Annotated in this window: 49 protein-coding genes and 2 tRNA genes (2 of these 51 cut by a window edge); 26 read left to right on the forward strand and 25 right to left on the reverse strand. The window is 65.5% G+C overall.

Going from position 1 to position 57,671, the window contains the following annotated elements; all coding sequences use genetic code 11:
- Positions 1-47, forward strand: the end of a protein-coding gene (locus ABZS43_RS17275) for an NUDIX domain-containing protein (protein WP_355036878.1). 433 nt of this gene lie to the left of the window's left edge; 47 of the gene's 480 nt are visible here — the last part of the coding sequence; its start codon lies beyond the left edge, outside the window; the stop codon is at positions 45-47.
- A 113-nt stretch (positions 48-160) separates the two neighbouring features.
- Positions 161-1,471: an MFS transporter gene (locus ABZS43_RS17280; RefSeq protein ID WP_355036944.1), complete on the forward strand. Its 1,311-nt coding sequence runs from the start codon at positions 161-163 to the stop codon at positions 1,469-1,471.
- Here the strand turns inward: ABZS43_RS17280 and ABZS43_RS17285 are convergent.
- The gene (locus ABZS43_RS17285) at positions 1,468-2,022 is read right to left on the reverse strand and encodes a hypothetical protein (protein ID WP_355036879.1); all 555 of its coding nucleotides are present in this window, start codon (positions 2,020-2,022) and stop codon (positions 1,468-1,470) included. The genes ABZS43_RS17280 and ABZS43_RS17285 overlap by 4 nt on opposite strands.
- Before the next feature lie 137 nt (positions 2,023-2,159).
- On the opposite strand from ABZS43_RS17285, the gene ABZS43_RS17290 reads away from it, so the two are divergent.
- Positions 2,160-3,821, forward strand: coding sequence for a DUF4185 domain-containing protein (locus ABZS43_RS17290; RefSeq protein WP_355036880.1), 1,662 nt, complete (start codon positions 2,160-2,162; stop codon positions 3,819-3,821).
- Positions 3,822-3,842: 21 nt separating this feature from the next.
- Here the strand turns inward: ABZS43_RS17290 and ABZS43_RS17295 are convergent, their stop codons facing one another.
- Genes ABZS43_RS17295 through ABZS43_RS17305 form a run of 3 tightly spaced genes read right to left on the reverse strand, consistent with a single transcriptional unit; the run spans position 3,843 to position 6,209 of the window.
- A complete protein-coding gene (locus ABZS43_RS17295) occupies positions 3,843-4,703 on the reverse strand; it encodes a biotin-dependent carboxyltransferase family protein (protein WP_355036881.1) in 861 nt (286 codons plus the stop codon).
- Positions 4,700-5,431, reverse strand: coding sequence for an allophanate hydrolase subunit 1 (locus ABZS43_RS17300; protein ID WP_355036882.1), 732 nt, complete (start codon positions 5,429-5,431; stop codon positions 4,700-4,702). The genes ABZS43_RS17295 and ABZS43_RS17300 overlap by 4 nt, the downstream gene beginning before the upstream one ends.
- Before the next feature lie 25 nt (positions 5,432-5,456).
- Complete coding sequence (locus ABZS43_RS17305) at positions 5,457-6,209, reverse strand: 5-oxoprolinase subunit PxpA (RefSeq protein WP_355036883.1); 753 nt, start codon at positions 6,207-6,209, stop codon at positions 5,457-5,459.
- 108 nt (positions 6,210-6,317) lie between these two features.
- Between ABZS43_RS17305 and ABZS43_RS17310 the strand changes: the two genes are divergently transcribed.
- Complete coding sequence (locus ABZS43_RS17310; protein WP_355036884.1) at positions 6,318-7,133, forward strand: hypothetical protein; 816 nt, start codon at positions 6,318-6,320, stop codon at positions 7,131-7,133.
- Here ABZS43_RS17310 and ABZS43_RS17315 read toward each other — a convergent pair whose 3' ends face one another.
- The gene (locus ABZS43_RS17315) at positions 7,134-8,597 is read right to left on the reverse strand and encodes a CCA tRNA nucleotidyltransferase (RefSeq protein ID WP_355036885.1); all 1,464 of its coding nucleotides are present in this window, start codon (positions 8,595-8,597) and stop codon (positions 7,134-7,136) included.
- 147 nt (positions 8,598-8,744) lie between these two features.
- Here ABZS43_RS17315 and ABZS43_RS17320 point away from each other — a divergent pair, with 147 nt between their 5' ends.
- From ABZS43_RS17320 to ABZS43_RS17355, 8 genes are all read left to right on the forward strand, one after another.
- Complete coding sequence (locus ABZS43_RS17320; RefSeq protein ID WP_355036886.1) at positions 8,745-9,281, forward strand: NUDIX hydrolase; 537 nt, start codon at positions 8,745-8,747, stop codon at positions 9,279-9,281.
- Positions 9,278-11,827 carry a DUF6049 family protein gene (locus tag ABZS43_RS17325; RefSeq protein WP_355036887.1) on the forward strand — a complete coding sequence of 850 codons (2,550 nt, stop codon included), beginning with the start codon at positions 9,278-9,280 and terminating at the stop codon, positions 11,825-11,827. The genes ABZS43_RS17320 and ABZS43_RS17325 overlap by 4 nt, the downstream gene beginning before the upstream one ends.
- Positions 11,828-12,134: 307 nt before the next feature.
- Positions 12,135-16,337, forward strand: coding sequence for a lipid II flippase MurJ (locus ABZS43_RS17330; protein WP_355036888.1), 4,203 nt, complete (start codon positions 12,135-12,137; stop codon positions 16,335-16,337).
- A 323-nt stretch (positions 16,338-16,660) separates the two neighbouring features.
- On the forward strand, positions 16,661-17,209 hold the full coding sequence (gene sigM, locus ABZS43_RS17335) for an RNA polymerase sigma factor SigM (RefSeq protein ID WP_355036945.1): 549 nt from the start codon (positions 16,661-16,663) through the stop codon (positions 17,207-17,209).
- A gap of 141 nt (positions 17,210-17,350) precedes the next feature.
- Positions 17,351-18,145, forward strand: a complete 795-nt coding sequence (locus ABZS43_RS17340; protein ID WP_355036889.1) for a hypothetical protein — start codon at positions 17,351-17,353, stop codon at positions 18,143-18,145.
- Between the two features lie 139 nt (positions 18,146-18,284).
- Positions 18,285-19,265: a thioredoxin-disulfide reductase gene (trxB, locus tag ABZS43_RS17345; RefSeq protein ID WP_355036890.1), complete on the forward strand. Its 981-nt coding sequence runs from the start codon at positions 18,285-18,287 to the stop codon at positions 19,263-19,265.
- 73 nt (positions 19,266-19,338) lie between these two features.
- The gene (gene trxA / locus ABZS43_RS17350; protein WP_355036891.1) at positions 19,339-19,671 is read left to right on the forward strand and encodes a thioredoxin; all 333 of its coding nucleotides are present in this window, start codon (positions 19,339-19,341) and stop codon (positions 19,669-19,671) included.
- A 272-nt stretch (positions 19,672-19,943) separates the two neighbouring features.
- A complete protein-coding gene (locus ABZS43_RS17355) occupies positions 19,944-21,140 on the forward strand; it encodes an N-acetylmuramoyl-L-alanine amidase (protein ID WP_355036892.1) in 1,197 nt (398 codons plus the stop codon).
- A gap of 73 nt (positions 21,141-21,213) precedes the next feature.
- Here the strand turns inward: ABZS43_RS17355 and ABZS43_RS17360 are convergent, their stop codons facing one another.
- The 3 genes from ABZS43_RS17360 to ABZS43_RS17370 all read right to left on the reverse strand — a co-directional run bounded on the left by ABZS43_RS17360 (position 21,214) and on the right by ABZS43_RS17370 (position 24,266).
- Positions 21,214-21,933: a GNAT family N-acetyltransferase gene (locus ABZS43_RS17360; protein WP_355036893.1), complete on the reverse strand. Its 720-nt coding sequence runs from the start codon at positions 21,931-21,933 to the stop codon at positions 21,214-21,216.
- Positions 21,934-22,161: 228 nt separating this feature from the next.
- The gene (locus ABZS43_RS17365; RefSeq protein WP_355036894.1) at positions 22,162-23,205 is read right to left on the reverse strand and encodes a ParB/RepB/Spo0J family partition protein; all 1,044 of its coding nucleotides are present in this window, start codon (positions 23,203-23,205) and stop codon (positions 22,162-22,164) included.
- Positions 23,206-23,258: 53 nt separating this feature from the next.
- Positions 23,259-24,266: a ParA family protein gene (locus tag ABZS43_RS17370; protein ID WP_355036895.1), complete on the reverse strand. Its 1,008-nt coding sequence runs from the start codon at positions 24,264-24,266 to the stop codon at positions 23,259-23,261.
- 601 nt (positions 24,267-24,867) lie between these two features.
- Between ABZS43_RS17370 and ABZS43_RS17375 the strand changes: the two genes are divergently transcribed.
- On the forward strand, positions 24,868-25,062 hold the full coding sequence (locus ABZS43_RS17375) for a hypothetical protein (protein ID WP_355036896.1): 195 nt from the start codon (positions 24,868-24,870) through the stop codon (positions 25,060-25,062).
- Positions 25,063-26,848: 1,786 nt separating this feature from the next.
- On the opposite strand, the gene rsmG is transcribed toward ABZS43_RS17375, so the two are convergent.
- From rsmG to rpmH, 6 genes are all read right to left on the reverse strand, one after another.
- On the reverse strand, positions 26,849-27,628 hold the full coding sequence (gene rsmG / locus ABZS43_RS17380; protein ID WP_355036897.1) for a 16S rRNA (guanine(527)-N(7))-methyltransferase RsmG: 780 nt from the start codon (positions 27,626-27,628) through the stop codon (positions 26,849-26,851).
- Between the two features lie 174 nt (positions 27,629-27,802).
- On the reverse strand, positions 27,803-28,309 hold the full coding sequence (locus tag ABZS43_RS17385; RefSeq protein WP_355036946.1) for a protein jag: 507 nt from the start codon (positions 28,307-28,309) through the stop codon (positions 27,803-27,805).
- A gap of 157 nt (positions 28,310-28,466) precedes the next feature.
- Positions 28,467-29,570, reverse strand: a complete 1,104-nt coding sequence (gene yidC, locus ABZS43_RS17390) for a membrane protein insertase YidC (protein WP_355036898.1) — start codon at positions 29,568-29,570, stop codon at positions 28,467-28,469.
- 4 nt (positions 29,571-29,574) lie between these two features.
- Positions 29,575-29,928: a membrane protein insertion efficiency factor YidD gene (yidD, locus tag ABZS43_RS17395; RefSeq protein WP_355036899.1), complete on the reverse strand. Its 354-nt coding sequence runs from the start codon at positions 29,926-29,928 to the stop codon at positions 29,575-29,577.
- Complete coding sequence (gene rnpA, locus ABZS43_RS17400; protein WP_355036900.1) at positions 29,925-30,389, reverse strand: ribonuclease P protein component; 465 nt, start codon at positions 30,387-30,389, stop codon at positions 29,925-29,927. Before rnpA ends, yidD begins: the two co-directional genes overlap by 4 nt.
- Positions 30,390-30,410: 21 nt before the next feature.
- Positions 30,411-30,554, reverse strand: a complete 144-nt coding sequence (gene rpmH, locus ABZS43_RS17405; protein ID WP_071932098.1) for a 50S ribosomal protein L34 — start codon at positions 30,552-30,554, stop codon at positions 30,411-30,413.
- Positions 30,555-31,219: 665 nt separating this feature from the next.
- Between rpmH and dnaA the strand changes: the two genes are divergently transcribed.
- From dnaA to ABZS43_RS17440, 7 genes are all read left to right on the forward strand, one after another.
- Complete coding sequence (gene dnaA / locus ABZS43_RS17410) at positions 31,220-33,130, forward strand: chromosomal replication initiator protein DnaA (RefSeq protein ID WP_355036901.1); 1,911 nt, start codon at positions 31,220-31,222, stop codon at positions 33,128-33,130.
- Positions 33,131-33,980: 850 nt separating this feature from the next.
- A complete protein-coding gene (dnaN, locus tag ABZS43_RS17415; protein WP_355036902.1) occupies positions 33,981-35,162 on the forward strand; it encodes a DNA polymerase III subunit beta in 1,182 nt (393 codons plus the stop codon).
- A gap of 69 nt (positions 35,163-35,231) precedes the next feature.
- Positions 35,232-36,548: a DNA replication/repair protein RecF gene (gene recF / locus ABZS43_RS17420; protein WP_355036903.1), complete on the forward strand. Its 1,317-nt coding sequence runs from the start codon at positions 35,232-35,234 to the stop codon at positions 36,546-36,548.
- A 490-nt stretch (positions 36,549-37,038) separates the two neighbouring features.
- Positions 37,039-37,605: a DUF721 family protein gene (locus tag ABZS43_RS17425; RefSeq protein WP_355036904.1), complete on the forward strand. Its 567-nt coding sequence runs from the start codon at positions 37,039-37,041 to the stop codon at positions 37,603-37,605.
- Between the two features lie 529 nt (positions 37,606-38,134).
- On the forward strand, positions 38,135-40,174 hold the full coding sequence (gene gyrB / locus ABZS43_RS17430; protein WP_355036905.1) for a DNA topoisomerase (ATP-hydrolyzing) subunit B: 2,040 nt from the start codon (positions 38,135-38,137) through the stop codon (positions 40,172-40,174).
- A 57-nt stretch (positions 40,175-40,231) separates the two neighbouring features.
- A complete protein-coding gene (gyrA, locus tag ABZS43_RS17435) occupies positions 40,232-42,742 on the forward strand; it encodes a DNA gyrase subunit A (RefSeq protein ID WP_355036906.1) in 2,511 nt (836 codons plus the stop codon).
- Between the two features lie 39 nt (positions 42,743-42,781).
- Complete coding sequence (locus ABZS43_RS17440; RefSeq protein ID WP_355036907.1) at positions 42,782-43,930, forward strand: DUF3566 domain-containing protein; 1,149 nt, start codon at positions 42,782-42,784, stop codon at positions 43,928-43,930.
- Positions 43,931-44,021: 91 nt separating this feature from the next.
- Here the strand turns inward: ABZS43_RS17440 and ABZS43_RS17445 are convergent, their stop codons facing one another.
- Complete coding sequence (locus ABZS43_RS17445; protein WP_355036908.1) at positions 44,022-44,384, reverse strand: GntR family transcriptional regulator; 363 nt, start codon at positions 44,382-44,384, stop codon at positions 44,022-44,024.
- Between the two features lie 224 nt (positions 44,385-44,608).
- Here ABZS43_RS17445 and ABZS43_RS17450 point away from each other — a divergent pair.
- From ABZS43_RS17450 to ABZS43_RS17465, 4 genes are all read left to right on the forward strand, one after another.
- Positions 44,609-44,682: transfer RNA gene (locus ABZS43_RS17450), tRNA-Ile, on the forward strand.
- 157 nt (positions 44,683-44,839) lie between these two features.
- Positions 44,840-44,912: transfer RNA gene (locus ABZS43_RS17455), tRNA-Ala, on the forward strand.
- Between the two features lie 114 nt (positions 44,913-45,026).
- Positions 45,027-46,274 (forward strand): tyrosine-type recombinase/integrase, encoded by a 1,248-nt coding sequence (locus ABZS43_RS17460; RefSeq protein WP_355036909.1) that lies wholly within the window; start codon positions 45,027-45,029, stop codon positions 46,272-46,274.
- Positions 46,275-46,359: 85 nt separating this feature from the next.
- Positions 46,360-47,343, forward strand: coding sequence for a hypothetical protein (locus ABZS43_RS17465; RefSeq protein ID WP_355036910.1), 984 nt, complete (start codon positions 46,360-46,362; stop codon positions 47,341-47,343).
- A gap of 114 nt (positions 47,344-47,457) precedes the next feature.
- On the opposite strand, the gene ABZS43_RS17470 is transcribed toward ABZS43_RS17465, so the two are convergent.
- The 9 genes from ABZS43_RS17470 to ABZS43_RS17510 form a co-directional block, all read right to left on the reverse strand.
- Positions 47,458-48,726 carry a helix-turn-helix domain-containing protein gene (locus ABZS43_RS17470; RefSeq protein WP_355036911.1) on the reverse strand — a complete coding sequence of 423 codons (1,269 nt, stop codon included), beginning with the start codon at positions 48,724-48,726 and terminating at the stop codon, positions 47,458-47,460.
- A gap of 755 nt (positions 48,727-49,481) precedes the next feature.
- Positions 49,482-49,847, reverse strand: coding sequence for a hypothetical protein (locus ABZS43_RS17475; RefSeq protein ID WP_355036912.1), 366 nt, complete (start codon positions 49,845-49,847; stop codon positions 49,482-49,484).
- A gap of 170 nt (positions 49,848-50,017) precedes the next feature.
- A complete protein-coding gene (locus tag ABZS43_RS17480; protein ID WP_355036913.1) occupies positions 50,018-50,182 on the reverse strand; it encodes a hypothetical protein in 165 nt (54 codons plus the stop codon).
- Positions 50,183-50,207: 25 nt separating this feature from the next.
- Positions 50,208-50,582 (reverse strand): hypothetical protein, encoded by a 375-nt coding sequence (locus tag ABZS43_RS17485; RefSeq protein ID WP_355036914.1) that lies wholly within the window; start codon positions 50,580-50,582, stop codon positions 50,208-50,210.
- 50 nt (positions 50,583-50,632) lie between these two features.
- Positions 50,633-51,400 carry a class IV adenylate cyclase gene (locus tag ABZS43_RS17490; RefSeq protein WP_355036915.1) on the reverse strand — a complete coding sequence of 256 codons (768 nt, stop codon included), beginning with the start codon at positions 51,398-51,400 and terminating at the stop codon, positions 50,633-50,635.
- Positions 51,328-52,347: a UDP-glucose 4-epimerase GalE gene (galE, locus tag ABZS43_RS17495; RefSeq protein ID WP_355036916.1), complete on the reverse strand. Its 1,020-nt coding sequence runs from the start codon at positions 52,345-52,347 to the stop codon at positions 51,328-51,330. The genes ABZS43_RS17490 and galE overlap by 73 nt, the downstream gene beginning before the upstream one ends.
- On the reverse strand, positions 52,344-53,375 hold the full coding sequence (locus ABZS43_RS17500; RefSeq protein WP_355036917.1) for a hypothetical protein: 1,032 nt from the start codon (positions 53,373-53,375) through the stop codon (positions 52,344-52,346). Before ABZS43_RS17500 ends, galE begins: the two co-directional genes overlap by 4 nt.
- 1 nt (position 53,376) lies before the next feature.
- Positions 53,377-54,732, reverse strand: coding sequence for a phosphomethylpyrimidine synthase ThiC (locus ABZS43_RS17505; RefSeq protein ID WP_355036918.1), 1,356 nt, complete (start codon positions 54,730-54,732; stop codon positions 53,377-53,379).
- Positions 54,733-54,935: 203 nt separating this feature from the next.
- A complete protein-coding gene (locus ABZS43_RS17510; protein ID WP_355036919.1) occupies positions 54,936-55,520 on the reverse strand; it encodes a hypothetical protein in 585 nt (194 codons plus the stop codon).
- Positions 55,521-55,700: 180 nt separating this feature from the next.
- Between ABZS43_RS17510 and ABZS43_RS17515 the strand changes: the two genes are divergently transcribed.
- A complete protein-coding gene (locus ABZS43_RS17515) occupies positions 55,701-56,957 on the forward strand; it encodes a hypothetical protein (RefSeq protein ID WP_355036920.1) in 1,257 nt (418 codons plus the stop codon).
- Here ABZS43_RS17515 and ABZS43_RS17520 read toward each other — a convergent pair.
- The gene (locus ABZS43_RS17520) at positions 56,954-57,661 is read right to left on the reverse strand and encodes a 2'-5' RNA ligase family protein (RefSeq protein ID WP_355036921.1); all 708 of its coding nucleotides are present in this window, start codon (positions 57,659-57,661) and stop codon (positions 56,954-56,956) included. The genes ABZS43_RS17515 and ABZS43_RS17520 overlap by 4 nt on opposite strands.
- Here ABZS43_RS17520 and ABZS43_RS17525 point away from each other — a divergent pair.
- Positions 57,601-57,671 carry the 5' end (the start) of a DUF6879 family protein gene (locus ABZS43_RS17525; protein WP_355036922.1) on the forward strand. 199 nt of this gene lie beyond the right edge of the window, so 71 of the gene's 270 nt are visible here — the first part of the coding sequence; its start codon is at positions 57,601-57,603; its stop codon lies off the right edge, out of view. The genes ABZS43_RS17520 and ABZS43_RS17525 overlap by 61 nt on opposite strands.

Genomic DNA, 57,671 nt, shown 5'->3' on the forward strand with positions numbered 1-57,671 from the left:
CCATCAGCGCCTTGGTCCGTACGCTCGATTCGCCGCATCCCGCGTGAGCGAACGCGGCGAGCGGCAGGGGACAATCGGCGGTGTGTCCACTGCTCGCCCCGAAGGCTCGCTACCGGCCGGCGAGCCACCGGGCCCGCGCCGGGCGGCGTGGCGGGCGGCGCTGCGGGACCACCCGGCCGTCCTGCGGCTCGCGGTCGTGCGCTTCGCCGGGCAGTTCGGCGACGGAATGTTCCAGGCCGCGCTGTCGGGCGCGATCCTGTTCAATCCTGAGCGCGAAACCGATCCACTGGCCATCGCGGCGGGTTTCGCCGTCCTGCTGTTGCCGTACTCGCTGATCGGGCCGTACGCGGGCGCACTGCTCGACCGATGGGACCGGCGCAATGTGCTGCTCGTCGCCAATGCGTCGCGCGCCGTGCTGATCGGGGTGGTCACCCTCGGACTGCTGGCCGGCATCGGGGAGACGCCACTGTTACTTCTGGCTCTCGCGGTCGTCGGGGTCAGCCGGTTCGTGATGGCCGGGGTATCGGCGGCACTGCCGAGAGTTCTCGCGCAGCAGTGGCTCGTGCCGATGAATTCCGTACTCGCCACGGTGGCCTCGGCGTGCGCCGGTCTCGGCGCCGCGATGGCGGTGGCGATCATCGGACTGGTCGGCGCGGGTGATACCGGGTCGGCGGTCGCGGTGGCGGCCAGCGGCGCCGGGTCGATCGCCAGCGCCGTGATCGCGCTCCGATTCCGCCCTCGGGTACTGGGTCCGGCGCCGGGAACGAGCGCGGGATCGAGCGCGATCCACGCGATCGCGACCGGACTTCGCACCGGTGCGCGGGCCGTGTGGCAGTCCGCGCAGGTGACCACCGCGATGATCGGCATCGGCACCCACCGGATCGTCTTCGGCGGCAACACTCTGCTCATGGTGCTCGTGTTGCGCCAGCCGCGGACCGGCGGTTCGGGGCTCGGGTCCGGGCTGGTCGGTTTCGGCGTCGCCATCGCCGCGACCGCGACGGGCATGCTGGTCGCCGCCGCGGTCGCGCCCCTGCTGATTCCACGGTGGGGACGTCCGCGCACGGTAATCGCGGGTCTGTGCACGGCGGCGGTCGTGCAGGTGACGCTGGTGACCCCGATCGCGGTGGCCGATGCGGGGGCCGCCCTCCAGCGGGCGCACGAATTGCTCCTGCTCGGTGCGTTCTTCTTCGGACTGGCCGGCCAGACGATCAAACTGACCGGTGACGCCACCATGCAGATCGATATCGATGACGCCAGGCGCGGACAGGTATTCGCACTCCAGGACACGGTTTTCAATATCGCCTTCGTCCTGGCGATCGCGACGGCCGCGCTGATCATCCCGCCCGACGGCCGTTCCCTTCCGCTCGTCATCGCCGGGGCCGTTATCTACTGCTGCGGTATCGCGGCCGTCCTGCTCGTATTGCGTCGGGGCCCGGCCCAGGATCGGCGGAAACTCAGCGCCCTCGGTTAGCGGCCGAAAGGGATATCGGGATCGGCACTTCCAGCGGGTTCCGCGCCGGGCTCGGTATCCCCCTCGAGTATTCGGCCGCGCCTGTCCGTGACGGTGACCCCGGTGTGCTCGAGCAGGTCGTCGGCATCCCTTCCCGCGGTATCGGGCTGTGCCAAAGGGTATTCCGCGAGCACCTCGGTAATACCCTCGGCGACCATGTTGTTCGATTCGGGACTCGTGTCCGGAAACGGACCCGTGCGCACGATCCAGCCAAGGGGCTCTGCGGCAGCGTCGGCGGCGGCGCCGGTGATCCGGTGCTCCCAGGTGCCGAGTCCGGTGGGATCGGTATAGAAATGGTCGAGTACACCGTCGTCGTCCAGATCGAGAGCGGCGATATCGGCTACGCCCGCTCCGGTGGCATCCCACAGGGCGTCGTCGGCGAGACCGTCGCCGTCGAAATCCAATTGGACCGCATCGGTCGTACCGGTATCCGCCAGATCCAGATCCGCCTCGGATGCCCAGACGTGCACCGTGCCATCGCCCGTGCCGAACACGTACTCGATCTCGTTCATACCTTCTTGGACGCGAGCCGATCGCATCCGGTTCCGCCACGATTTCGTCGCGGCCTCGAGCCGAGCACCCGGCTCGAGGTGGGACGATCCGGTAAGTTGATCTTCCCGCAGGACGAATCAACAAGGAGTCGACAGTCATGGGCTTGCTGCCGGGAAAGCTGGATAGGCAGGCACTCTCGAGCGTCGCACTCCTCGCAGCGCTATCCCTGCCCGGGCCTGTCGCGCAGGCCGCTCCCGCACCATGGGCGCCGCCGCCTACGAACGTCTGCGGCGAGATCGGATTCGACCCGCTGGCACGCGAATCCGATCCGAGTCTGCCGCCCGCCCCGCCGATCCGGATTCCACCGCAGATCGATATCCCGGTTCCCGTCCCCGAGTTGACCCCGGTGCCGGTGCCCGACCCGCCGCAGGACAACACCCGGATCGATCCCGCACCGCTGCCGGAGGATCCCTGCCGCAACCCGTGTCCGGATGTCAGGGATACGCCGAAGCAGGTCGAGACCGAACAGTCGCCGAAGTCCGAGGCGACACCGCCCGACACCGGTTCCGGTTCCGGTTCCGGCTCGGGTTCCGGCACGGGCTCGAACTCGGGATCGGGATCGGGTTCCGGCACAGGCTCGAACTCCGGTTCCGGCTCGGGTTCGAGCTCGGGGTCCGCCACGTTCTCGCTGCCGCGCATCCAGATCCGCCCGGAGATCGAACCCATTCCGATTCCGGTGCCAGGCGGCGAGAGCGACCCGCCGCAACCCGCGCCCCCGCGCGTCGTGCATCCGATCGAACCCGGTCCGGTATCCGAACCCGTTGCCGTACCCCGGCTCGGCTCCATGGAATTCGTCGGCCAGGTGACCGGGCACGGATCCGAGAACCGCACCGATATGCGCTGGCAGGTGGACGGCACCGATCTCGGACTGATGTGGGAGACCGAACCGGGCAAGGTGGCCGTCGTGTTCGGTGACACCTTCGGCGAAGGCTGGGAGTTCGGCGGCGCGGGCGGACCCGACTGGCGCAGCAATGTGCTCGGCTTCAGCACCGACCGGGACCTCTCCGACGGACTCACCCTCGACACCATGGTGCAGGACAGTCGCTGCCACGCCGCGGAATTCCTGTCCAGCCGCAAGATCAAGAACTGGGAGACCACGGTCATCCCGACCTCGGGCTTCGCCCTCGGGAAAAGGCAGTACCTGAGCTATATGTCGGTCAACCACTGGAGCCGCATCCCCGGCATGTGGTCGACGAACTACGGCGGCATCGCCTACTCCGACGACGGCGGAAACACCTGGACCAAGGATCAGCACGCCAGGTGGGACAACCTTTTCGGATTGGGCCGCTTCCAGGTCGGCGCGATGGTTCCCAAGGGCGAGTACGTCTACATGTTCGGCACGCCCAACGGCCGGATCGGAGTCACCGCGCTGGCACGGGTGGACAAAGACGAGGTGCTGAACAAATCCGCCTACCAGTACTGGGTGGACGGCACCTGGGCGCCCGCGGCGGAGAATCAGGCGACGCCGCTGTTCCAGGGCGTGGCGAGCGAGCTCTCGGTTCGTTACGACCCGACAGCCGACCGCTGGCAGATGATGTACCTCGACTCCGCCAAGGGTTCGATCGTGCTGCGGCATTCCGCTACGCCGCAGGGCATCTGGACGGATTCCGTACCGGTGGTCGCCACCGCCGACTACCCGAAGGCATACGGCGGCTTCATCCATCCGTGGTCGACCGATACCGATCTGTATTTCACGATGTCGGCGTGGGACAGCTACAACGTGTATCTCATGCGGGCGAAGCTGGATTCGCCGCGATGAGCGGTCGGTAGCCGTTCGGTTCTATCGAGCGGCCCGCCGGAAACGCACCGGCTGCCCCGGACGTGCCTGCGCCACCAGATCGACGTCGGCATCGATCACGACCGCGATCACCGGATAGCCGCCGGTGATCGGATGATCGGCGAGGAAGATCACCGGCCTGCCGCTGGGCGGCACCTGGATCGAGCCGAGTGCCATACCCTCCGTGCGCAATTCGTCGCGAATACGGCGACGCAGCGGCGGTCCGGTCCGGCGATCCAATCGGGCGCCGACACGGTCGGCATCGGGGGAGACCGACCACTCTCCCTCGAAGAGCGCGCCCGGATCGGTGAACCAGTCGTCGCGGGGGCCGAGCATGACGCGCGCGGTGACGGCGTCTGCCGAGAGCTCGGCGACGGGGGCGAGGTCGACGATCGGGAAGGTAGGCGGCGCGGGGCCGACGGGCAGTCGATCACCGGGACGCAGCGGCGGCGGGCCGATACCCGACATCGTGTCGAGACTGCGCGAGCCGAGTACCGGCGCGACATCGATACCACCGCGCACCGCGATATAGCTGCGCAGACCCCGCTGCGCCAGGCCGAGCCCGAGGGTCTGTCCCGCGTCGAGTTCGAGCACACTGGCGCGTCCGACCGGGACGCCGTCGACGGCAGCGGGGGCTGGGGCGCCGGTCACCGCAAGTGTGTGGTGCCGGTCCACGCGCAACCGCACGCCGCCGACCAGCACCTCAATGAGCGCGGCGCCCTCGGGATTGCCCACGAGTCGATTGGCGAGAGCACACGAACCGCGATCGGCGGCCCCGGAAAGGCCGACGCCGGAATCGAACCAGCCCGGCCTGCCGAGATCCTGGATGGTGGCGAGCGGGCCGACCCGTTCGATGACGATCACCGCGCCACCTCGATGAAGCGCACCGCGGTACCGGCCCGAATCAGCGCGGGCGGATCGCGATCGATATCCCACAGGGGCGCCTCGGTGTGACCGATGAGTCGCCAACCACCGGGCGTTCCCCGCGGATACACCGCCGAATAGCCGCCGGCGAGTGCGACCGCACCCGCCGGGATGACGGTGCGAGCCTGTTCCCGGCGCGGCACGTTCAGGCGTCCGTCCGGCGATTCCAGATAGCCGAAACCCGGTGCGAAACCGATGAATCCGCAGTGCCAGACCGTCCCCGTATGGGCGGCGACCACCTGCGAGACGCTCATGTCCAGCAGGCGTGCCACCTCGGCCAGATCCGCGCCGTCGTAGTGGACCTCGATGAGTACGGGCTCCCCAGCGGACTCGAAAGACTCGCCCGCCCGGGCTGTTCCACGGACATCACCTCCGGGCCCGGAGTGGACGCGACGCAGCAGCGTCTCCAGTTCGTCGCGGACCCGCTGGGCGTCGTCCACCGAATCGAGTGTCACCAGAACCGTTTCCGCCGCGGGCAGCACATCCCGCACACCCACGATCGCGCGGGCGCGCAGGGCGGTGACGATCCCCGGTATCGAGGCCGTCACCAGGAACGCCCGGTCACCCGCGGGCCGGATCAGCCGCTGCGCGTCGAATCCCGCCTCGGTCGAGGCACTGTCACCACTCACCGCGCGCCACCGTTCGGAACCGCGTTGGACGCGAGGCATCGGTTCGATCATCAGCTACCGCCGATCACGCGAACGATTCGATCGGTACTCCGGCATCATCGAGCGACAGGCGAATTCGACGCACCATCTCCACCGCGGCCGGAGTATCACCGTGCACGCAGATACTCTGCGCCACCACCTTCACCTTGCCGCCGTCGACCGACCGCACCCGCCCCGTCAGCGCGAGCGACACCGCCTGCGCCACCGCGTCGTTCTCGGGCAGCACCGCGCCGGGCACTCCGCGCGGTGCGAGCATGCCGCCGGGGGTGTACGCGCGGTCGGCGAAGCCCTCGCCGACGAATCGCACGCCGAAATCCACGGCGGCGTCCTCCAATGCGCTGCCCGCCGGTCCGAGCAGCGCCAGCCTCGGATCGTATTCGACGAGCGCGGCTATCACCGCGTCCGCGTACTCCCGATCCTTGGCCGCCGAATGATAGAGCGCGCCATGTGGTTTCACATAGCGCACGCGGTCGCCCGCGGCACGCGCGAACGCGTCGAGGCTGCCGATCTGGTAGAGGGTCTCGTCGCGCAACTCGCCGGGATCCATGGCGATCGCGCGCCGCCCGAATCCGGCCGGGTCGCGGTAGCCGACCTGGGCGCCGATCCGCACGCCCTTCTCGACCGCGAGCCCGCAGGTCCGGCGCATGATCGACGGATCACCCGCGTGGAATCCGCACGCGATATTGGCGCTGGTGACGATGTCGAGCATGGCCGCGTCATCGCCCATCGTCCAGGCGCCGAAACCTTCGCCCAGATCACTGTTCAGATCCAGCGGCATATCCATCCTCCGAGAGTCGCTCGAGCCGATCCGAGAACCCGCGCGCCGGTGACTCGGACCACATTCCCACTGTGCCACCATTCGCCGCCGAGTACTCTCGGACCGATCATGGCCACGTATTTCGATCCGAAGTCATGGTCGCCGTTACGTGCCGTCGATCTCGGTAAGCGTCTGTTCGACCAATCCTGGCTGGAGCAGTGGGTCACCGTCACCACCTCGTGGGTGGATCCGCTGGCCGACCTCGGCATGGGTACCGTCACCGCGCTGATGCCCGACGTATTGATGACCATGCTCAGTGAGGGCATTCTGAGCCGGTTCGGCGGCCGCGAGGTCACGGCGACGCTGCTCGGCCACGATGTGCACGCCACCCTGCAGGTACTACAGGTACGTCGCCGGGGCGCGCATTTCCAGAGCAAGACCGTGCTGTCGCGGATGCGCTGGGACGCCCATCCGATCGAGGCCGTCACCGTGATCTCGCACGGGGTCAGGATGATCCCCGGCGTGCCGACCAAGGTCCGGACCTCCCATGTCGACGTCGAAGGCGCACTCACCGTCGCCGCACTCGTCGGCTGGCTCAACGAGCAGCCGCTGGACTGGGAGTTGATGGTCGAGGAGAGCGGCCTGATCAGGGCCGCGCATCGCACTCGCAGGCTGTCCGTGCTCCTCGACGCGTCCATTACCGACGACATGCTCACCGTCGACATCCGTCGGGCGCACTGGCTCGGCGTCCGCGTGCCGCGAACTCTGATCCGCGCGCCGGGCCTGCGGCTGGACGGGCTGCCCCATCGGGCACGGGTGGCATACGCCACCCGCGAGGGCGATCTCGTCCGCTTCCGCGTCGAACTGCCCGAAATGACCGGCTCCTTCGATCTGGCGCAGATCCGGTCCGCGATCGTGACGGGCACCACCCTGATCATCTTCTGATCAGGACTGTCCCTTCCACCATTCCAGCAGCGCCGATTCGGCCTCTTCCCTGCTCAGCGGACCACGGTCGAGACGCAACTCCTTCAGGTAGCTCCACGCCTTCCCGACTTCCGGACCGGGTGCGAGACCGAGCAGTTCCATGATCGCGTTGCCATCCAGATCGGGGCGCACCTTCGCCAGATCCTCCTGCTCACGCAGGCGCTCGATGCGTTCCTCCAGTTCGTCGTAGGTGGCGCGCAGGGCGGCGGCGCGGCGTTTGTTCCGGGTGGTGCAATCGGCGCGAACCAGTTTGTGCAGCCGCGGCAGCAGCTCGTCGGCGTCGGTGACGTAGCGGCGCACCGCGGAATCGGTCCACTGTCCCTTGCCGTACCCGTGGAAACGCAGATGCAGGAAGACCAGTCGCGCGACCTCTTCGGTGAACTGCTTGGGGTACTTCAGCGCGCGCATCCGTTTGCGCACCATCTTCGCGCCGACCACCTCGTGGTGGTGGAAGCTGACCCCGCCCGCAGGCTCGTTACGTTTGGTGTCGGGCTTGCCGATGTCGTGCAGCAGCGCCGCCCAGCGCAGCACCAGATCCGGATCGCCGTCTTCGAGGTCGATGGCCTGCTTCAGCACGGTCAGCGAATGCCAGTACACATCCTTGTGCTGGTGGTGCTCATCGATCTCGAGTTTCATGGCGGGCACCTCGGGCAGCACCCGCTGGGCCAGACCGGTCTCGCAGATCACATTGATGCCATCGATGGGATGCGCGCCACCGATCAACTTGTCCAGTTCGGTGCGAACCCGCTCGGCGGTGATCCGATCGATCTGTTCCGCCATCTCGGTGATCGCGGTCGCGACCCGTGGGGCGAGTTCGAAACCGAGCTGGGAGACGAACCTGGCGGCGCGCAACATGCGCAGCGGATCGTCGTTGAACGAGTCCTGCGGCGCCGCGGGCGTATCGAGGACACCGGCGAGCAGCGCTTCGATACCGTCGAGCGGGTCGATGAATTCCAGCGCGCCGTCCGCGCCGATCTTCACCGCCATCGCGTTGACGGTGAAATCCCGGCGCACGAGATCACCCTCGAGCGTGTCGCCGAAGGTCACCGCCGGATTCCGCGACACCCGGTCGTAGTTGTCGCTGCGGAAGGTGGTGATCTCCAACTGCTGATCGCCCCTCGCCGCACTCACCGTGCCGAAGGCCAATCCGCCTGTGTCCCACAGATGATCGGCCCAGCCGCGCATCATCTCCTGCACCTCGTCCGGCTTGGCGTCGGTGGTGAAATCCAGATCGGTACCCAACCTCCCGAGCACGGCGTCCCGCACATTGCCGCCGACGAGATACAACTGATGACCGCGCGACGCGAACAGCGCGCCCAGCGGCGTGAGCACATCGGACAACCCTCCCAACGTGACCGCGGCGGCGGCCAGTAATCGGGTACGTCGATCCAGCGCTGCGTCATCGGGGGACTTGGGCGAAACCACGAACAGGCAGCTTACCGAGCGCCTCCGACCGGTCGACCGCCGCGACCCGGAGAACCCCCGTTCCGGGCGAGCTCCGCGACGCGACATCGGCGCACCGCGAGCACGCCGCGCCGGAGGCACGACAATGACGCACAGTAGGATTGCTTGGTGTCCCCGGCCGATCGAGCGAACAGTCGACGCCGCCAGCCCCGGCGCCGCAGTTCGGCGGCCAACGCGGCGAAACCTCGCATGCGCACTGTCCGGGAGACCTCGGCAGGCGGTTTGGTCGTCGATGGGCTCGACGGTCCCGGCGATCTGCGGAGCGCGGCGTTGATCGGGCGGACCGATCGGCGGGGCCGGTTGCTGTGGTCGTTACCGAAGGGCCATATCGAGGAAGGCGAGACGCCGGAGCAGACGGCGATCCGCGAAGTGGCCGAAGAGACGGGCATCAACGGGGTGGTCGTCGCCGAACTCGGCAGTATCGATTATTGGTTCGTCACCGAAGGTCGGCGGGTACACAAGACCGTGCACCATTATCTCATGCGTTCGGTCGGCGGCGAGTTGTCCGACGCCGATGTCGAGGTCACCCAGGTCGCCTGGGTTCCGTTGAGCGAGCTGGATTCCCGGCTTGCCTACGCCGACGAACGGCGACTGGCCGAGGTCGCGAATCGGTTGATCGACCGGATGGAGACCGGCAAGCGATGACGCGTGGACTGGTCCGGATCATCGTGGCGGTCCTGATCCTGCTCGGTTCGGTGACGTCTGTGCCCGTGCTGCTCGGCAGCACCGCTCTGGCGCAGCCGAACGACTCGAGCAGCCCGGCGACGCCGAAATTCCTGAAGTTGTCACTGGATTCGGTGACACCGTCGGCGGTCACCACGACCAGCGACGCACTGCTGTCCGTGTCCGGCACGGTCACCAATATCGGAGACCGGGTGGTCGACGATGTGAGCGTCCGTATCCAGCGCGCGGCGGCCATCACCACACCGAGTGATCTGCGGTACGCGCTGCGCTTGGATCAGGTCAACTACGACGTCGCCGGTCCGTTCGAGGATGTCGCCGAACGGCTCGCTCCCGGTCAGCGCAAACAGTTCGCGCTGAGTATTCCGCTGCGCCCCTCCTCTGGCGTTCCTTCGCTCGACCTCACCGCGCCCGGCGTCTATCCGCTGCTGCTCAATGTGAACGGGGAGCCCGCGTACGGCAGTCAGGCCAGACTCGATGACGCGCGGTTCCTGCTGCCCGTGCTCGGTCTGCCCGCCGCGACCGAAGGCGGCCCCACTGATCCCGCGCCCGCCGACGCTCCCGTGGCGACCACCCTGCTCTGGCCGCTGGCGGATCGGCCGCGTCTGGTCGCGGGCGTGCCCGGTTCGGTGAACGGGAAAGCCGAACTCACCGATGACGATCTCGCGGCCTCGCTCGGAAAGGGCGGCAGGCTCGAGCAGTTGCTTGGAGCCCTGGAATCCGTCCTCGGCTCCGGCGGGGCCAAGGAGCGCGACCTCGACTCGGCGCTCTGTGTCGCGGTCGATCCGGATCTGCTGATCACCGCGCAGGCCATGACCAACGGCTATCGCGTGCTGGCGAGTCCGTCCGATCCCGATGGCGCGACACGGGAGGGATCGGGCGCGGACGCCGCGCAGGCGTGGCTGGACCGGCTGCGCGCGGCGGCGTCCTCGGTCTGCACGGTGGCGCTTCCTTTCGCACAGGTGGATATTGCCGCGCTGGCCGCGGTGAACGATCCAGCCGTGTCGGCTCGAGCGTTGCACGCCCCCGCCGATATCGTCGACTCGCTGCTGGCGACCCGTTCGGTGCGCGGGGTCAGCCTGCCCGATTCCGGCAGTATCGATGCCGGTGCCGGCATGCTGTTGCGCACCAATGGTTTCAATACGGCGGTCCTCGCCGATACCGCCGTGGTCCCGGTCGGCGCTCCGCGCAGCGACGATTCGACCGAGGCCACCTCCGGCGGCCTCGGAACGACGGCGACGACCGGCAGCCGTACCGAATCGGAACCGGCCGCGCCCGCCCTGATCCGCCTCCCAGAGATCACCGCGTCGCAGTCCGCGGGAACGGCCACGCCCGAATCCGCCGGTCCGGCTTCGCCACCCGCCGCGCCGGGACCCGCGCCCGATTCGGCGCTGCGCGCGGCCACCTTCGACATCTGGTCGGCGACCGCGCTCGCCGCGGTCGGCTCGAATCCGCCGACGCCGTCGTTCACGCCGACCCGGGTCCGCTACGACGTCACCAACGATTCCCGCACCGCGCGCATGCAGGATGCACTCGGCGCGATCTCGTGGACGGCGCTGAATCCGCAGCCCGGTCGGCCGAGGTCGCAACTGTTGATGCCGCCGCAGCAGTGGGGCGCCAATCGGGACGAGGCGGGGGCCCTGCTGCGCCAGGTCGAACTCCTGCTGCGGGCCAATCTCGCCACCGCGCGTCCCTTCGCCGACCTGCTGACCGAGCAGCCCGACGCACAGCCTTACCAACTGGACTATCTGCCCCAGGCCGCCAAGGACGCCGTGCCAGGTCGTTTCATGCTCCCGGTCCGCGAGCAGGCCACCAGGATCACCGAATTGATGCACGCGCTCGTCGAGGTGCCCGAATCCGAGCCGACGCCGCGCGCCTACCTCGCACCGCTCGGCGACGACCTGGTCCGGGTGCTTTCGCTCTCGGATCGCCGCTCCGGCAACAGCGCTCCGCCCGACACCTTCGCCCAGCGCAGGCTCGATCAGACCAGGAAGGCGTTGGACGAGTCGTATCGAGCGGTGACGGTGCTTCCGCCCGGCGGCGTGTACACACTCGCCTCCGAAGAGAGCCCGCTGCTGCTGGTCGCGCGCAACGATCTGCCGGTCGCGATCCGCGTTCGTTTCCGGATCGAGGCGCCGGCGCAGACGCGCATCACCGATATCGGTGAGCAACAACTGCCGCCCAAGGGCACCCGCTCGTTCCAGATTCCGAGCGAGGTCAGCGACAGCCGCAATCTGGTGATTCCGATCTCACTGACCACCCCCGACGGCATTCCGCTCGGCAAAGCCACGTCGGTCTCGGTGCGTTCCAACGCCTACGGTCAGGCGCTGGCGATCATCACGGCGTGCGCCGGGTTACTGCTGTTCGTGCTGGCAGGACGCCGGTTGTGGCGCAGGTTCCGTGGCAGGCCCGACCCCGCCGACGAGGGCTTCGACCCCGGGACGGTTCGGCGGGTCAGCCGGTATCGGCGTGCCCGTAAGAAGGTCATGCGGGAGCGTGACGGCGAGTGAACCGAAGCCCCCAACGGCACATCGGTACGATTCAGGACAACTGTTCGGAAACTGCGTTTGTGTGTCACGGGCCCGATGGCAGCACAATAGGGAGAGCTCGACGGGTGGGAACTCGGCGAAACGCCGGACCTCGAGTGAGCCTGATGCAGAGGTCCGGCGCGGTACAGGAGGCATGATGAGCGACGATGACTTGTCCGCTCATCGGTCCCCATCTGATGAACGACCTGACGGGCCACCGGCTCGCCGGGCACCTGCCGCACCGTGGGAACGACAGATCCCGCAGGCCGATCCGGGGGAGGATCCTGGCATGACGCCGAGAGACCCCTATGGCGGTCAGCCGCCGCGCGTCCCCCGCGTCAGCCGTCCTCTGCCGCCACCCGGACGTCAGATGCCGCCACCGCCGCCCGACCGCCGGGTACCGCCGCCGTCGGGGCCGATGCCCGCGCAACCCGGCGCGATTCCCCGCCAGCCCGCGCCGCCGCAGCGTTCCGGCCCGCACCCGGGTCAACGGCAGTACCCGCCCGGCCCGCCGCCCGGACAGGGCAGGCCGCGCCCGATGCCGCCCGGCACGGGCAGACCCGGCCAGCCCAGCGCGGGAGCGCCGAACCCCGGGCCACCCGTGCGCCGCGGGCCTGCTCCGCAGAATCCGGCCCCACCACAGCGCTTCGCGCCGCCGCCGAACTATCCGCAGCCGCAGCCGAGTCCGGCCCCGCAGCGACGGCGACCTGTTCCGACCGAGCGGGTCGAACCCGCCGCGCCGAGCCGTCCGCGTACCCACGACTGGCCGGTCGTCACCGAATCCGAGCCCGAGGGGCGTGACAGACGCGACACGGAGAACTCCGCGGAGAGCGCGAACGCGCGACTGCTCCGGGATTCCGGGTCGATCGCGTTCGCGACGCTGATCAGCCGCATCACGGGCTTCGGTAAACAACTGCTGCTGCTGACCGCGCTCGGCCCCGCCATCGCCAGTGCCTACACCTCGGCCAGCCTGATCCCGAATATGATCGCCGAACTCGTCCTCGGCGCGGTGCTGACCGCGATCGTGGTGCCAACCCTGGTCCGCGCCGAACAAGAGGACGCCGACGGCGGCGTCGCGTTCGTGCGAAGACTCGTGACGGCGGCATTCGTCGTCCTCACCGTGTCGACACTGCTGGCCATGGCGTCCGCGCCGGTGCTGGCGACGCATATCTTCGTCTCTGCCGACGGCAAGGTCGACACCTCGTTGACAACGGCGCTGACCTACCTGCTGTTGCCCGCGATCATCTTCTACGGCATGTCCGCGCTGCTCACGGCGATCCTGAACACCAGGCAGGCGTTCAAACCGGGCGCCTGGGCGCCGGTGCTGAACAACGTCGTCGTCCTGATCGTGCTCGCGCTGTACGCGCTCACCCCGGGCGAGATCACCCTCGACCCGGTGCAGATGAGTGATCCGAAACTTCTGGTGCTCGGCGGCGGTATCACCCTCGGCGTCGTCACCCAGGCGCTGAGCCTGCTGCCCGCGATCCGCCGCTACGGCATCGATCTGCGCCCGCTGTGGGGGGTCGACGCCCGGCTCAGGCAGTTCGGCAGGATGGGCGCGGCCATCATGCTGTACGTGCTCATCAGCCAGATGGGCGCGATTTTCGCCAACCACATCTCCTCGACCGCTGACGAGGCCGGTCCCGCGATCTACCAGAACGCATGGCTGCTGCTGCAATTGCCCTACGGCGTCCTCGGCGTCACCCTGCTCACCGCGATCATGCCCCGGCTCAGCCGCAATGCCGCAGCCGACGACACACCGGCCGTTGTCGATGATCTCTCCGTCGCGACCCGGCTGACCATGATCGCGCTCGTCCCGGTCGTCACCTTCCTGACGCTCGCGGGACCGCAGGTGGGCGAGGCGCTGTTCGGCTACGCCCGATTCGCCAGCGATGCCGAACGACTCGGCTACGCGGTCAGCTGGTCGGCCTTCGCACTGATTCCCTACGCCCTGGTCCTCATCCACCTGCGCGTTTTCTACGCCAGGGAACAGGCGTGGACCCCGACGTGGATCATCCTCGGCATCACCGCGATCAAGGTGCTGTTCTCCGCGCTCGCACCGGCGTTGGCCAACAACAGCGACCAGGTCGTCATCATCCTCGGCGTCGCGACGGGTCTCGGTTTCAGCGCGGGCGCCATCATCGGCGGTTTCCTGTTGCACCGCAGTCTCGGCGATCTGCGCATGGCCAATGTCGGGCGCACGGTGTCGCGCGTCGTACTCGCCTCGGTCGCGGGCGGCGCGGTCATGCTCATCGTGAACGCGATCCTCGGTCTCGACCGGCTCTCGGGCGGATTCGGCTCGCTGATCCGGGTGGTGCTGTCGGCGATCGTCATGTTCTCGGTCGCCTTCGGTCTCATGCGCCTGGCCGGCATCCCGGAGATCGTCGGGATCACGGTGGCCGTGTCGCGCCGCCTCGGCTTCACACCGCCCGCACCGGATCTCGATCTGGACAGCCCGGTCGAGGATGTGTACGCGACGCAGGTACTGCGTCGGCCGGATCTGTATGGGTATTCGTCATTCGACCCGTATATGGACACCCAGACCATGGTGCTGCCCGTAATCAGACCCGATGCCGTTGACAGCACCGGTAAGGGCGAGTTCCCGTACCCTGTTCGGCAGAAGAGCACAAGTGGCGAATTCGCCGGAACCTCGACATATCAGGGCGAAGGAGGACCAAGGGTGAGCGACGACGCGGCGGTGGGCGGCGTCCCAGCCGCCGATTCTTCTGTGACCGCGGCAGGCGGCCTCTCGACCGATCTCCCGCTCGCCGCAGAACACCCGTCGAATCCGGGAACCCCGGACGGCGCGGGTGATTCAGGGCCTCCGGGTCCGGATCAGGGGTCGAGGGAGAGTCAGGGGCCCGCGCCACGAGATCCGATGTACGACACCGGCATGATCCCGATTCCGCAGTTGGCTCCGCCGCCACCCGCGGATCCGGCGGGACGGCGGGCGCCGCGCGGGCCCAAACTGATTCCCGGCGCTTCGGTGGCGGGTGGCCGCTACCGACTGCTGGCGGGCCACGGCGGTGCGCGCGGACTCAGATTCTGGCAGGCGTTGGATATCAAACTCGATCGCGAGGTCGCCCTGACCTTCGTCGATGCCGATCAGAAGGCGGCGGAGAACGCCGGTCACGACGGTCCACAGGCGATCCTGTCGCGCACGCTGCGGCTCGGTCGAATCAATTCGCCCGGTCTCGCCCGCGTCCTGGACGTAGTCCGCGGTAGTTCCGGCGGCATCGTCGTCGCCGAGTGGACGCCGGGCAGATCACTGCGCGAGATGGCCGAGATGGTGCCGTCGCCGATCGGCGCGGCGCGGGCCATCCGGGCACTCGCCTCGGCGGCCGAGATGGCCCATCGCGGCGGCGGTTCGCTGTCTATCGACCATCCGGACCGGATCAGGATCAGCGCTTCGGGTGACGCCGTACTCGCCTTCCCCGGCACGTTGTCGGATTCGGACGCCCAATCCGATGTCCGCGGACTCGGCGCGATGCTGTACGCGCTGATCACGGCCCGCTGGCCGATCCGCACGGGCGGGCTGGCCGGCACCGCGGCGACCGTCGGTGGGTTGCACCTGGCGGATTTCGGTCCCGACGGCACCCCCGTCGAGCCACGCCAGATCCGTCCGGAGGTGCCGTTCGAGATTTCCGCGGTCGCCGTGCGCTCGCTGGAGTCGAACAAGGGCGTTCGCACCGCGGCGACCGTGCAGCATGTGCTCGAACAGGCATCGGTCGTCGATCAGAAGACCGATTTCATCCCGGTGCTCCGTCTCGGCCAGCGCCAGGTCGCGTCGACCAACGCCATCGACAACTCCTTGGCCGATCCCGAATTGCTTGCCGCCGAACGCGAACGGTCGCAGCGGATGATGTGGATCATGGTCGGGCTCGGCATCCTGGCCGCGCTGGTGGTCGGCATCATCATCTGGTGGATGGTCAGCGTATTCGCGCCGAGCGCATCGGATGCCCCGCTCAACGAGCAGCGCAATATCGGCCTCACCACCAACAGCACGGTCGCGCCCGCGCCGGGGGCGATTCCGAACGATTCGTCCACCGGCGGCGTGCCGGTTCCGGTGACCGCGGTATCGGTGTTCTCCCCGGAGGGCACCCCCGACAACGGGTCCAATGCCCAAGCGGTGCTCGACCAGAATCCGGGCACCATGTGGCGTACCGATCAGTACTTCCAGCAGTTCCCGGCCCTCAAGAAGGGTGTCGGGCTGTTGGCGACGCTCCCGAGCCCGGCGAAGTTGACGAATGTCTCGATCAACTCGCCGAGCGCGGGCACCACGGTGGAGATCCGCACCTCGCCTACGGATACCCCGACCCTCGATCAGACCCAGCTGATCGGCTCGGCCAAATTGACCGGCGGCGCCACCGAGATCCCGGTCCGCGCCGAGGCTTCCGCCCGCTACGTCCTGGTGTGGATCACCGGACTCGGCAACTCCGGCAACCAGTTCCAGTCGGCTATCTCGGATCTCCGTTTCGACGCCGCGCCGTAAGAAACGCGCCGTAAGCAGAACCCGCACACCCTTTTTCCTCCGCCGCCCGCACGTGTCGACCCCGTGCCGCGGCCGTCCTCGTCGGTTGCTGCCGATTCGTGCCGCCCGGTATGATGCCTTCGCGCTCTCACAGCAGGGGAGCTTCCCGGGATCTGGTGTCTCGATCCTGGATGCTGCGAAATTTTCGGTGACGGTCGTAGATCTGTCACCCACGTGAGCGCTGTCCGAGGGGTATGGGTTTGTCGTCCGAATTGAACGAGGATTCCCGCGGGGGGAAGTCACGGCCGGTCACGAACCGTGCACGCTCGTTCGTGCCCGACGACATGAGTGATGTCGACCTCCTGCGCGCCCACGTCGGCGGCCAGCGACACGCTTTCGCCGAAATATTGCGCAGACATAACGACCATCTCTGGCAGACGGCGCTGCGCACCTCCTACACGCGCGAGGACGCGGCGGATTCCCTTCAAGACGCATTGCTGTCGGCCCATCGCACCGCCGGTTCGTTCCGGGCGGAGGCGGAGGTCCGCAGTTGGCTGCACGCGATCGTCGTCAACGCGTGCCTGGACCGCATCCGGCGCAACAAAACTCGGCGCGCGGTGTCGCTGTCACCGGAGACCATTCCCGAACCGGCCGACGAGCGCGACGAATTCGCCGAGCTGGAAATATCGCTCGTCGTCGATCGCGCGTTGTTCGCGCTTCCGCCGGATCAACGGACCGCCCTGGTCGCGATCGACCTGGAGGGGTATAGCGTGGCCGATGCGGCCGTGATGCTCGGGGTGCCGGAGGGAACGATCAAAAGCCGGTGCGCGCGTGCCAGACAACGGCTACAGGAACATTTGGAATTTCTCCGCGATCCAGGGAACCGGAAGTAGTCCAGGTGCGTCATTAATAGTGACGAAACACGAAGCGATATTCAGTGCGGTGCCTCCCCTTCGGTGGGGCGAAATCGGTGACAGCCCCGAACAGCGTGATGTCGGACGAGAACGATGTCGGAAGAAAGCAATGGAGGTGCGATGGCGATCCGGTCCGTACCGCAGCCTCCGTTCTCCGCGGAGTTGCTGGCAGACCTGCACGCCGGGAATGTGGCACCCGAACTGGGGGCGCGGTTGTGGTCGGCGGCACGCGAGGATTCGGACGCGTCCTGCTATCTGAACGCGCTCGACGCCGTGAGCGACCGAGTGCGCGCGTTGGGCCGCGATGACCGCGTACTGCACCCCATACCCGCCGATGTGGCGGCGCGGATGGAGCGGTTCCTCGAGGAGCTCGACCTGAGCGAAGGGCCCACCGAGCGGGTCGCGACCATCCGCACGCTGCCGCTCGCGTCCGAAGCCGCGTCGGGACATTTCGAAACCGGTGACACGGTGAACCTCGCGTCACCGATATCCCCGCGTCCACGCCGCACCATGTCGCTGCGGTGGCTCGCCGCCGCGGCTGCCGCCGTCGCTGTCGTCGGGGGTGGGAGCGTGGCCGCACAGCTCCTGCGCGGCGACGAGTCCGCGCCGACCGCAGGCCCCACCGCGACCGCCGGCAGCCCCGACGACGACCCGATCGTCACGGTGGCGCTCGCCGCGCTCGGCCGCAACGACGTCAGCGGGCCACTGGGCAGCCGTACCGCCCTGACCGACTGCGTGCACGCGGCGGGCCTGGAACGCGCCGTTCTCGGCTCCACCGATATGACCTATCGAGGCGGTGCCGCGGTGCTGATCCTGCTCAGCGGCCCGAATCCGCCGAAAATCACCGCGCTGGTCGTCGGTCCCGGCTGCACGACCGGCGATCCGCAGGTGAAGAACGTCACCGATATCGGCTGACCGCGGGCCACACGGTCGGCTCCTCGCCCTGCTCACTGGGCATAATAGGGTCAGCCATAGCGCTGACACCGCGGGAACAAGCCCGTTTACGCTGTTGTTGATTCCCCATGTTCCCTAGCTTTCTTTTCGGAAGGGCCTCATGAGCACGCCAGTTCGCGACCTCATCATTGTCGGCTCCGGACCCGCCGGCTACACGGCAGCGGTCTACGCCGCACGCGCCGAACTCCAGCCGTTGCTGTTCGAGGGCACCCAATTCGGCGGCGCGCTGATGACGACCACCGAGGTCGAGAACTTCCCGGGCTTCCGCGAAGGAATCATGGGCCCGGACCTGATGGACGAGATGCGCGAGCAGGCCAAGCGATTCGGCGCCGACATCCGCACCGAGGACGTGGACGCGATCGATCTCAGCGGTCCGATCAAGTCCGTGACGGTCGGTGACGAGACCTACCGGGCATACGCGATCGTCCTCGCCATGGGTTCGGCCGCCCGCTACCTCGGCGTACCGGGGGAGCAGGAACTGCTCGGCCGCGGTGTCAGTGCTTGCGCCACCTGTGACGGCTTCTTCTTCAAGGGCCAGGACATCGTGGTGGTCGGCGGCGGTGACTCGGCGATGGAGGAAGCGACCTTCCTCACGAAATTCGCCGCGACCGTGACCATCGTGCACCGCCGCGAGGAGTTCCGCGCCTCACGCATCATGCTGGAGCGCGCGAAGGCCAACGAGAAGATCCGGTTCCGGCTCAACGCCGAAGTCGCCAAGGTCAACGGCGATACGGCCGTCACCAGCCTCACCCTGCGCGATACCCGCACGGGTGAGGAATCCGAACTGCCCGCGACCGGTCTGTTCGTCGCCATCGGACACGACCCGCGCAGCGAATTGGTCAAGGGGCAGGTCGAATTGGACGACGAGGGCTACGTGCAGGTGGAGCATCCGTCCACCGCGACGAATGTGCCCGGCGTATTCGCCGCGGGTGATCTGGTCGATCACACCTACCGGCAGGCGATTACCGCCGCGGGCACCGGCTGCCGCGCCGCCATCGACGCGGAGCGCTGGCTGGCCGAGCAGGGCGATATCACCTCCAACACGCTCGACCACGCCGGCCGACCGGTCGCGGGCGTCTGACATACCCGACCGGAATACCGGGCCCGCCGACCGATCTCGTCACCACGCTCTACCACCGCAAGGAGATATTCCCATGGCCGACAGTGCCAACACGGTCACCGTGACCGACGCGTCCTTCGCCGACGACGTCCTGCTCAGCGAGAAGCCGGTACTCGTCGATTTCTGGGCCGAGTGGTGCGGACCGTGCAAGATGGTCGCTCCCGTGCTGGAGGAGATCGCGGGCACGCATGCGGACAAGCTCACGGTGGCAAAACTCGACGTCGACGCCAACCCCGGCACCGCCCGTGATTATCAGATCCTCTCCCTTCCCACTATGATGCTGTTTTCCGGTGGAAAGCCGGTGAAGCAGATCGTCGGAGCGAAGGGCAAAGCCGCCCTGTTGCGCGAACTCGAGGATGTCATCTGACGCTGCGGCGCGAAAGCCGTTGTGCAATAGATTCTCCAAAGGACGCCGCCGTCCGGCGACGCGCCGTAAGATGCCTGGACCCCGGTAATTGTCGGATTCCGGGTCAGGTCTGAGACAATCGACCACGCGCCGTGAACGACGGGCCCGGGCGCGGTAGCGTGCATAACCACGCAGGGCCGCGAACGGTGCCGATCGAACACGGCTCCGGTCGAAGGTGTATCCCAACGCATGAGTGGGTACCCGGGTTTGACGGAAGGGAAGGGCTCTCACGCATGCACCGACTTCGTCACGGCGATTCAGGTCCAGCCGTTGCAGAGGTTCGGAGCACCCTGGCAAGTCTCGGGTTCCTCCACGCGCACGCGATCGGCGACGACCAATCGGATACGCGAGAGTACTGGAAAGATACCGAAGCCTCCTTCGATCACCACCTGGACTCCGCCGTCCGCGCATTTCAGCAGCATCGTGGTCTGCTCGTCGACGGCGTGGTCGGCCCCGCGACATATCGGGCACTCAAGGAGGCGTCCTATCGTCTCGGCGCGCGAACGCTGATCTACCAGCTCTCCGCCCCGCTCTACGGAGACGACGTCGCGACCCTGCAGCGCAGGCTCCAGGATCTCGGGTTCTACGTCCACCGCGTCGACGGCTATTTCGGCCCGCACACCCACGAGGGGCTCACCGCGTTCCAGCGCGAGATCGGACTCTCCTCCGACGGCATCTGCGGCCCGGATACGTTGCGGTCGCTGGAACTGCTCGGCTCCAGGGTCACCGGCGGCAATCCACATCGGATCGCCGAAGAGGAAGTCGTGCACCGCGCGGGTCCGCAGCTGACGGGTAAGCGGATCGTGATCGATCCCGGTCTCGGCGGGCCGGACAAAGGGTATGCGGTGCCCTCCGAATTCGGTGACGTGTACGAGTCGGAGATCCTGTGGGATCTGGCCAGCCGCCTCGAGGGCCGCATGGCCGCCACCGGTATGGAGACCTTCCTCTCGCGGCCGTGGGGCGCCAACCCCACCGATGCCGAGCGTGCGGATACCTCCAACGCCTTCGACGCCGATCTGATGATCTCGCTGCGGTGCGCGAGCAATCCGAGTCCCCTCGCCAATGGCGTCGCCGGATTCCACTTCGGCAATTCGCACGGTTCGGTCTCGATGATCGGTCAGGTACTGGCCGGGTTCATCCAGCGCGAAGTGGTCGCCCGAACCTCCCTGCAGGACTGCCGGACCCATTCGCGCACCTGGGATCTGCTGCGACTCACCAAGATGCCGACGGTCCAGGTCGATATCGGCTACCTCACCAACGACTACGACGCCTCGGTGCTCATCAATCCGAGGATGCGCGACGTCATCGCCGAGGCCATACTGATTTCGGTCAAGCGGCTGTACCTGCTCGGCCAGGACGACCAGCCCACCGGCACATACACTTTCGCGGAGCTGCTGGCCGAGGAACTCGCGGCGGCGGACCGGGTCTAGGGATACTTCCCGAATACAGTGCGCCCCTGCCGACCACGTGTCGACAGGGGCGCATTGGTCTCCTCAGGGTGGGTCAGGGCGCACCGACGCGTGTCGCCTCGCTCAGTGAGGCTGCGGCAAGCAACTGGTCGAGGGCACGCTCGACGTCCTCTTTCCAGCCGTGATCGGAGTTCAGCTCCAAACGCAGCCGCGGGAACCGATGGTGAGCGGCGACCACTTCGAAACCGACATCCTCCAGGAAGTCGGCCTCGATCATGCAGGTCTCGGGTGAACATCCGGCGGAGCGCGATTTCCGGACCGGTGCGCCGATTCGCTCCATCAACCGCATGGAACCGACGCTGCGATCCGACATGGCCTTGGCGGGCGAATCGTTGCGAATACCGAATGCCTCCAGCGCTCGCACGCCACGGCGCACCAGATCGGCTACCACAGCCTGCACGAGCCGATGGGCCACATCGCCATCCCGATAGGGATATTCGGACCACAGCGTCGTCAGCAGGACCGCGTCCGGGCTCACGGGGGAGGTGGGGAAGAGTGCGGCGCGCGGCACCACGCTCGGCGGCGAGTACAGCGCACATCCCACGACTTTGCCGTCGACGTTCGCTAGCTGGCCGCACGACCCCCACTCCAACATGACGGTGGACAGCCATGCCTCTTTTTCGAAGACCGGATCGCTGAACTCGCGGGAGTCCTCGGCGACCGCTGGATCGATCTCCCAGAACACACAGCGCCGGGCGTGCGCCGGGAGCTGATCCACTCCGCCGAGGGTAAGTGCTGTGACGCTGGTCGACACCGCTCTGCTCAGCCTCCAGCTATCCGATTCTTCGATCACGCCGCATCACTATTTTCTCGCCAGCAAGAATAAGCGATCAACAAAAACCCGCCTCATTCCCATATCGCTGTGCTGTTGGTCAGGAGCCCTCGCGCGCGCCACCGGGGCGCTTTTCCAGGGAGCTGTCACAGTGACGTTTTAGCACCATGCCCCTGGTACCGGGCCACACGGGGCTGATTTTTCACTACTTCACATACCGAGCTGTTGTTGCTCCATCAGGGAGACAATGCGCTCGAGATCTTCCACCGAACCGAACTCGACGACGATCTTGCCCTTCCGTTTACCCAGGCTCACGGTGACCCGAGTATCGAAAGATTCCGACAGACGTTCGGCCACATCCTGTAGGCCGGGCATATGAATCGGCTTGCGACGCGGCACCGGGGGAGCGGCGGCATCCGGATCCCGATTCGCCAACGTGACGGCTTCCTCGGTCGCTCGCACCGAAAGCCCCTCGGCAATGATGCGGGCCGCGAGCACCTCCTGAGCGTCGGCACCTGCCTCCAACCCGAGTAGCGCCCGCGCATGGCCGGCGGACAGCACACCTGCCGCCACCCGCCGCTGCACCGGGATCGGCAACTTCAGCAGGCGGATCATATTCGTCACAACCGGACGAGACCGCCCGATCCGCGTCGCCAACTCCTCGTGGGTGACGTCGAACTCCTCCAACAACTGTTGATAGGCCGCCGCCTCTTCCAACGGATTCAACTGGACCCGGTGGATGTTCTCCAGCAGCGCGTCACGCAGCATCGACCCGTCGGCCGTCTCCCGCACGATGGCGGGGATGGCCTCCAACCCCGCTTCCTGGCAGGCACGCCACCGCCGCTCACCCATGACGAGCTGATAGCGATCCACACCCGGTTCGACCCGGCGGACCACGATCGGCTGCATCAGGCCGAATTCACGGATCGAGTGAACTAGCTCGGCCAGCGCCTCTTCTTCGAAAACCTGGCGGGGTTGCTTCGGATTCGGCTCGATCTGGTCCGGCGCGATCTCGCGATAGACCGCGCCGCCCGCGGCCAATTCGGTCTCGTCCTCGGTGCTGTCCGAAGGGTCGGGGACACGATGGAGGTAGGCGGAAGCCGGTTGCGGGCCAATGGGATCGAGCCCGATAACGACATTCGCCGCCGCGCTGCCCAGCCCCGGTGCGCTACCGAGCCCCTGCGCGGTCGTGGGCCCCGTCGGGATCAACGCCGCCAGACCGCGCCCCAGTCCGCCCTTCTTCGCCTGACTCATCGGCCTACCGATCCCTTCTTTTTGCGCCACCAGAAAACCGCCACCCGGATGGGTTACGCGCCGTCCGCGATCTGTTGGGCCATCGCCGTCGCCCGCTGAGTCATTTCCCGACCGGCATCCAGGTAGCTCATCGCACCCCGGGAGCCTGGATCATAATCGAGAACCGTCATTCCATAGCCCGGCGCCTCGCTGACCTTCACACTGCGAGGGATCACCGATCGCAGAACGATATCGCCGAAGTGTCCGCGGACCTCCTCCGCGACCTGGTCGGCCAATTTGGTGCGTCCGTCGTACATCGTGAGAATCACGGTCGAGACATGAAGATCGGGATTGAGATGCGCCTGCACCAACCCGATATTGCGGAGCAGCTGACCGACTCCCTCCAGCGCGTAGTACTCACACTGGATGGGGATCAGCACCTCCTTCGCCGCGACCATCGCGTTGACAGTCAGCAGACCGAGCGAGGGCGGACAGTCGATCATGACGTAGTCGATGTCGTAGCCGGCGATATTCGCCTCCTGGATGGCAGCCTTGAGCCGCCCCTCCCTGGCCACCATCGACACCAGTTCGATCTCGGCGCCGGCCAAATCGATGGTGGCGGGAATGCACAGCAAGCGCTCGCTGTGCGGACTCGTTTGGATGGCGTCGCTGACCGACACCTCGCCGATGAGCAGTTCGTAACTGGACGGAACGCCGGAGTGATGGTCGATGCCGAGGGCGGTGCTGGCATTCCCCTGCGGATCGAGATCGATCACGAGAACCGTCATCCCCTGGTATGCCAGGGCAGCCGCTAAATTGACAGCCGTTGTCGTCTTCCCAACGCCACCCTTCTGATTGGCGATGGTGATGATCCGTTGCTCGTGCGGTTTCGGCACTGTCACCTTTCCTGGATGCAATATCTGACTCGCGCGCTGGGCCTCGGCTGCGATCGGGGTCTCGCTGGGGGAGATGTGCCCGAACGGTGTGCTTCCGAATGCTTCCGCGTCGAGACTGCTGGAGTCCAGCATCCCCGGCACGCGCGACGTCGTTTCCCGTGAAACATTCGCCGGACCGCTCGACATAGACAGCTCCTAACCCGAGAAACTCAGACCGCGTGCGACGGACAGAAGCCGACGCCGCGTCTTCAACAGCTGTGCCGGATCCAAACACGATGCTCGACCTGGGACCGAGGAGTCCGACCGAGCGAGCGGAGCCCGCGCCGCTGTGACACCTACATCCTCCGTGGCACCCACGCTGACGCCCGACGCTCACTAGCTTGCCAGCACCGAGCGCGATAAGAAAGCTGAATCGCGGTGAGACGCATAGGACACGCCGAACCCGCGTTGAAAATCAGTAAAGTTCGCCATGTTTCACATGAAACATCGGTCATGAGCCCCGGGTGCCACCGCGGGCGAGGATGCGGTCGCGTTGCCATGTGGGGCGATGGTGTTGCGGCGCAACGAGCGAGCGCGCATCCGAGTCCCCCGCCTTTTCATCACAGTGACGCAATTGGCGAAGGGTGCTCCAGCTGGGTGCGATCGTGGTCGAACTTGCTGGACGACACCGTGATAACAGTCATGGGTTTGAGCGCTGTCACCGTATCCCGGGGCACGATCGATGGGCGTCCGTAGTAGGGATCGATGCCGGGACCGGGATCGGGATCGGCCGTGCGCGGGGTGACTAGTGGCAGTTCTGGATTGCCGCAACCCCCTCGGCTGCTGGAACAGCAGCGTTTCGTACGGGTTCACCGCCACCGCCACCGCCACCGCCACCGCCACCGCCACCGCCACCGCCACCGCCACCGCCACCGCCACCGCCACCGCCACCGCCACCGCCACCGAGGGAGTGTGCGGCATGGAGTCCGCATATGGCCGATGAATCCGGACTCATCCAGAAGATCCGCGCGGCAGGCACTTGTCATCCGGCGTTGTATCAATGGGCGAGCGGCGAGAATTCGGCATCTTCTGGGCCGACCGGTGTGGGGTCTCCTAGTCCCGCCGTTGTCGAAGCCACGACCGCCCATGCACCGCATCCAGTTTGGGTGCCGGTGCCGGACGATATCAGCTCGGGCTCTGGTGGTTCGCATATCTGATTGGAGCCCTGCGTCGAAGACCTCCACGGTTGGTAGCAAGAGCCGTCGAGTTGGATACATCGAGGTCTTTGAACGGAACGACTACACCCCGGCTCGAGCCCGATGTGCACAGAGCCACTGAGGGTCCATTTTCGACAGCGACGAATTCTGCGGCCGGAGTTATTCGGTCACTCGTCTCCCTCGGGCCGGATCGATTCGGTAGCTCGCCCCCGACCGAAATCGCTACAGCCGAATCGCGTCGGCATGCGTGATTTCCAAAACGCATTCCGACCGTTGACGACGAATTGCCGAGAGTGTCGCTCCAGACCGAACGAGCGAGCGATCGCACACCTGGACGCCCCACCGCAGCGGCAAGACCCAATGGCAGGGCAAGCGATTCGGATCCCGGTGTCGATCACGAACTACACGGGGGAGTCCCCGAAGATCGATACGGGTGGACATGATCGTCCGCATCGAATGAATACGGCGGTTGGCAAGACTCGGTCGGCGGATACCGCAGTCGGCGACCCACTCGCCAAGCGCGCGGTGAATACGTCGCGATGTCTCGGAGTCGAGGTCCTTGCGCAATACTTCCAGCCGCACGCCGCGATAGTGGATCTTGGCCTCGATACAGGCGATGCATCCTCGGGTGGGCGCGATCGGTCGATACAGAACCAATTGCCAGAGAAGCAAAGGGACAGAAACCCCGTGGTGCAGAACCGGGTTCAGAGACAGGGGCAGGGCGATTCAGCACTGGGACGGCATCGGATCATCACCGCCACCGCCGACTCGACTGCGGCACCAGTCGTCCATGTTCACCGGGACGGCGTGACATCACCCGGATTCACGTGGCACAACGGATCAGCGGCCCGCTCCTGCGGTAGCCCCATCGTCGCCCGCTCGTAACGACGCACCCACCGCTGGCCTATCATCACGCACCACCGTCGCAGCGCGCCCATCGCCCCTCCACCGGGCGCGTCAGTCATCGCGACGCAGCCAGACAAAGCGGTCGACACAGAGCCCATCGAAACGACACCCGATGGGCGCAAGCGGATCATGCCGGTGAAACCAGTCGCATCGGACGCATGCCGAACCGGCACGTACGGAGCCCGGAGGCACAGAACCGAACCCAACCGATGGGGACGGAGCAGCATTCGCAGTCGATCAACCTGACTTGGCGTGCACGGAGCCAGGAGGAGCAGTACGCGGCAAGGACATCATCCACTCGCGTCATTCTGCGAGGCCAGACGAGAGACTGCGTTCCATCCGCGCGACCCACGGCCGTCTCCGATGACAAATCCGCACATGTCCGCTCTCATCCGCAAACCCCGCGCAGTCCCGACCCGAATGCGCCATCGACCGCTGACGTTATCAGCCCGGTACTCGAGCGCATTTCGCGAGCGGCGGACTCGTCCCACCGGGCCGCCATCAACACCAGACAACGGCTCCTGATGCGTCGCGAGTTCGCGTAGCCGGGGACCGGCAGACATATGCGCAGGATCGGCAATCAACCACCACTGCACCCGCCGATCCGTGTTTCACGGGAAACATTGCCCAGAGCGAGCGTTGGTCAACCACACCCGCCCCGCCGGATCAGTTCCGCGAGCGGCGGGCCCGATCACCACGAGCACCCTTGCTGAGCCCCATCCGACGCCCCGACCCCTCGTCCCCGCGGCGGTGCGATGGACGTTCGGCTCTGGGCAGTCGGACGGCACTGATGACGAGGGTGGGGGTCGACGCAACGCCGACGCCACATTGGAGTACTTCCGCATTGCCAGCACCGGCGCGGGCCAATGCGTCACCGTCGCGTTCCAATTCTTCGACGGCGCTCACACCTTTCAGGGCAAGCATCCGTCCATGGTCGCGAAGGAGAGGCAACGACCATTGGGCCAGTTTGGCGAGCGGCGCCACGGCGCGGGATGTGACAACGTCCGCGCCGCCCGCTTCTTTCAACACACCGGATTGTTCGGCACGACCGCGCACCACGGTGATGTCCAGCCCGACCGACTCGATGAATTCGCTGAGGAATACCGTGCGGCGGAGGAGGGGCTCTACCAAGGTGATCCGTAGGTCCGGCCGCGCGATGGCGAGCGGGATTCCGGGCAGCCCGGCACCGCTGCCGATGTCGACAACGCTCGCACCTTCGGGGATCAATTCGCCGATGACAGCGCAATTGAGAATATGACGATCCCAGAGTCGGGGCACCTCCCGGGGGCCGATCAGTCCACGTTCGACACCTGACCCGGCGAGCGCTACGCAATACCGACGCGCGATATCCAATCGGTCACCGAAGACCGCGGCGGCGGTGGCCGGCGGTTCCAGCTCGGCAGGCATTGCGGCGCTTCCACCGAGATCTCGTTCCACGTGAAACATCCTTCCAAGCTCGTGTCGGTCACAGGTATACGTCCGGGCGACAGAACTTCCGCGACCGGGGAGCGAGGCGGATACCGGATATGGATAGGGCCTCCGATCCGAAGACCAGAGGCCCCTATCCATCGTATTTCGTCAGGGTGACGAAATACGTCCGCACCCGAGAGTCGTTCGAAACTAGGCGGGAACAACGACAACGTGACGGTTCGGCTCCACGCCTTCGCTCTCACTGCTGACCCCATCGACGGCCGCCACCGCGTCGTGCACGATCTTTCGCTCGAACGGTGTCATAGCCGCCAGCGGTTCCGCCGAACCCGATTCCAGAACCCGTTGCGCGGCCGCGGTACCGAGGGCACTCAATTCCTCGCGGCGTTTGGCCCGCCAACCGGCCACGTCCAACATCAGCCGACTACGGACACCGGTCGTCTGCTGAACGGCGAGCCGGGTCAGTTCCTGAAGCGCGTCGAGCACCTCGCCGTTACGGCCGACCAGCTTCGACAGATCGCGGCCACCGTCGATGCTCACGATGGCGCGGTCGCCCTCGACGTCGAGATCGATATCACCGTCGAAATCCAGCACATCGAGTAACTGTTCGAGGTAGTCGCCCGCGATCTCGCCCTCTTCGATCAGAGCTTCCTCGGCGTCGTTCGCGACGTCGTCGGGCTCCGTCCCGGCGTTCACCATCGTCGTCGCCACTGTGGCGTCCCCTCCGTCGGTCTCAACAGTCATTTGATTTCCTTCATCTGCTCGTCGCGCACGCCTGGCGACCGCCGCCGGGTGGTACGCGATCAAGGGGTTGCTCAGGAATCAGCGGGCCGCGCGGGCCTGGCCGATCATGCGTTCAGCGCCGCCGCTTCTGGTTGGCGCGACCTCGGTTGCCCGGGCGCTTCTGACCACCCGGCCTGCGCTGTCCGGACCCGCGGTTGACGTTCTTCGCGGTGCCATTCGACGATGGTCCGGCCTCCGCCGCCGTGCCATTGGCGAGCGCGGCGTCCTCCACCACAGCGTCGGACTCTGCCGACTTCTTCTTGGTGCTGACCGGCCTGGCGCCCGGTTTCGGTGCGTTCTGCGCCCGCAACTCGAGCTTGGCCTGCTTTTTCTCGTCTTCTTCCTTGGCCATCCGGCCGAAGACGAGATGCTGCTGACCGTAGGTCCAGATGTTGTTGGACACCCAGTAGAGCAGGATCGCGATCGGCAGAAACGGGCCACCGACAAGCACACCGAGCGGGAAAACCCACAGCGCGAGTTTGTTCATCATCGCGGCCTGCGGGTTGGCGGCGGCCTCGGGAGTCTGCCGCGCCACGGATGCGCGCGCGTTGAAATGCGTCGCCAGACCGGCGATCACCATCAGCGGAATCGCGACGAGCGCGATAGTCAGCTTGGACGGGATGCCGCCATAATCGGCGAACGCCTGGAGTTCCGCGGTGGGGGTGGTGATGAACGCCGAGATCGGCGCGCCGAAGATACGGGCGCTCAGGAAGGACTGGACGTCGGCCGCATTGAAAACGTAGTTCGCGGTGTTGGCATTCTCCTCCGGCGACATACCGAGCTGGCCGAATCCGTGGCCGGTGCGGTTGAACGAGCGCAGCACATGGAACAGGCCGATGAAGACCGGCGCCTGGGCCAGGACCGGCAGGCAGCCCATCAGCGGGTTGAAGCCGTGGTCCTTCTGGAGCTTCTGCATCTCCAGCGCCATCTTCTGGCGGTCGTTCTTGTATTTCTTCTGCAGCTCCTTGATCTGGGGCTGCAATTCCTGCATCTGCTTGGTGGTCCGGACCTGCTTGACGAACGGTTTGTACAGCAGGACGCGCAACGTGAAGACCAGGAACACCACCGCGAGCGCCCAGGCAATGCCACTGTCCTTGCCGAGGCCGGGGATGGCCGCGAAAACTCGATGCCAGAACCACAAGATCCAGGACACCGGGTAATAAATGAAGTCGAGCACGGCTCTATGCACTCCCGTCGTTCGTGTCGCCGATCACCGCGCGCGGTGATCCTTTACAAGCGTGTGGCGCCGAGCCGGCATGGTCGGCGACTGCCTCGTCCCGGTTACGTGCGCGACGCTCCGGAACGGGATCCCACCCACCAGGGTGCCAGGGCGCGCATTTGGCCAGTCGCACGACCGTCAATCCGAGGCCGATGAACAGCCCGCGGGTGCGTAGCGCGGTGACGGCATATTCACTGCAACTCGGGGTGAAGCGACAGACCGGCATCCGCGTGGGGGAGACGTAGGTCCGGTAAAGCTCGATCAGAAAGATCAGCGCACGCGCCAGTAGCCGACCCGGAGTCGCGATTGCACTCACGACCGATCACCCGATCCGCAAGCGATATCGAGTGTGCCTCGCGCACGCTCCGGGGGATGCGGCGACACGTCGAGTTTGCGCAGGGCACCGCGAATCTGGCGGAGAAGTTCGGCGGAATCAGCCGTGGCCGCGCCGGGCAGCGCCCTGATCACGACATCGGCCTCGCCGGTGAGTTCCGGGATCAACTTTGCGCACATATGACGCAGGCGGCGGGCCACCCGGTGTCGTACCACCGCGGAGCCCACCGCCTTGCTGACAATCAGTCCGAACCTCGGTCCGCCAACGCGAACCATCGACCCGGTGACTACCGGATCGCTGTTTCGTTCACTCGCGCCCACGATTCCTTCGTACCCGTGCACAAGCGCGTGTACGACCAGATCTCGCCTCCCGACTCGCTGGCCGCGGCGCACCGTCCGGGAGAAGTCGGCACGATGATGCAACCGATACGGCTCAGGCAACACCCGAGCGTCCGAAAGCGAGGATCATGCAGTGAGTTCGGAGCGGCCCTTACGGCGACGCGCCGAAACGATGGCGCGACCCGCACGGGTACGCATCCGGAGGCGGAAGCCGTGAACCCGCGCCCGACGACGGTTGTTCGGCTGGAACGTCCGCTTGCCCTTGGCCACGGTCAACACTCCTCGAGTTGGTGGACGCCCTTCGGCGTCCGAAGCTTTGTCATTGATACGTATGCGCGACGAATCGCTTGGTAGGTCATCCTCGGCGCGCGTCGGTCCTGGCGCACAGTCGGTCGTTGAACCATATGGTCGTTGAACCACACCGGCGATCTGTCGCGTGGACAGAGCCAGCACAGAACCGCCACCGCACCAAGGGGTGACTGTACGAGGGTACTTATCGCCTCTCGGGGGGTCAAACTCGGCCCACCTGTTCGGTGGGGAAGCCCGACCTGCGCGGTTCCCCCGAGGGAAGCGACACTCACCCCCGCAATGGTGAGTTCGTCCACACCCCTATGCGTACGCTACGGGGAGGGCTCCTTCACGTAGCCAGATGATTGCTGAAGAACCCCTGGTACAGGCCTTTCACAGCCCGGATCCACGCCGGTTCCGCATTTCCCCAGAGTTGTCCACATCTGTGGATAATTGTGTGGAAAGACCCCTGGAGTGGCATATTCGTAGGGCCGACGGCGCCCGCGCCGCCGCCCGGAACCGGGGGAACCGAGCAGCGACCGACCCGGCTTCGGAACTACGCAGGATCACCTTATCGACCGTCAACGGTAGATGTCCGCGTGCCCCGGCCGTCTGCTCCTATCGACCTATTCCGGGGAGGAAACTGCATGGACGACGAGCAGAACGTGCTGGCCACGGTGTGGCCCGAGGTGATTGCCGAACTCACCGCAGGTTCGGCCGACGGGGCGATCCCGGCGGTGACGCGGGCGCAGCAGGCCTGGCTGAAGCTGGTCAAGCCGATCACCGTGGCCCAGGGTTTCGCCCTGCTGTCGGTGCCTTCGTCGCTGGCCCAGGAGGCTATCGAACGCGATCTGCGTGAACCGATCCTGCGCTCGCTCGGCAGGCGACTCGGTCCCCAGGTGGAAGGTCTCGGGGTGCGGATCGCCGCACCGGCCACACCGACAGCTGATCGTTCCGCCGCCAACCCTCGGCACGCCCGGATGACCAGCAGACCCGAGCGCACCAGGGAGGCTCCCCGCGTCCAAGGCGGTGAATTCCAAGGTCGCGGCGACTACGGGGGGCCGCGCTACGCCGCCCCCGCCGATTTCGCGGCGGCGCCGGACTATCCGGGAGCCCGTGAATACACGCAGGCGCCGGAATATTCGCCCGCCCAGGAGTACGTGCCCGCGCCGGAGTACCCGGTCGACGATTACCCGACGAATACCTACCAGGTTCCGTCCCAACTCGATTACGCCGGACCCACGCCCGAGGCGCCCGCCCCGGCGCACCGCGACGGCGCGCAGCCATCCCGCCGTGACGCGGGGCCGCCTGGCCAGGAATCCCTGTTCTCTCCCGAAACGGGACCGATGCGTATCCCCGGCCGTGACCCGGTGCGCGAACACGACGACGATCCGGCCATCGCCGCGGCCCACGAATCGGTACGCGAGCCGGAACCGTCGCCGCGCGGCGACGACGAACCGGTGGTCAGTGTCCGGAATTCCTGGCCGACCTATTTCAACAAGAGCCAGGAGACCGCACCGCCGTCCTCCTCTGCCAGCCTGAACGCCAAATACACCTTCGAAACCTTCGTCATCGGGGCGTCCAACCGCTTCGCGCACGCGGCGGCGGTCGCCATCGCCGAAGCGCCGGCGCGTGCCTACAACCCGCTGTTCGTCTGGGGCGCTTCCGGTCTGGGCAAAACGCATCTGCTGCACGCGGCGGGCCATTACGCCCAGCGGCTCTTCCCCGGCATGCGGGTGAAATACGTCTCCACCGAGGAGTTCACCAACGACTTCATCAACAGCCTGCGTGACGATCGCAAGGTCGCGTTCAAGCGTCGCTACCGCGAAACCGACATCCTGCTGGTCGATGACATCCAGTTCATCGAGGGTAAGGAAGGTATCCAGGAGGAGTTCTTCCACACCTTCAACACCCTGCACAACGCCAACAAACAGATCGTCGTCTCCTCCGATCGTCCGCCCAAGCAACTGGCGACATTGGAGGAGCGGCTGCGGACCAGGTTCGAATGGGGCCTGATCACCGACGTGCAGCCGCCGGAACTGGAGACCCGTATCGCGATTCTGCGCAAGAAGGCGCGGATGGACCGTCTCGACGTGCCGCACGACGTCATGGAACTGATCGCCAGCCGGGTCGAACGCAATATCCGCGAACTCGAAGGTGCGCTCATTCGCGTGACCGCGTTCGCCTCCCTGAACGGACAACCGCTCGATCTGCCGCTGGCCGAGGTGGTGCTGCGCGACCTGATGCCGGAGACGGCGGCGTTGGAGATCAACGCGGCCACGATCATGGCGGTGACCGCGGAGTACTTCAACACCACTCTCGAAGAGCTGACCGGTCCGGGTAAGGCCCGTCCGCTGGCGCAGGCTCGGCAGATCGCCATGTACCTATGCCGCGAGCTCACCGATCTATCGCTGCCGAAGATCGGGCAGGCGTTCGGCCGCGACCACACGACGGTCATGTACGCCGAGAAAAAGGTCCGCAAGGAGATGACCGAACGCCGTCGGGTGTACGACCAGGTGCAAGAACTAACAGCCCGAATCAAGCAACGCTCGCGCTGAGCTTTACTAACACCCCCGCACCGCCCCTGACCAGGGGCGGTGCTTTTTTGTTGGTTGTGGATTCCTCGAGGAATCCCTGTGGAGTCCTCGAGGAATCCACCGGTTTGTGCACCGATTCATCCACAGGTGGGGGAACAGGGTTCGTGCACAAGACTCACAGCCAGTAGTCCCCAACGTCCACAGCACAATTCACACACAGGCACTGACCAGCGGATCTCGTAAGTTGTCCTTGTGGATTCCTCGAGGAGTCCTCGAGGAATCCACCAGTTGTCAACGGGTCGGTGCACATATGTGCACAACCAGGTGAATCTGGTGGAACAACTCGAGGAGCACTCGAGGATGAACGTGGGACAGATTCAGTGCCTCCACAGACGCCTCGTGTTCATCCTCGAGTCACCCGACAGTCATCCCCACGCCGCCACACCCTGCCACCTGCGAATACGGGTTCAGTCCACAGATTCCACAGCGCCTACTACTACTTCATTTCTTCTCATTAGAGATCTCTCTTGAAAACAGGCTGTGTGGAAAGTCGGTCCGGACGTATCAGCTGGAGAACCACTCGCGTTCGAGAAGCAAGGAGGAACAGAATCCGAGCCGACCTCACGATCGCGAGAGTCAGGAGCAACGCAGTCCTTCGCCGGATCGCCGGATCGCCGGATCGAGGGATAGCGGGATAGTGCTCGCGAAGACCGGACAGCGGGTCGGACTATGTGCTCGCGACAGACGCGGGTACGGTTTGGTGTCGGTCGCCTGTGCCAGACTTTCAGGGCGGACGATCCAGCACCCCTTACGAGAACCACACGCTGACGAGCCGACACGGATCACGGAACTGGGAGAGGAAATTCGGGCGATGGAGCTTGCAGGCATGAAGTTTCGGGTCGCCCGAGAGGATTTCGCGGAATCCGTCGCCTGGGTCGCGCGCAGTCTGCCGTCCAGGCCACCCGTCCCCGTGCTCGGCGGTGTGCTGCTGGTCGCCAACGAAGACGGGTTGACCGTCTCCGGCTTCGACTACGAGGTTTCCGCGCAGATGCGGGTAGCGGCCGAGGTGGCCGGTCCCGGTGAGGTGCTGGTCTCGGGCAGGCTGCTCGCCGATATCACCAAGGCGCTGTCCAACAAGCCCGTCGACGTCTCGCTGGACGGCACCCGGGTCCTGATCTCCTGCGGCAGCGCGAAATTCTCGCTCCCGACCATGCCCGTGGAGGACTATCCACAACTGCCCGAGGTGCCGCAGCAGACCGGCGAACTCGGTGTCGACGTGTTCTCCGAGGCGGTCGGCCAGGTCGCGGTCGCCGCGGGACGCGATGACACCCTGCCGATGCTCACGGGCATCCGTGTCGAGATCGAGGGTTCGCGGGTCGTTCTCGCCGCGACCGACCGCTTCCGGCTCGCGGTGCGCCACATCGAATGGAAGCCGAACAACAGCGATATCGAGACCTCGGTGCTCATTCCCGCGCGCACGTTGTCCGAGGCCGCCAAGACACTCGGTCCCTCCGACGCCCCGGTGCAGTTGTCGCTCGGCACCGGCACAGGTAGCGGGTCGGACGGCCTGCTCGGCATCGTGAACGGCGGTCGCCGCACCACCACCCGACTGCTCGACGCGGAATTCCCCAAGTTCCGTCAATTGCTCCCCAAGGAGCACACGTCGATCGCCACCCTGACCGTGTCCGTTCTCATCGACGCCATCAAGCGCGTCGCTCTTGTCGCCGAGCGCGGCGCGCAGGTTCGGCTGGAGTTCTCCACCGAGGGCCTGCTGCTGTCGGCGGGCGGCGATGACGCGGGACGCGCGGAGGAGTGGATCGAGGCCGATTTCCGCGGCGAATCGCTCACCATCGCATTCAATCCCGGCTACCTGATAGACGGTCTTTCCGCGCTGCACGCCGATCGGGTCACCTTCGGATTCACCACTCCCAGCCGCCCGGCGGTACTGCTGCCCGCCGGGGAGGAAGAGCCCGACGTACTCGATTCCGGCGCGTTCGCCGCGCTGGCCAGTCCGTACATCTACCTGCTGATGCCGGTTCGGCTTCCGGGCTGAGCGCCTGTGCACGAACGGGTTCCGCGCGGGACGAGTCCGGATCGGACTCCGGGCGTGGCAGGGTAGCGCATGTTCATCCGAGCGCTGTCGCTGCGTGATTTCCGCTCCTGGGAACAGGCCGAACTCGAATTATCCCCAGGCCGAACGGTTTTCTTGGGATCGAATGGCAACGGTAAGACCAACCTGCTCGAGGCGGTCGGATATCTGGCCACCCTTGGCTCGCATCGGGTCGCCGCCGACGCACCTCTGATCCGCATGGGCGCCGCCCGCGCCCGTATCGGCGCAACGGTCGTCAACTCCGGGCGTGAACTACGCATCGACCTGGAGCTGAACCAGGGTTCGGCCAACCGGGGGCAGATCAACCGTTCACCGGTGCGCCGGCCGCGGGAAATCTTGGGGATTCTGCAGACTGTGCTCTTCGCGCCGGAAGATCTGGCGCTGGTCCGCGGCGATCCGGGGGAGCGCCGCCGTTATCTCGACGAGTTGTGTACAACTCGGCTGCCGAGACTCGCCGGTGTGCGCGCGGATTACGACAGGGTGCTTCGGCAGCGTTCTGCCCTGTTGAAAACCGCTGGGCGACAGGCGAGATCGAAATCCGACTTGAGCACCCTCGATGTGTGGGACGGACATCTCGCCGAACATGCCTCGGTGTTACTGGCCCAACGGCTGCGTCTCGTACACGACTTGTATCCCTATCTGGCCCAATCGTATCGGGCCATCGCACCCGAATCCCGCTCGGCCGCAATCGGTTACCGCAGCTCCTATCTGCCGCCCGAACTGCTCGATCCCGCGCGAGAACCACAGCACGACGACATCGCGTCGCTGGAGGCCATCGTGCTGCGCGAACTCGGGATCGCGCGGCCCAAGGAACTCGATCGCGGGGTCTGCCTGGTCGGGCCCCATCGCGACGATCTCGACCTGATACTCGGTGACGCCCCAGCGAAGGGATTCGCCAGCCACGGCGAATCGTGGTCCTTCGCGCTGGCCTTACGGCTCGGCGCGTTCGATCTACTGCGCGATACCGGCGCCGAACCGGTGCTCCTGCTCGATGATGTGTTCGCCGAACTCGATCGGCGAAGGCGTGCCGCGCTGGCGGAGGTCGCGGTCGGAGCCGAGCAGGTGTTGATCACCGCCGCCGTCGCCGAGGACGTGCCGAGGGAACTAGCCGCGACGCCGATGCGGGTCGAGACGAGCGGCGACGCGGTGCGCCGGACATCGCATATCGCCGAAGCCGACGTGCACGCCACCGCTACCGCGACCACGGGGACCGCCGAGTCCGAGTCCGAGTCCGCCGCCAGGGGCGCTGCCACCGGCACCGCCGCGTCTTCCGCTACCGCCGCGTCTGCCGCCACCGAGGCGGCTGATGCCGAATCCGGGGCAAGTTGAGCTGTGATCGACGTCGACCCCATCGCGATCGGGCGCGAATCTATACACAGAAATCACCAGGTTTATCCACATCTGGGGATGAAATCGGCCGCGACCCCCATCATCTGGTAGTCCCATAGCCTCCCCGGCACTACCGAATCCAGATATCGGAACCATCCCGCAGAAGTGGCGTGGCGCGCCCGCTGTGATGTCGGCCGGCTCCCGTAGAGTTGCCCCGAGATTCGGCGGTACTCGAAACTATGCCCAGTTATCCCCAGCGGCTGTGGATAACTGGGGATGGCCACGGAACACCCGGAGCACACCGGAGACTGCCTCGGTAATCGCCGTAATCCGGTGGAATACGTGGTGACGATGGCGAATGTATGTTCGATACGGGCGTTCGGCGGCGCCGCGACCACGTATTCTCGGGGCCGCGATGACCGGACGGCGGCTGGGGACAAAGTAGGCGGAACTGGGGACAAACCCGGTGTAGGGCGAACGGAGCGTACCGATGACCGAGCAGTCGGAGCGGGGCACGGGCGCCGAACAGCCGGGTGGAGAACCGGAATTGCGCGGCATCGATCTGGCCCGGCGCGCACTCGAAGAGGCCCGTGCCGCCGCCCGTGCCAGCGGCAAATCCGTAGGGCAGGGCCGGGCCTCGCCCAAGCGACTGCGGACCGGGGCGCGGCGGCGCACCGGCTGGTCGGGTGCGCGGCCGGATGAACGTGATCCCCAGCTGTTGTTCACACTGGCCGGATCGATCGCGAAGAATCGCGGATGGTCGACCAAGGTCGCCGAGGGTATGGTCTTCGGGCGCTGGCCCGCCGTGGTCGGCGAGGATATCGCTTCGCATGCCACCCCGGTCACGCTCAAGGACGGCGTGCTGAGTATCGCGGCCGAATCCACGGCCTGGGCCACGCAGTTGCGCATGTTGCAGTCCCAGATCCTCGCGAAGATCAACGCCGCGGTCGGCCAGGGTGTGGTGACCTCGGTCAAGATCTCCGGTCCGACCGCGCCGAGTTGGCGTAAGGGCGAGCGGCATGTCAGGGGCCGTGGTCCCCGCGATACGTATGGGTAGTCGCTCGAACTACGGCGAATATCCGCGACTCGGTGGCGAATTCGCCGGTTTCACGTGGAACGCCTTCCATCCGGCGGTCCATGAACGGGTACGACCGCACACGCGTCGCATCACCGCTTTCGCATCCGGCCGATCCAGTCGGGCTGACCGCAGTTTTCGTCGCGATATCGGTCGGCTTGTATCGCTCGGAGACTCCTCGCCGGAGGCGGCGGCGCACACGATCATCCCGGCCTCCGACGAGTGCGGCCTGAGCGCTCGGAGGCGTTCATCAAACCTCGATTCGGCTGACCGGACTCGTCGCCGGTCGATTTCTTGCAGCCACGGAGCCGTCAGGGGTGTCGTAGGTGCATTGTGGCGCGGGCTTACCAGTAGGATGGTGGAGTAACTAGCGGCGAATTTCGGCGCGTTCCGCACAGCACGCGCGTGGACCCGTATTCCTCGATCGAGTCGGATTCGGGTCGCGCCTGTGTTGTGACGATCGCCGCGCCGGGGATCAGCAAGTAAGGAGAGCTACCGACCAGTGGCTGCCATGGACTCCAACGTATCGGGCTCGACCAACGCGACATCGGGTAAGCAGGACTACGGCGCTTCCTCCATCACAGTCCTGGAAGGGCTCGAGGCGGTTCGTAAGCGCCCCGGTATGTACATCGGCTCCACCGGTGAGCGCGGCCTGCACCATCTGATCTGGGAAGTCGTCGACAACTCGGTCGACGAGGCGATGGCGGGTCACGCCACGAAGGTCGAGGTCACCCTCCTGGCCGACGGCGGCGTCGAAGTGAGTGACGACGGTCGTGGGATCCCGGTGGCGATGCACGCGTCCGGAATCCCGACTGTCGAGGTCGTCATGACGCAACTGCACGCGGGCGGCAAGTTCGACTCCGACTCGTATGCGGTCTCGGGTGGTCTGCACGGTGTGGGTATCTCGGTCGTCAACGCGCTGTCGAGCCAAGTCGAGCTCGAAATCGACCGCGACGGGTTTCACTGGAGCCAGAGTTACAAGGGCGCCAAACCTGGCAAGTTGGTCAAGGGCGAGCCGACTACGAGAACCGGCAACACTACGCGGTTCTGGGCGGACGCGGAGATATTCGAGACCACCACCTACAACTTCGAGACCGTGTCTCGGCGCTTGCAGGAGATGGCGTTCCTGAACAAGGGACTCACCATCAAGCTCACCGACGAGCGCGTCTCCGACAACGATGTCACCGACGAGGTGGTCAGCGAAACCGCCGAAGCGCCCAAGCACGCCGATGCCGAGGCGCCCGCGCCCGCGCAGAAGGTCAAGACCCGCACCTATCACTACCCGGGCGGGCTGGAAGACTTCGTCAAGCACATCAACCGCACCAAGCAGGCGATCCACAACTCGGTCGTCGCGTTCACCGGCAAGGGCACCGGGCATGAGCTCGAGGTCGCGATGCAGTGGAACTCCGGTTACTCGGAATCGGTGCACACCTTCGCCAACACCATCAACACCCACGAGGGCGGTACCCACGAAGAGGGTTTCCGCGCGGCGCTCACGACGGTGGTCAACAAGTACGCCAAGGACAAGAAGCTGCTCAAGGACAAGGACGGCAACCTCACCGGTGACGATATTCGCGAGGGTCTTGCCGCCATCGTGAGCGTCAAGGTCGGCGAGCCGCAGTTCGAGGGCCAGACCAAGACCAAACTGGGCAATACCGAGGTGAAGTCGTTTGTGCAGAAGACCTGCAACGAACATCTCACCCACTGGTTCGAGGCCAATCCGGCCGACGCGAAGACCATCGTGAACAAGGCGGTGTCTTCGGCACAGGCGCGGATGGCCGCTCGCAAGGCCCGTGAGCTGGTTCGTCGCAAGTCCGCCACCGATCTGGGCGGTCTGCCCGGCAAGCTGGCCGACTGCCGATCGAAGGATCCGAGCAAGTCCGAGATCTACATCGTCGAGGGCGACTCCGCGGGCGGCTCGGCCAAATCCGGACGCGATTCGATGTACCAGGCGATCCTCCCGCTGCGCGGCAAGATCATCAATGTCGAGAAGGCGCGTATCGACCGGGTTCTCAAGAACAACGAGGTCCAGTCGATCATCACCGCGTTCGGCACCGGTATCCACGACGAGTTCGACATCGCCAAACTGCGCTATCACAAGATCGTGCTGATGGCCGACGCCGACGTGGACGGACAGCACATCTCGACGCTGCTGCTGACCCTGCTGTTCCGCTTCATGCGGCCGCTGGTCGAGCACGGGCACGTCTACCTGGCGCAGCCGCCGCTGTACAAGCTCAAGTGGCAGCGCTCCGAACCGGAATTCGCCTACTCCGACCGTGAGCGCGACGGCCTGCTCGAGGCGGGCCTCGCCTCGGGTAAGAAGATCAACAAGGACGATGGCGTCCAGCGCTACAAGGGTCTCGGCGAGATGAACGCCAAGGAGCTGTGGGAGACCACCATGGATCCCGCGGTGCGAGTACTTCGTCAGGTGACGCTCGATGACGCGGCCGCCGCCGACGAGTTGTTCTCCGTTCTGATGGGCGAGGACGTCGAAGCGCGTCGCAGCTTCATCACCCGCAATGCCAAGGACGTTCGCTTCCTCGACGTTTAGCCGGTGTGAATTTCCGCTGCGATCAACCCTTCACGCCAGGCCATCTAAGGAGTCCGCATGACTGAGACCACGCTGCCCCCGAACGGCGGTGCAGGCGACCGGATCGAGCCGGTCGATATCCAGAACGAAATGCAGAACAGCTACATCGATTACGCGATGAGCGTGATCGTCGGGCGCGCGCTGCCCAATGTCCGCGACGGTCTCAAGCCGGTACATCGCCGCGTGCTCTACGCGATGTACGACAACGGCTACCGGCCCGACCGCGGTTACGTGAAATCCGCGCGCCCGGTCGCCGAAACCATGGGTAACTACCACCCGCACGGTGACGCGTCGATCTACGACACCCTGGTCCGCATGGCCCAGCCGTGGTCACTGCGCTACCCGCTTGTCGACGGTCAGGGCAATTTCGGTTCGCGCGGCAACGACGGCGCCGCCGCCATGCGGTACACCGAATGCAGGCTCACCCCGCTCGCGATGGAGCTGCTGCGCGAGATCGACCACGAGACGGTCGATTTCATCCCGAACTACGACGGTCGTTCGCAGGAGCCGACGGTACTGCCCAGCCGGGTGCCGAACCTGTTGATGAACGGGTCCAACGGCATCGCGGTCGGTATGGCGACCAATATCCCGCCGCACAACCTGAGAGAACTCGCCCAGGCGATCTACTGGGCGCTGGAGAACTACGAAGCCGACGAGGAAGACACCCTCGCGGCGTGCATGGAACGGGTCAAGGGCCCCGACTTCCCGACCTACGGTCTCATCGTCGGTGGTCAGGGTATTCACGACGCCTACACCACCGGCCGCGGCTCGATCCGTATGCGGGGTGTCGTCGAGATCGAAGAGGACGCCCGCGGACGCACCACCATCGTCATCACCGAGCTGCCCTACCAGGTCAACACCGACAACTTCATCAACTCGATCGCCGAGCAGGTGAAGGACGGCAAGATCGCGGGTATCTCCGATATCCACGACGAATCCTCCGACCGCGCGGGTATGCGGATCGTGGTCACCGTCAAACGTGACGCCGTGGCCAAGGTGGTGCTGAACAACCTCTACAAGCACACCCAGCTGCAGACCAGTTTCGGCGCCAACATGCTCTCGATCGTCGACGGGGTGCCGCGCACGCTGCGCCTGGATCAGATGATCCGGCACTACGTCGACCACCAGTTGGACGTCATCATCCGGCGCACCCGCTACCTGCTGCGCAAGGCCGAGGAGCGGGCCCACATTCTGCGCGGCCTGGTCAAGGCACTCGACGCGCTCGACGAGGTCATCGCGCTCATCCGGCGCTCGGCCAATACCGACACCGCGCGCACCGGCCTGATGCAGCTGCTCGAGATCGACGAGATCCAGGCGACTGCCATCCTCGATATGCAGCTGCGCCGCCTTTCGGCGTTGGAGCGGCAGAAGATCGTCGAGGAATTGGCCAAGATCGAGGCCGAAATCGCCGATCTGAAGGACATTCTCGACAAACCGGAGCGCCAGCGCGGCATCGTCCGCGACGAACTCGCCGAAATCGTCGATAAATACGGCGACGACCGGCGTACCCGCATCATCGCCGCCGACGGTGACGTCGCCGACGAGGATCTGATCGCCCGCGAGGACGTGGTCGTCACGATCACCGAGACCGGCTACGCCAAACGCACCAAGACCGATCTCTACCGCTCGCAGAAACGTGGCGGCAAGGGCGTGCAGGGCGCGGGTCTCAAGCAGGACGACATCGTCAAGCACTTCTTCATCAGCTCGACCCACGATTGGCTGCTCTTCTTCACCAACAAGGGGCGGGTCTACCGCGCCAAGGCCTACGAGCTGCCCGAAGCCAATCGAACCGCCCGCGGCCAGCACGTGGCGAACCTGCTCGCTTTCCAGCCCGACGAGCGAATCGCGCAGATCATCCGGATCAAGTCTTACGAAGACGCCCCATATTTGGTGCTCGCCACCAAGAATGGCCTCGTGAAGAAATCCAAACTGTCGGATTTCGACTCCAACCGCAGCGGCGGCATCGTCGCGGTCAACCTGCGCGACGAGGACGAACTGGTCGGCGCCGTGCTCTGCTCGGCCGATGACGACCTGCTGCTGGTCTCGGCCCAGGGCCAGTCGATCCGTTTCGCGGCCACCGACGAGGCGTTGCGTCCGATGGGGCGCGCCACCTCCGGCGTGCAGGGCATGCGGTTCAACGCCGACGACGAACTGTTGTCGCTCAATGTCGTTCGTCCCGATACGTATCTGCTGGTCGCCACCTCCGGCGGCTATTCCAAGCGGACCGCGATCGAGGAGTACACCGCACAGGGCCGCGGCGGTAAAGGCGTGCTGACTATCCAGTTCGACGCCAAGCGTGGCACTCTGGTCGGTGCGCTCATCGTCGATGATGACGATGAGCTCTATGCGATCACCTCCGTTGGTGGCGTCATCCGGACGGCGGCGAGACAGGTTCGTAAGGCCGGACGACAGACCAAGGGCGTGCGATTGATGAACCTCGCCGATGGCGATACCTTGCTTGCGATCGCACGAAACGCCGACGAGGACGACCTCGCCGGTGATGACGGCACCGGTTCTCCCAACCAATAATCCATCAGCGGCGGCAAAGAACGGATCTAAGGATTCCCATTGACCACTCCGAATCAGCCGAATGACGAGCGGCAGCACACGAACGGTGTGACCGAACGGATCACACCGTCCCCGATTCCGCCACGGCCGATCCCACGGCCGGTCTCCTCGGCCGAGAACGGGCAGCAGGGTGCGGGGCAACCCGGTCAGGCACCGCAGAGCGCCGCACCCCAAGGTGGCCAGCCGCATGAGAATTCCGGCAAGCAGGGCGAATTCGCGCCCAAGGCGCCCGAGCCGTCGTCGGGCGCCCCCGGCTCGTCGTCGGGCGGGCCAGGCTCGTCGTCGGGCGGGCCAGGCAAAGACGGGTTCGACCAGTCCACGGTACGGATGAACAACCAGGGCGGGCAGCCGCCGAAGCCGTCCGAGGGCGGGGATGCCGCGCAGCAGAGCGGCGGACAGTCGCCGTTCCAGGACGGCTGGTCGCAGTTGCCGCAGCGGGAACCGCAATCCAACCTGTACCGGCCCGGTCAGGCGCCGGTTACCGGCCGTCCGAGCGGGGCGGGCGGTGCGGGTGGGGCTGGCGGTCTCAACGGTGGCGCGACCAACGCGCGCACCACCGCTGATCTCGCCGCCAAGGCGGCCCGCAAAGAAGCCGCGATGGTGAAATCCGTCGGAATCGACGGCCCGACCCGCAGCATCGCGCGGCCGGAACTCATCAAGGACATGCCGGATCTCTCAGAAATCCGGCATCCGCTGCCGCCCAACGAAACCGGCGCCCAGGGACACGGTCACCCGCCGATGTACTCGCCCGCGGTACCGGTCGCGGTCGCCGCGGCTGTCGCCTCCGGCGAACCGTTGCGTGCCACCGTGCAGATCCGACGTATCGACCCCTGGTCGACATTGAAGATCTCGCTGGTCATCAGCGTGGCGCTGTTCTTCGTGTGGATGCTCGCGGTCGGCCTGCTCTACATCGTGCTCGAAGGTATGGGCGTGTGGGAGCGGCTGAACAACACTTTCACCGACATGGTGTCCCAGGACAGCGGCTCGGCGGGCCTGATCGATGCGGGCACCGTCTTCGGCTACGCGGGCGTCGTCGGCTTGATCAATGTGGTGCTGTTCACCGCGCTCGGCACTGTCGGCACCTTCATCTACAACCAGTGCTGCGATCTGGTCGGCGGTATTCAGGTGACCCTCGCGGATCCGGACTAGATCTCTACGTGAACGTACGGCCGGTATCGCTCCGATGGGGCGGCTCCGGCCGTCGTCGTTTCCGGGACGCGCGGTCGAACGACTGACCGCGTCATCCGGCTGCTCCGGTGGCCCGGGCGCCTTCGAGTAGTTCCAACCGGGCGGACAGGTTCGCTGTTTCGGCCCGGAGCCCGCGAAGCTCCTCGCGGATCTGGTCGATTGTCGATCCCCCGGACGTTGCGGGCTGCTCGTCGGCAACGAATACGCCGACAGCAGGCGTTGCGACAACCCAGCCTTCGCTCTGGAGCAGGTGCACGGCCTTCTGGACTGTTCCCAGCGATACGTTGAAGTAGTCGGCGAGCCGGCGGTTTCCGAGAAGCTTCTCACCCGGTCCGAGGCTTGCGGTGCGGATGTCTTGCTTGATCTGCTCGGCTACTCGCTGATAGGCCGCCATTCCGGCGCGCTCGGGATGCATGCGGTCAGCGTACGGCAGCTGACTATCACTGATCTAGATCAGTCTGTGCTCTGATGCACTCTGGTGCAGTCTGATCTATATCAGATGCTCACGTACGTCGCGAAACGGGGGAATATCGAGTGGATGCCGAGCCTTTCAGCGCCTCTACCAGCCGTTTTGGTTGGTGGCGGGAGTGTTGTGTACGCTCAACGCGATGCTTTACCACGCAATGTAAAGCGGAACACGGGCCTATAGCTCAGGCGGTTAGAGCGCTTCGCTGATAACGAAGAGGTCGGAGGTTCAAGTCCTCCTAGGCCCACTCCCGAACATCACAGTAGGGTGGGATGTATGAAAATTCTTCTCACGATCGGTGTCGCGGTCCTGGTTCTCGTGGGAATCACGAAGCTGCGTAAGCGCGAAGACGCGGATCTGTGGCACGAGGTCACCACCCGCTGAACTGTCCGTTCGGGGAATTCGGGGCCTTAGCTCAATTGGCAGAGCACTGCCTTTGCAAGGCAGGGGTTAGGGGTTCGATTCCCCTAGGCTCCACTTTCGGAAGTGCAGGTCAGACACTATTTCGGTAGTGTCGGGCTTGTTCCCCGATCATCAGTTTGTCATCGCAGGCGCTTCTCAGCACGTCGAATCGACAACTGAGAGGCTTCCATGCCCACCCCCCGTTCGAGGCGTCGTGCCGATGGCACCGTGGCCTGGCAGGTGTATTTCCACTACTACGATCCCGAGGGCAAGCGTCGTCAGTCCTCGGCGACCTTCGATGACGTCGAGCAGGCCCAGTGGTGGGCCGCGGTCATCGAACGAGACGGCATCGACGAGGCGCTGAAGGTGCTCGCGGCTCGTCGTCCCACCGGCACCGACGGCGTGACGCTGGTCGACTGGCTGACCCGCTACACGAAACGGCTCACCGGCATTCAGAGCGACAGTCGCGACCGCTATCTGCGATTCATCCACAACGACATCGCGCGGTTCTTCGGCACGATGACCGTGCAGGCGCTCACCCAGGACGACGACGCCGCGTGGATCGTCTGGCTCGAGCAGGAGTTGGGCAATGCGCCCAAGACCATCCAGAACAAGCACGGATTCCTGTCGGCGGGGATGCGCGCGGCCGTCGAGCAGCGCCCGGCACCGCTGATCCCGTTCAACCCCTGCGCGGGGGTGCGGCTGCCGCGCGTGGATTCCCCGGAGGTCGACGTGTTCGACAACGAGGAATGGGAATTGTTCGAGCATCTGCTCGCACCGCGCTGGCGGGCCCAGGCCGAGTTCGGACTGGTGTCGATGGCGCGCCCGAGTGAGATCGGCGCCCTGCTGGTGGGCGATGTCGATCCCGATACCGGTCAGGTGCGGATCACGAAGGCGTGGAAGGACAGCGGGACCAAACGCATCCTCGGTAAGCCGAAGTCCAAACGTGGCGTACGGACGGTGAACGTGCCTCTGGAGTCGCTGGCACGACTCGATCTGGACCGAGCACCTGATGAGCTGCTGTTCCACACCGCGACGAAGGCGCCGGTCACGGCCGTGTACTTCTACAAGAAGGCATGGATCCCGGCGCTGCACCGCTACGACGCGCTGATTCGCGGTGATTTCGGGCCGTTCGGCAGGCAGGCCCACTGGAACGGCGCGGATCCGGAGGATCTGATCGGTCGCTACCCGCGGGCGCTCAAGACCCTGCGTGGCAAGCGGATGACTCCGTACACGCTGCGCCACACCGGGATCTCCTGGAAGCTCCAGGACGGCGTGCCGATGTTCGTGGTGTCCCGCGACGCCGGACACGAGTCGGTGACCACGACCGATCGCCGCTACGGCCATATCGACCGGCGCGCCAGCGAGTCGGCGGCCCTGGTCATCGCCAACCGGCTGCCACGGGTGCGGGCGCAGATGCTCGCTTCGGCTGCCTGACCGCCACCCCCGACGAAGATCCATTCCATTTCATTCCCTTCGTCAGAAACGGAATGAAATGGAATGGATCGGAACGGAATCCGTGATGCTCCAAGCTGTCACTTCCCCTGCCTCCGGCAACGCGCCGGGGCGCTGCCAGTTCCCCGGATGCACCGCCACTGTCGCTGCCCGGCCTCCGGGCCGACCCGGCGCGCCCCGAAGCTACTGCGCCGACCCCGATCACACCGCACAGAAAGCCTTGCGCCTCAAACGCAGAGACACCGATCGCGGCGCTCGATCGACGCCGGTACCGCCCTCTCCACGGCCGATCACCGATGGCACCGCGACCTTGGCCGGTCTGCTGGACCGCTACGGGCAACTGCGCGCCGAATTGGGTGCCGTCGTGAGCGACGCCGCCGAAGTCCTGGCCGACCTCGGCGACCCCGCCCTCGTCGAACGCGAGATCGCCGAAATCCAGCGCGACGCGGCCTCGCGGATCGCGGCTGCCGAGCAGCGCCGTGACAATGCCGAGAAGGCGTCGGCAGAACTACAACGGCGGTACCGCCACGCCGTGGAACTCGAACAACTTGCCCTGGCCGCCGCTGATGAGGCCCACACGAGAGCCGAGGACGCCGACACTCGTCTCGGCGAGGTCGAGCAGCGTAGTGCCGCACTCGTCGCTGCCGCCGAAGCGGACCGGGACGAGATCTACGCCGAGGCCGAGACCGTGCTCACCGAGATGCGCGGCCATCTCGACATCGCGCGCGCCGCGCAAGCTCGCGCCGAAGGCGAACGTGATCAAGTGCGCGAACAGCACGAATCATTGGTCGCGGAGAATCACGAGCTGCGTGCGCAAATGGACGCCCAGCGTGCCGAGCACCGGACTCGGCTCGAACTCCGGGATGTCGAGTATTCCCGGGCGATCACAGCGGCGCACGCGATGGCCGACCGTGCCGCTCGCGAGCATCGTGACCAAGTCGGTGAATTGATCAAGGAGTTCGTGGTCGCCGGTGGCGGCGCGGGAGAGCCGCGAGCCGCTATCAGCAGCGACAGGCCGGACCGATCTGCGCTTGGAGATCCGGAGGGGTGAGTCGCGGGCAAGCGGGCCGCGGTCTATCGAGTCGTCGCCAGGGCCGTCGGTGGTCGTGAGGCGGGGAACATGCCGATGGAAATTCGAGAGCGACCCATCCTTGCCCGGATGTGTCTAGCGCGCGGATGGCCCTCGGGAGGATTGCGGTGGAATCGGCCGTCGGCGATCTCGCGGTCGGCCGGATCCACGATAGGTTCGTTCGGACGTGACGCTGGTTCCGGCGGCTCGACCGGGTGCCGCCACGGCGGCGCGACCGGTGACGTTCAGGGCAGCGGCGATGTCAGCGGCGGTCAGGAACCAGGATCGACCCGCCTTGTGTCCTGGCAGGCGCCCGGTTCGGAGTTGCTGCATGTACCAACGCCGAGATTTGCCCAGTGCCTGAGCACCGACGATCACCGGATAGGTGGGCTCGTGGGTAAGCGCCGGTAGCGGTTGGTGATCTGACGAATCGACCGGAATCGGTGCCGATTTCGTGCCCGACTCCATCGAGCTGATGGGTTGGCGCGCGGCGATGTCCGCGGCGTCGACGTCGGCGTCATGGACCGGTGTGTCCGCGTTCTCTTCGGGTGCTGACGTCGAAGGCGGTGGGCCGGACAACGGCCTGCGAATGAGGGTGATGAGGTGGACGGTCTCGGCTTGGGTGGCGTTGGATATCGTGAGACTGAACGAGGCGGGTTCTCCGGTGATCGGGTCGTTGGCGTGCATCAGATCGCTGATGTCGCGGCCGTAGGCGACGGTGATGCCGGAGGTCCAGTAGGTCATGAAGTCCTCGTTGCGGCTCAGATTCCGCAGGAGGATTCGGGCTTGTTCGGAGTCGCGATATCTGCCGAGCAGGGCACGGATCGACGCTGCGGCGTGCGCCGCTTGACTGGGCCAGTGCAGGAACAACTCACGTGCGTGTGCGCTGAACATCCATTCGGGAATCGAGACGATGTCTTCGAGTCCTGGAGTGACCGCGCGGAAGGATTCGTTGCTGACCAGGACGTTCCACATCGGGTCGATCAACGCCGCGTGGACTCCGCGCCGCTCGAGGTCTTGCAGGTGGAACCTCAATGTCGGGTCGGTGGTGACGGTTCGGCGGAGCATCGCGGTTGGCTCGATGCCGACGGCTGCCGTGCGTAACTCGAGTATGTGTCGGGCCATGAGCGGTCCGACGCGGTAACCCTCGATCATCTGCTCGAGGATGTCGAAACTGGGAATACTGCCACCTGTTTCGATCTCGGCGAGGTACGAGTTGCTCACATGGTGGCGGTCGTAGGCCCTGGTACGGGAGAGTCCGAGTTGCTCTCTGATCTGGCGGCAGGTAGTGGCGAGAGTGGGCATGTGAGCGTCTAGCTGCTGCGCGCGGATGGTCGACGAACGGCTGCGGGGTTTCTGGCCCATCCGGGACCCCCTTTCGGTGTCTTCCGGGATAGGACGCGAGGTGTTGCGTGTGGGGCTGGTGGTGCCTCTTACATAAGTTCCTACCAGAGCGGTGGAAGTCGGGCAATTGAACTTTTGTTGTGGTTATGGCCCGGAAAAATGTTGTTCACGGAAGTTTTCGAGCCGGGCCTTCGGTAGCTGTGCTCGGACGAGGGAAGACGGCACGGCCCGAGTATTGTTCGTGACCTGAAATGGTCGCAAATCGCCTGCATATCGGCCTGGAGCGATGTGTTGCTCCGGACCGTACGGAAATTCCGGTCCGTCGAAACCCTGGCTCCATGGCACTTTCGGGGTTTCGATGGGGTGGTCAGGTCCATATCGCTCGAAAGGATTCGTATGTTGGCCATCACTCGGGAGAGTGGTGCTACTGCGAGACTGTGGGCGTTGCGTCCGGATCGTCGGTCGCGGCGTCGGCATTGCCGGTGGTTGCTCACTCTTCCAATGCCATCGTGCTGAGAAACGCTCTCCTGGAGGTGGATCACCTCCAGGAGATGCGATTCCAGGCGTGGAGGAGGCACGGCATCGCGAGCTTGTGGGATCTATGAGCCGGGGTCCGGATCAGCCTGTACCGATGAATGAGACCACCTGAACTACAGTCCTGTGCGCCCAGGTGAGAGGGCTGGAAGGGATCGCAGAATGACTTGAAATGCAAGACCCGGCAGCCAATGCCGGGTTTTGCATCACTCTGCGTCAGCTCCCAGGCTGTCTATGGACTATCAGCAGGGGCCGGGGATCCGATGCCGCTGCTGATCTGCAATCAACCATGAAAGAGCTCCGAATCCGGCACCGACCAACGCAGCAGGGATGGCACCGATGATGAAGATGGGCAGTCCGGCGAGGGCACCGATCGCGGCACCGATACCGGCCCGGAGTTCCATTGTGTCCCCGGGCATCATGCACATCGATACCGGCCGACCAGTCGCGTCAACGGTGACCAGGATGGCGGCAGGCGCTGCGGCTGCCTCGGTGGTCACGGTGGTCACGGTGGAGATCGCAGCAGTCGGCGCTTCGGCGTTGGCGGTCGCTGCGCTGGTCCCGGCGATCAGGGTGGTCGCGAGTATGGCGGTGGTGAGCAGTTTCATGGCATCCCTTCTATCGGTGCCGCAGAACGACATTCATTTCGCAGAAGTCGTGTCGGGCGGTTACTGAGCAACCGGCTCCACGCCTGCAGGCACGTCGAAGACGATAACCTGTGCCGGGCTCAGCTACCGGGTGGTTGCATCATCGGGACTGGGCAGGATCGGTGAGGCGATTACAGATCGCGCACCGCGGTGAGAGCACGCAGGACTGCCGAGATGACATCGGGTTCGTCGATCGCGGGAGTCGCGAGGATGAGCGCACGTGCCTGGGCGATGTCGAATTCCTGCTGTTCGCGGGTCGGCGTCACGTCGCCGCGGTCGCGGGTGTCGTCGGTCAAGGTCTGTTCCTCGTGGTCGAATCAGCTACAGGATGGGGCGTGTGCCGTGCCAGCCGGTGGGAAGTTCGATCCGTAGCGCCCGGATCTCGGCGATGAGGTCGGCGTATCTCTGCTGGACTTCGGCCCAGTGCACCGCGGCCTCGTGGCGGAGTTGTTCGGTGTCGCCGTGGCGCAGCGTCCACTGCGCCTGCGCGTAGGTGTGGGCGACGTGGCTGATGACGGCGCCGAGGGTGTGGGTGTGGCGACGTGCGCCGATCGGGCGGGGCAGGTGCAACCGCGACCAGTGATCTATCGAGGCGATGACTTCGTGGATCTGGGCGTGCGTGGCCGCTGCGTCGAAACCTCGCGGGCAGCATTCGTCGAGACGGCGGCGGATTGGTAGACCGGACTTCCCGACCACCAAGAAGCCCACACCGAGCGGTAGCCGCCAGGTGCGGGGCTCTTTGGTGCCTAGGCGCGGTGTTCGAGCGAAGGTTCTACCGGCGGGGCCTCGAACAAGAGCGTTGGTTCGGTGAGGATGTCGCGGTTGGTCTCACTCTTGTAAATTCCGTCCACGCTGCCGAACCTGGCTTCGTTGTAGTCCAGATCCAACCGTGAAGCCGCCAAGCGCACAGCGTCTTCGCTAGGGCCTTCGATTTCGAGGAACGTCGGCAGGCCGGGCCATGTATCGAGGTCGAACACGAGGTCGCCGAACTGCCACTCTTCGCGGTAGTTCTCCTGATACCTGACCTCGTGCAGGCCCAGCTTGACCAGGATCTCCACCATCGCATCGAGGTCGCCTACAGTCGTTTCGATTTCGGTGGTGCCGTCGATCGTGGTGGCGTCGGTCACCTGCTTGAGGGTCAGTGTGGAGCGAGATCCCTCGTTGCGAAGGCGAATCCACGCACCGTGGTCCAGCGAGTCGTCCTCGAAGATTTGCGCGTCAGTAGCGTTCGCGAGAACGACTGCTTTGCACCGAGGTTCGTCAACTTCTGCCGCAAGGCGTCGACATCTACGGAGAGGAACTTGGCTTCGTATTCGTGCTTCATCGTGGTCGTGTTCCGCCTTCCCTCTGATACTCGGGCTGCCGCTGGCGATGAGCAGCCCCATCCGGTGTTTGTGGTCGCGCAGCTGGCCGATATGCGGGCGTTCGGTGAAAACCTCAGTCAGTGAACTTGGCCCTGTCCCGCCGGAATCATCGACGAATCCGTAGTCTCCGGGTGTTGGTGGAATCGCCATGCGTCACGGACGATGTCGTGGATGTTGGGTATTCGGGGTGTCCAGCCGAGTTCGCGTTGGGCGCGGTCGGAGGATGCGTACAGGGTGGCGGGGTCGCCTGGACGTCGGGGGGCGATCTCGATGTCGAAGGGGATACCGGTGACGTCTCGGATCGCTTGAATCACTTGAAGATTAGTGAATCCGATGCCGTTGCCAAGGTTGTAGATCTTGTGTTCGCCGGGGTGGATGGTGCCGAGGGCGAGTAGGTGGGCTCGGGCGAGGTCGGTGATGTGGATGTAGTCGCGTACGCAGGTGCCGTCGCTGGTGGGGTAGTCGTCGCCGAAAAGCGAGAATTTGTCGACGCGTCCGAGTGCAGCGTCCAATGCCAGTGGGATCAGATGGGTTTCGGGATTGTGGCGTTCGCCGATCATGGTGCCGTCGCCGCAGTCGTGGGCACCGGCGACGTTGAAGTAGCGCAGGGAGATCGCACCGAGTTCGTGAGCGCGGGTGTAGGTGGCGATAGCGCGGTCGATGGCGAGTTTGGTGTCGCCGTAGGTGTTGACCGGGTTGGTCGGTGAGGTTTCGACCAGCGGCAGTTCGGCGGGTTCGCCGTAGACCGCCGCGGTGGAGGAGAACACGAGCTTGCGTACTCCGGCGATCTGCATGGCGTCGAGCAGGGCGAGGGATGCGCGAGTGTTGTTGTCCCAATGCCATTCCGGGTGCTGCATGGACTCGCCTGCGGCGATGAGTCCGGCGAAGTGCAGAACGGCCTCGAATCCGGCGTCGGGTGTGAGGATATCGGCGATGTCGTGGACGCGGGATCGGATGAAGGTCGCTGCCTCGGGGATTTGGTGGTCGTTGTTGCGGGACAGATCATCGACCACGACGACTTCGTGTCCGGCGTCGAGGAGGAGTCTGGTTACGGTGGCGCCGACGAAGCCTGCTCCTCCGGTGACCAGGAGTTTCATCTGACCTGCACTTTCATGGCGAGTAGGTGGTCGTGGATGTCATGGCGGTGGGCGCGGAAGTAGTCTTCGGGGCTGGGGCGCGTGGTGCTGCCGGTCCAGCCAGTGATGCGTTGCCAGGTGCGCTGCTTCACCGTAGTCAACGCGGCCGGGTCTGGCGTCGCCAGCCAGGCCCGGGTCATGGCGCGCGCGAGTTCGTGGACTGTTCGGTGGTGGCGGGCGATGATACGGCCGCTGCTGGTGGTGGCGTAGCGGGTGTGGTTGACCGCGTCGGGTCGTTGTCTGCCGAATTCGTGGTCGAAGCGGGTGAAGGCGCTGGCGAGGTAGGTCCAGAATCGCCCGGGATCGGCGGGTGGAGTTGTGGGGTGGCGGCGCCAGGTGAGTTCGGTGCGCATCTGTTCGGCCAGGTGCGGTGCCATGGGGGCGAAATCGTGGTGGGCGTAGGCGCCGTCGAGCATCGCGGTCGCACGTAGCACCTTCATGCACAGTCGGTTCACCGTGAGGTGGAAATGCGGTGAGGTGTTGCCGGTGCCCCACTGGTTGTGGATGCCGAGCCAGAAGTATGCCTGGGTGTAGTACAGCAGGATTTCGTAGGCGTCGCGGGCATCGAGTATCACCGGCTCGTGGTCTGGGAGTCCGTGCTCGGTGAGGGCCAGGCCGAGATTCTTGACGTCGAATCCGAGCGAGGTCTGAATGGTTCGGTAGTCCCCGAGCGACAGTGTCATGAGATCGACTGTTGGGAAATGGTTTTCGGCCTCTCGCTGCAAGGCCGCGATCGAGGTCGACGGGGCATCGCCGTAGTAGACGTAGAGGAAATCGACGTCACTGACCAGCTGAGAGTTCCCGTCCACCGCGGTGAGAAAGGTCGGTTCACCGCGGGCCAGCGAGCCACCCACGATCAGCCAATCGTCGGGCGGTACCCACTGTCCGAGGTCGAGTAGTGCGGAGGCGACGTGGCGGGAGGCGTAGGCGAGCCCAGCGGAATTGTCGAGGCGACGGGTGAGGCGGTCGGCGAGTGCTTCGGTGTCCACGTCACCCCTCGGTGTCGTCGACGGATGTGGTGGGTCCAATCGTCGGGGTGGGTAGTGGCACGAGACCGGGTGTTGTGGCCGGGACGGGTATCTCCTCGTGGTCTTTCTTGGCGGTGATGTGTGGGCACAGGGTTCCGCAGATGGTGCAGGGTGCGCCTTCTCGGAGTCCGTGGTGGATGAAGACGTTGCCCGCTAGGTCGGGGTAAAGAGCGTGGGTTTGCTGGATGTCCCAGGCGTTGGCTCGCCGAGCGACGCTCAGTGCGCGCTGTCGTGCCAGTTCGGCGGGAAATTCACGGGCGATGTCGAGGGCGGTGATGGCGACGCGGACGTTGCGGATGGCTTCGGCGGTGTCGGTGGCGGTGGGCATGGCGTAGTGCTCGACCTGGGTGATGGATGCGAACATGTCTCCGCCGTACTGTCCGGCGGTGGCGACGCCGAGGGTGTTGACGATGCTGTCGAGGGTGACGGCGTTGTCGACGACCATTGGTCCGGCCAGCCACAACGGTGCGCCGCCGAGGGCCTGCTTGTAGGCCGGGATCAGCTCGCCGATCAAGTTCAGCGGGATATGCCCACCGGCCTCGCACAGGATCTGCACCCCGGCGGCCAGTCCGATTCTGCGGAGCTCGGCCAGCAGTTCGATCTCGCGCCACTTCATGTCATCGCCGGCATCGGCGGTTGCGCCGGGCCGGAAGATATCGCCGAGGTCCAGGACGACGCCGTATCGGCGGCAGATGTCGAGTATGCCGTCGAAGTAGTCGATCAGCGGGTTGTCGCACCGATGTTTGCGCATGTAGCGGGCGATCAGGCCACCCCCACGCGAGGTGGTGGGCATAATTCGCTCCGACTTCGCGCTCAGCTCGGCGAGAACCGGGTTGATACCCGCGTGGACGAGTACGAAATCCACTCCGGGCGCGAGACCGCGTTCGAATCCCTCCAGGAACTGGGCGCGCGTCAACTTCTTGCGGTGGTCGGCGAACAGGTCATAGGTCAGGCACGCGCCCAACGGAACTCCGACGATATCCTTCAAATCGGCTCGCAGAGCTACGCCCTCGGGATTGGTGGTCAGATCCATGACCGCGTCGGGGCCTGCGGCCAGGATCACCGACATCGACTTGGTGATGGCCTGGCGATCGGTGTCGCGCGGGCCCAGCCCGATCAGGCCGGTGACTTTGCGGCGGGTGCCGGTGCCGACGAGCAGCGCTCGAAAGTCGCGCATATGTCTGCTGGCCTCGGAGCGAAGAAACACCATCGTGCCCTGGGCGATAGCCAGAGCCGCCGTTGCCGGGTCGATACTCTCCGTCGCGCAGGCCGCCACGAACTGGGGATCAGTTTCGAGAGTTGCTGTGGGGTAGGGCATGTCGTGTCCTCAGCTCATTCTTCGGATCGCTCCGAATTCGTGTGGAGTCGATCAAATTGACTGGCTAACAGTCGGATTCGACGCTTCAGAAGGTCGTGATGGTCTGTTGTCATCCGCGTCGAGCGGGATGCGCGTTCGACGCGGAATGGTTCGATGCGCGGGCGTCGGCTGATGACTTGTTCAGGCCCGCAGCCGGTCGGAGATCATGAAAGTGTCTGCGGTCCGCGGTACCCCGAGGGCAGCTCGATTCGCAACGCCCGGATCTCGTCGACGAGGTCGGCGTAACCCTCTTGGATCTGCGCCAGGCGCAATGCGGCGTCGTGGAGGTGTTCGGCGCTGCTGCTGTGGCGCAGCGTCGAGTGCGCGTGTGCGTAGGTGTGGGCGACGTGGCTGATCACTTCGCCCAGAGAGTGGGTGTGGCGACGTGCGGCGGTCGGGCGGGGGAGATGGAGAATTGCCCATTCGTCGATTCGACCGATCAGGGTATGGATCTGGTTGCGAGTGGCGGCGCTGTCGAAATCCCGGGGACGGCGGGTCGCCGAAACCGACGCGGTCAGCAGTGTGGCGTGGAGGTCGGACAATTCACGAGCCCATCCGATCAGCGGGGAGCCGCCTTCCATATGCCCGGCGACGGCCAGGAACAGTTGCCGGGCATCCAAAAGACCTTCGGCAGTGTGCGCGTCGTCGCTGGTAGAGGCGGGATGATTCGTTCCAGTGCTTACTTGCGTCCGCGGTTCGCTGCGGTTGTGATGGTCGAGCGGCAGAGGTTCGGTTGCGTTCGCCTGCATGGCTGGCGCTCCTCGTTGAGGTATCGGATGAGGTAACCCGGTGGCGAGACTCGTGGATCGGCCTCGAAGTGGGCGTTTCGTCAACTCTGGCCGCGCTCCGTCGACGATTGAAGCCACACGGCTACCACGGAACATCTACGCTGATCACATAGACGAACGTCGAACACGGGGGCGGCACCGGTGATCGTTACCAAGTGGACAGGCGTCGAGGTTCGCGCCCTCCGCACAGCGGCGCTGCGCCTGACTCAGCTGGAATTCGCGGATACTCTCGGCTTCACCGTGGCAGCGGTGCGAAAATGGGAAGGGCGACGCGAAACCATCGAGTTGGCAGGAAGATACGCCGCAGCGATGGACACCACATTGCATCGCCTTACCGATTCCGAACGCGCCCGATTCGAGGCCGAACTGACCGGCGCGGTGAATACGGTCCCTGCCATCACCACCGAATCGTTCGAGCCCTCGTCGGCTATTGCCGCCAGAGTGCGCAATGTCGCGGAGTTGGACGCCGATAGGGATATCTTCGACATCTTTTCGCTGACGCTCGATGACGTCATCGAGCGATACGAATCCGAGGGACCGCTGCGGTTGGCACCGGCGGTCGTCGAGGCGCGGCAACAGATCGAGGTCATGCTCGGACAGCGCCGCCACCCCGCGCAGCTCAAAGACCTCTATGCTGTGGCTGCCCGCCTATCCGGCGTTCTCGGATATATGGCGGTCAACCGTGGGCGATTCGGGCACGCGCGCATGTACTGCCGTGAAGCCTTCGCGCTGGCTGACCTCCTAGAGGACAGCCAATTGCAGGCATGGGTCAAGGGCACCGAGAGTCTCTGCGCCTACTACCAGCACGATTACGCAACCGCCGTCCGTGCGGCCTACCAAGGACTCGATCTGGCACAAGACGGACCGCAGTCCATCCGTCTGTACTCGAACGGACTCGCCCGAGCGCTCGGCAAGGTCGGCGACCGCGATGGCGTCGCCGCCGCAATCGACGCGGCCGCCGCCACAGCGGCCCGATTCGATACTGGCGTGGCGCTGACGCCCGCGTTGGATTTCGCTCCCTACAGCGAGGCGCGCCTCATGGCGAATGCGGCGACCGCCTTCCTGTCTGTCGGCGATCACGCCCGCACCCTCGACTACGGTAGCCGGGTGGAGGAGTGGGTCAACGAATCCGATTCCGTGTGGAGTCGCTCGCTGGTGCGAATCGACATGGCCGCAGCGCTGGCGGCCGGTGAGCACCATGACGTCGACCAAGCGGTGAGTTTGGGTGTCGAAGCGCTCGCGGCGTCCAGCGATCGTCCGATCCGCTCGGTGTGGCAACGTGCCCACGAACTCGGTGACATTATCGGGCCGCTCTCCGCCCGCTCGTCCGGTGACTACCTCGATTCATTGCGCGAATGGAACGCTACAGCACAAGAATTCGCCGCGCCGTCGAGTTAGGTACCGAGGGGAACGACTGCTCGATCGGTCCACCGATAGCATCTGCCCTCGCGCCGCAGTTGCACCAATCGAACCTCGTTCACCGACGCGGTCACCGGTGGGAAGTCACGCAGTGCCTTCATATCTTCGATGAGCCGGCTCGCTGACTGTGGAGTGTTGATATATCCAATGCCGACGTGGGGGCGGAATTGCGATGTTTCCGAGAGTTCGGGACCAGAACGTTCTGCTGCGGTGGCGTCGCGAAGGGCGCTGTGCAGTGCGAGGAGGCCATCCCACGGGGTGACCGAGAAGCGCAGTGCACTGCGAGACCCGGTGAGCGGGCCGACGTCGAGAGCAAACGGGGATATCTCGGCAAGGTGAGGACGTGCGGTATCGACGATGGTCGATAGTTGCGCATCGGACAGGTCATCGGACTTGCCGATGCTGAGCATTGTCAGATGCAGTCCATCAAGAGGTACGGGGTCGATGCCGTCGTCGGCGAGTTCCTTCTGGCATCGGCCGACGAGGTCGACCAATGCCGGATCATCGAAGGTGAGATACCAGTAGAAACCGGACTGTTCTGGTGCCCAACGCTTCAGCGTCCAGTGATCATCGACCCGCTCCAACTGGCGAAAGGCGGCCCAGTCGTTGTCACGAATGGCGAATGCGTCAGCTGTGGAAGCAGGTTGCAGCGGGGGAAACGGACGCTTCGATGTGGCGGTCATCGGTCGCGAG

This window comes from Nocardia sp. NPDC005366, assembly GCF_040606855.1.
GTDB lineage: Bacteria > Actinomycetota > Actinomycetes > Mycobacteriales > Mycobacteriaceae > Nocardia.

Bases quoted from the DNA above. Each gene is read 5' to 3' on its own strand.
- ABZS43_RS17285 (WP_355036879.1), bottom strand. From the start codon at position 2,022: ATGAACGAGATCGAGTACGTGTTCGGCACGGGCGATGGCACGGTGCAC.
- ABZS43_RS17290 (WP_355036880.1), top strand. From the start codon at position 2,160: ATGGGCTTGCTGCCGGGAAAGCTGGATAGGCAGGCACTCTCGAGCGTC.
- ABZS43_RS17300 (WP_355036882.1), bottom strand. From the start codon at position 5,431: ATGCCTCGCGTCCAACGCGGTTCCGAACGGTGGCGCGCGGTGAGTGGT.
- ABZS43_RS17305 (WP_355036883.1), bottom strand. From the start codon at position 6,209: ATGCCGCTGGATCTGAACAGTGATCTGGGCGAAGGTTTCGGCGCCTGG.
- ABZS43_RS17310 (WP_355036884.1), top strand. From the start codon at position 6,318: ATGGCCACGTATTTCGATCCGAAGTCATGGTCGCCGTTACGTGCCGTC.
- ABZS43_RS17325 (WP_355036887.1), top strand. From the start codon at position 9,278: ATGACGCGTGGACTGGTCCGGATCATCGTGGCGGTCCTGATCCTGCTC.
- ABZS43_RS17330 (WP_355036888.1), top strand. From the start codon at position 12,135: ATGACGCCGAGAGACCCCTATGGCGGTCAGCCGCCGCGCGTCCCCCGC.
- sigM (WP_355036945.1), top strand. From the start codon at position 16,661: ATGAGTGATGTCGACCTCCTGCGCGCCCACGTCGGCGGCCAGCGACAC.
- ABZS43_RS17340 (WP_355036889.1), top strand. From the start codon at position 17,351: ATGGCGATCCGGTCCGTACCGCAGCCTCCGTTCTCCGCGGAGTTGCTG.
- trxB (WP_355036890.1), top strand. From the start codon at position 18,285: ATGAGCACGCCAGTTCGCGACCTCATCATTGTCGGCTCCGGACCCGCC.
- trxA (WP_355036891.1), top strand. From the start codon at position 19,339: ATGGCCGACAGTGCCAACACGGTCACCGTGACCGACGCGTCCTTCGCC.
- ABZS43_RS17355 (WP_355036892.1), top strand. From the start codon at position 19,944: ATGCACCGACTTCGTCACGGCGATTCAGGTCCAGCCGTTGCAGAGGTT.
- ABZS43_RS17365 (WP_355036894.1), bottom strand. From the start codon at position 23,205: ATGAGTCAGGCGAAGAAGGGCGGACTGGGGCGCGGTCTGGCGGCGTTG.
- ABZS43_RS17370 (WP_355036895.1), bottom strand. From the start codon at position 24,266: ATGTCGAGCGGTCCGGCGAATGTTTCACGGGAAACGACGTCGCGCGTG.
- rsmG (WP_355036897.1), bottom strand. From the start codon at position 27,628: ATGTTTCACGTGGAACGAGATCTCGGTGGAAGCGCCGCAATGCCTGCC.
- ABZS43_RS17385 (WP_355036946.1), bottom strand. From the start codon at position 28,309: ATGGTGAACGCCGGGACGGAGCCCGACGACGTCGCGAACGACGCCGAG.
- dnaA (WP_355036901.1), top strand. From the start codon at position 31,220: ATGGACGACGAGCAGAACGTGCTGGCCACGGTGTGGCCCGAGGTGATT.
- dnaN (WP_355036902.1), top strand. From the start codon at position 33,981: ATGGAGCTTGCAGGCATGAAGTTTCGGGTCGCCCGAGAGGATTTCGCG.
- recF (WP_355036903.1), top strand. From the start codon at position 35,232: ATGTTCATCCGAGCGCTGTCGCTGCGTGATTTCCGCTCCTGGGAACAG.
- ABZS43_RS17425 (WP_355036904.1), top strand. From the start codon at position 37,039: ATGACCGAGCAGTCGGAGCGGGGCACGGGCGCCGAACAGCCGGGTGGA.
- gyrB (WP_355036905.1), top strand. From the start codon at position 38,135: ATGGACTCCAACGTATCGGGCTCGACCAACGCGACATCGGGTAAGCAG.
- gyrA (WP_355036906.1), top strand. From the start codon at position 40,232: ATGACTGAGACCACGCTGCCCCCGAACGGCGGTGCAGGCGACCGGATC.
- ABZS43_RS17445 (WP_355036908.1), bottom strand. From the start codon at position 44,384: ATGCATCCCGAGCGCGCCGGAATGGCGGCCTATCAGCGAGTAGCCGAG.
- ABZS43_RS17460 (WP_355036909.1), top strand. From the start codon at position 45,027: ATGCCCACCCCCCGTTCGAGGCGTCGTGCCGATGGCACCGTGGCCTGG.
- ABZS43_RS17465 (WP_355036910.1), top strand. From the start codon at position 46,360: ATGCTCCAAGCTGTCACTTCCCCTGCCTCCGGCAACGCGCCGGGGCGC.
- ABZS43_RS17470 (WP_355036911.1), bottom strand. From the start codon at position 48,726: ATGGGCCAGAAACCCCGCAGCCGTTCGTCGACCATCCGCGCGCAGCAG.
- ABZS43_RS17475 (WP_355036912.1), bottom strand. From the start codon at position 49,847: ATGAAACTGCTCACCACCGCCATACTCGCGACCACCCTGATCGCCGGG.
- ABZS43_RS17490 (WP_355036915.1), bottom strand. From the start codon at position 51,400: ATGGCGATTCCACCAACACCCGGAGACTACGGATTCGTCGATGATTCC.
- galE (WP_355036916.1), bottom strand. From the start codon at position 52,347: ATGAAACTCCTGGTCACCGGAGGAGCAGGCTTCGTCGGCGCCACCGTA.
- ABZS43_RS17505 (WP_355036918.1), bottom strand. From the start codon at position 54,732: ATGCCCTACCCCACAGCAACTCTCGAAACTGATCCCCAGTTCGTGGCG.
- ABZS43_RS17510 (WP_355036919.1), bottom strand. From the start codon at position 55,520: ATGCAGGCGAACGCAACCGAACCTCTGCCGCTCGACCATCACAACCGC.
- ABZS43_RS17520 (WP_355036921.1), bottom strand. From the start codon at position 57,661: ATGACCGCCACATCGAAGCGTCCGTTTCCCCCGCTGCAACCTGCTTCC.